The organism is Tsukamurella sputi, from assembly GCF_007858445.1.
GTDB lineage: Bacteria > Actinomycetota > Actinomycetes > Mycobacteriales > Mycobacteriaceae > Tsukamurella > Tsukamurella sputi.
In genome coordinates, this window is the sequence record NZ_VIGV01000015.1 from 1 (window position 1) to 56,819 (window position 56,819).

At 69.1% G+C, this 56,819-nt stretch carries 53 protein-coding genes and 2 pseudogenes (1 of these 55 running past the window's edge); 34 read left to right on the forward strand and 21 right to left on the reverse strand.

Features of this window, described 5'->3' with window-relative positions; genetic code table 11:
* From FK268_RS22455 to FK268_RS22465, 3 genes and pseudogenes are all read right to left on the reverse strand, one after another.
* Positions 1 to 342 (reverse strand): annotated as a pseudogene (locus FK268_RS22455) (hypothetical protein); the annotation flags it as partial.
* Complete coding sequence (locus FK268_RS22460; RefSeq protein WP_146437681.1) at positions 339 to 4,784, reverse strand: non-ribosomal peptide synthetase; 4,446 nt, start codon at positions 4,782 to 4,784, stop codon at positions 339 to 341. The gene FK268_RS22460 and the pseudogene FK268_RS22455, both read right to left, overlap by 4 nt.
* The gene (locus FK268_RS22465) at positions 4,777 to 10,263 is read right to left on the reverse strand and encodes a type I polyketide synthase (protein WP_158636195.1); all 5,487 of its coding nucleotides are present in this window, start codon (positions 10,261 to 10,263) and stop codon (positions 4,777 to 4,779) included. The genes FK268_RS22460 and FK268_RS22465 overlap by 8 nt, the downstream gene beginning before the upstream one ends.
* A 641-nt stretch (positions 10,264 to 10,904) precedes the next feature.
* Here FK268_RS22465 and FK268_RS22470 point away from each other — a divergent pair.
* The 3 genes from FK268_RS22470 to FK268_RS22480 all read left to right on the forward strand — a co-directional run bounded on the left by FK268_RS22470 (position 10,905) and on the right by FK268_RS22480 (position 13,201).
* Positions 10,905 to 11,981 carry a tyrosine-type recombinase/integrase gene (locus FK268_RS22470; protein ID WP_146437683.1) on the forward strand — a complete coding sequence of 359 codons (1,077 nt, stop codon included), beginning with the start codon at positions 10,905 to 10,907 and terminating at the stop codon, positions 11,979 to 11,981.
* A gap of 557 nt (positions 11,982 to 12,538) precedes the next feature.
* Positions 12,539 to 12,697: a helix-turn-helix domain-containing protein gene (locus FK268_RS25345; RefSeq protein ID WP_158636196.1), complete on the forward strand. Its 159-nt coding sequence runs from the start codon at positions 12,539 to 12,541 to the stop codon at positions 12,695 to 12,697.
* Positions 12,698 to 13,012: 315 nt separating this feature from the next.
* Positions 13,013 to 13,201: a helix-turn-helix domain-containing protein gene (locus FK268_RS22480; protein ID WP_158636197.1), complete on the forward strand. Its 189-nt coding sequence runs from the start codon at positions 13,013 to 13,015 to the stop codon at positions 13,199 to 13,201.
* 129 nt (positions 13,202 to 13,330) lie between these two features.
* On the opposite strand, the gene FK268_RS22485 is transcribed toward FK268_RS22480, so the two are convergent.
* A complete protein-coding gene (locus tag FK268_RS22485; protein WP_146437685.1) occupies positions 13,331 to 13,861 on the reverse strand; it encodes a hypothetical protein in 531 nt (176 codons plus the stop codon).
* A 94-nt stretch (positions 13,862 to 13,955) separates the two neighbouring features.
* Positions 13,956 to 14,237, reverse strand: a complete 282-nt coding sequence (locus tag FK268_RS22490; protein WP_146437686.1) for a hypothetical protein — start codon at positions 14,235 to 14,237, stop codon at positions 13,956 to 13,958.
* Between the two features lie 222 nt (positions 14,238 to 14,459).
* Here FK268_RS22490 and FK268_RS22495 point away from each other — a divergent pair, with 222 nt between their 5' ends.
* From FK268_RS22495 to FK268_RS22530, 9 genes are all read left to right on the forward strand, one after another.
* Positions 14,460 to 14,666: a hypothetical protein gene (locus FK268_RS22495; RefSeq protein WP_146437687.1), complete on the forward strand. Its 207-nt coding sequence runs from the start codon at positions 14,460 to 14,462 to the stop codon at positions 14,664 to 14,666.
* Positions 14,659 to 15,474, forward strand: a complete 816-nt coding sequence (locus FK268_RS22500; RefSeq protein WP_146437688.1) for a hypothetical protein — start codon at positions 14,659 to 14,661, stop codon at positions 15,472 to 15,474. The genes FK268_RS22495 and FK268_RS22500 overlap by 8 nt, the downstream gene beginning before the upstream one ends.
* A 272-nt stretch (positions 15,475 to 15,746) precedes the next feature.
* Positions 15,747 to 15,980, forward strand: coding sequence for a helix-turn-helix domain-containing protein (locus FK268_RS25350; RefSeq protein WP_146437689.1), 234 nt, complete (start codon positions 15,747 to 15,749; stop codon positions 15,978 to 15,980).
* The gene (locus FK268_RS24365) at positions 15,977 to 16,120 is read left to right on the forward strand and encodes a hypothetical protein (protein WP_158636198.1); all 144 of its coding nucleotides are present in this window, start codon (positions 15,977 to 15,979) and stop codon (positions 16,118 to 16,120) included. The genes FK268_RS25350 and FK268_RS24365 overlap by 4 nt, the downstream gene beginning before the upstream one ends.
* Positions 16,113 to 16,334, forward strand: coding sequence for a hypothetical protein (locus FK268_RS22510; RefSeq protein WP_146437690.1), 222 nt, complete (start codon positions 16,113 to 16,115; stop codon positions 16,332 to 16,334). The genes FK268_RS24365 and FK268_RS22510 overlap by 8 nt, the downstream gene beginning before the upstream one ends.
* Before the next feature lie 158 nt (positions 16,335 to 16,492).
* The gene (locus FK268_RS22515; RefSeq protein ID WP_146437691.1) at positions 16,493 to 16,807 is read left to right on the forward strand and encodes a hypothetical protein; all 315 of its coding nucleotides are present in this window, start codon (positions 16,493 to 16,495) and stop codon (positions 16,805 to 16,807) included.
* Between the two features lie 689 nt (positions 16,808 to 17,496).
* A complete protein-coding gene (locus tag FK268_RS22520; protein WP_146437692.1) occupies positions 17,497 to 17,799 on the forward strand; it encodes a glycosyltransferase family protein in 303 nt (100 codons plus the stop codon).
* 1,090 nt (positions 17,800 to 18,889) lie between these two features.
* Positions 18,890 to 19,318 (forward strand): hypothetical protein, encoded by a 429-nt coding sequence (locus FK268_RS22525; protein ID WP_146437693.1) that lies wholly within the window; start codon positions 18,890 to 18,892, stop codon positions 19,316 to 19,318.
* Between the two features lie 12 nt (positions 19,319 to 19,330).
* Positions 19,331 to 20,110 (forward strand): hypothetical protein, encoded by a 780-nt coding sequence (locus FK268_RS22530; protein WP_146437694.1) that lies wholly within the window; start codon positions 19,331 to 19,333, stop codon positions 20,108 to 20,110.
* Between the two features lie 133 nt (positions 20,111 to 20,243).
* Here FK268_RS22530 and FK268_RS22535 read toward each other — a convergent pair whose 3' ends face one another.
* From FK268_RS22535 to FK268_RS24370, 3 genes are all read right to left on the reverse strand, one after another.
* Entirely contained in the window at positions 20,244 to 20,579 is a 336-nt protein-coding gene (locus tag FK268_RS22535) for a histone-like nucleoid-structuring protein Lsr2 (protein WP_146437695.1), read from the reverse strand.
* A gap of 358 nt (positions 20,580 to 20,937) precedes the next feature.
* On the reverse strand, positions 20,938 to 21,261 hold the full coding sequence (locus tag FK268_RS22540) for a hypothetical protein (RefSeq protein WP_146437696.1): 324 nt from the start codon (positions 21,259 to 21,261) through the stop codon (positions 20,938 to 20,940).
* A gap of 50 nt (positions 21,262 to 21,311) precedes the next feature.
* Positions 21,312 to 21,455 (reverse strand): hypothetical protein, encoded by a 144-nt coding sequence (locus tag FK268_RS24370; protein WP_158636199.1) that lies wholly within the window; start codon positions 21,453 to 21,455, stop codon positions 21,312 to 21,314.
* Between the two features lie 150 nt (positions 21,456 to 21,605).
* Between FK268_RS24370 and ettA the strand changes: the two genes are divergently transcribed.
* The 4 genes from ettA to FK268_RS22560 all read left to right on the forward strand — a co-directional run bounded on the left by ettA (position 21,606) and on the right by FK268_RS22560 (position 28,870).
* Positions 21,606 to 23,279: an energy-dependent translational throttle protein EttA gene (gene ettA / locus FK268_RS22545; protein ID WP_146437697.1), complete on the forward strand. Its 1,674-nt coding sequence runs from the start codon at positions 21,606 to 21,608 to the stop codon at positions 23,277 to 23,279.
* 198 nt (positions 23,280 to 23,477) lie between these two features.
* Positions 23,478 to 27,698: an NAD-glutamate dehydrogenase gene (locus FK268_RS22550; protein ID WP_146437698.1), complete on the forward strand. Its 4,221-nt coding sequence runs from the start codon at positions 23,478 to 23,480 to the stop codon at positions 27,696 to 27,698.
* Positions 27,699 to 27,782: 84 nt separating this feature from the next.
* Positions 27,783 to 28,229 carry an acyl-CoA thioesterase gene (locus tag FK268_RS22555; protein ID WP_438696014.1) on the forward strand — a complete coding sequence of 149 codons (447 nt, stop codon included), beginning with the start codon at positions 27,783 to 27,785 and terminating at the stop codon, positions 28,227 to 28,229.
* Complete coding sequence (locus FK268_RS22560) at positions 28,226 to 28,870, forward strand: DUF8185 domain-containing protein (RefSeq protein WP_146437700.1); 645 nt, start codon at positions 28,226 to 28,228, stop codon at positions 28,868 to 28,870. The genes FK268_RS22555 and FK268_RS22560 overlap by 4 nt, the downstream gene beginning before the upstream one ends.
* Here the strand turns inward: FK268_RS22560 and FK268_RS22565 are convergent.
* The gene (locus FK268_RS22565; RefSeq protein ID WP_146437701.1) at positions 28,859 to 29,551 is read right to left on the reverse strand and encodes a MerR family transcriptional regulator; all 693 of its coding nucleotides are present in this window, start codon (positions 29,549 to 29,551) and stop codon (positions 28,859 to 28,861) included. The genes FK268_RS22560 and FK268_RS22565 overlap by 12 nt on opposite strands.
* Positions 29,552 to 29,632: 81 nt before the next feature.
* Here FK268_RS22565 and FK268_RS22570 point away from each other — a divergent pair, with 81 nt between their 5' ends.
* On the forward strand, positions 29,633 to 30,118 hold the full coding sequence (locus tag FK268_RS22570) for a DUF4188 domain-containing protein (RefSeq protein ID WP_158636200.1): 486 nt from the start codon (positions 29,633 to 29,635) through the stop codon (positions 30,116 to 30,118).
* A 31-nt stretch (positions 30,119 to 30,149) separates the two neighbouring features.
* On the opposite strand, the gene FK268_RS22575 is transcribed toward FK268_RS22570, so the two are convergent.
* Both FK268_RS22575 and FK268_RS22580 read right to left on the reverse strand, forming a co-directional pair.
* Positions 30,150 to 31,748 (reverse strand): glycoside hydrolase family 13 protein, encoded by a 1,599-nt coding sequence (locus FK268_RS22575; RefSeq protein WP_146437703.1) that lies wholly within the window; start codon positions 31,746 to 31,748, stop codon positions 30,150 to 30,152.
* An 11-nt stretch (positions 31,749 to 31,759) separates the two neighbouring features.
* A complete protein-coding gene (locus tag FK268_RS22580) occupies positions 31,760 to 32,164 on the reverse strand; it encodes a globin (protein ID WP_146437704.1) in 405 nt (134 codons plus the stop codon).
* Positions 32,165 to 32,340: 176 nt separating this feature from the next.
* Here FK268_RS22580 and FK268_RS22585 point away from each other — a divergent pair, with 176 nt between their 5' ends.
* The 4 genes from FK268_RS22585 (at position 32,341) to FK268_RS22600 (ending at position 35,572) form a co-directional block, all read left to right on the forward strand.
* Positions 32,341 to 33,978 carry a PAS domain-containing protein gene (locus FK268_RS22585; RefSeq protein ID WP_368732153.1) on the forward strand — a complete coding sequence of 546 codons (1,638 nt, stop codon included), beginning with the start codon at positions 32,341 to 32,343 and terminating at the stop codon, positions 33,976 to 33,978.
* Between the two features lie 208 nt (positions 33,979 to 34,186).
* Complete coding sequence (locus tag FK268_RS22590; RefSeq protein ID WP_146437706.1) at positions 34,187 to 34,780, forward strand: HNH endonuclease; 594 nt, start codon at positions 34,187 to 34,189, stop codon at positions 34,778 to 34,780.
* 65 nt (positions 34,781 to 34,845) lie between these two features.
* Positions 34,846 to 35,103 (forward strand): aa3-type cytochrome oxidase subunit CtaJ, encoded by a 258-nt coding sequence (ctaJ, locus tag FK268_RS22595; protein ID WP_068526454.1) that lies wholly within the window; start codon positions 34,846 to 34,848, stop codon positions 35,101 to 35,103.
* A complete protein-coding gene (locus tag FK268_RS22600) occupies positions 35,090 to 35,572 on the forward strand; it encodes a DUF5130 domain-containing protein (RefSeq protein WP_146437707.1) in 483 nt (160 codons plus the stop codon). Before ctaJ ends, FK268_RS22600 begins: the two co-directional genes overlap by 14 nt.
* An 82-nt stretch (positions 35,573 to 35,654) precedes the next feature.
* On the opposite strand, the gene FK268_RS22605 is transcribed toward FK268_RS22600, so the two are convergent.
* Positions 35,655 to 36,251 carry a helix-turn-helix domain-containing protein gene (locus FK268_RS22605; protein WP_146437708.1) on the reverse strand — a complete coding sequence of 199 codons (597 nt, stop codon included), beginning with the start codon at positions 36,249 to 36,251 and terminating at the stop codon, positions 35,655 to 35,657.
* A 185-nt stretch (positions 36,252 to 36,436) separates the two neighbouring features.
* On the opposite strand from FK268_RS22605, the gene FK268_RS22610 reads away from it, so the two are divergent.
* A complete protein-coding gene (locus tag FK268_RS22610) occupies positions 36,437 to 37,570 on the forward strand; it encodes an aryl-sulfate sulfotransferase (protein WP_146437709.1) in 1,134 nt (377 codons plus the stop codon).
* Entirely contained in the window at positions 37,567 to 38,886 is a 1,320-nt protein-coding gene (locus FK268_RS22615; RefSeq protein WP_146437710.1) for a uracil-xanthine permease family protein, read from the forward strand. The genes FK268_RS22610 and FK268_RS22615 overlap by 4 nt, the downstream gene beginning before the upstream one ends.
* On the opposite strand, the gene FK268_RS22620 is transcribed toward FK268_RS22615, so the two are convergent.
* Complete coding sequence (locus FK268_RS22620) at positions 38,883 to 40,391, reverse strand: MFS transporter (protein WP_146437711.1); 1,509 nt, start codon at positions 40,389 to 40,391, stop codon at positions 38,883 to 38,885. The genes FK268_RS22615 and FK268_RS22620 overlap by 4 nt on opposite strands.
* A gap of 91 nt (positions 40,392 to 40,482) precedes the next feature.
* The gene (locus tag FK268_RS22625) at positions 40,483 to 40,806 is read right to left on the reverse strand and encodes a YchJ family protein (RefSeq protein ID WP_231707230.1); all 324 of its coding nucleotides are present in this window, start codon (positions 40,804 to 40,806) and stop codon (positions 40,483 to 40,485) included.
* A gap of 96 nt (positions 40,807 to 40,902) precedes the next feature.
* Between FK268_RS22625 and FK268_RS22630 the strand changes: the two genes are divergently transcribed.
* A complete protein-coding gene (locus FK268_RS22630) occupies positions 40,903 to 41,364 on the forward strand; it encodes a nuclear transport factor 2 family protein (protein ID WP_158636202.1) in 462 nt (153 codons plus the stop codon).
* A 57-nt stretch (positions 41,365 to 41,421) separates the two neighbouring features.
* Here the strand turns inward: FK268_RS22630 and pepN are convergent, their stop codons facing one another.
* Complete coding sequence (pepN, locus tag FK268_RS22635; protein WP_146437713.1) at positions 41,422 to 43,989, reverse strand: aminopeptidase N; 2,568 nt, start codon at positions 43,987 to 43,989, stop codon at positions 41,422 to 41,424.
* 175 nt (positions 43,990 to 44,164) lie between these two features.
* On the opposite strand from pepN, the gene FK268_RS22640 reads away from it, so the two are divergent.
* A complete protein-coding gene (locus FK268_RS22640; RefSeq protein WP_269434246.1) occupies positions 44,165 to 44,794 on the forward strand; it encodes a mycothiol-dependent nitroreductase Rv2466c family protein in 630 nt (209 codons plus the stop codon).
* 262 nt (positions 44,795 to 45,056) lie between these two features.
* Here FK268_RS22640 and FK268_RS25150 read toward each other — a convergent pair.
* Positions 45,057 to 46,025 (reverse strand): annotated as a pseudogene (locus tag FK268_RS25150) (M48 family metallopeptidase); the annotation flags it as partial.
* Positions 46,026 to 46,491: 466 nt separating this feature from the next.
* On the opposite strand from FK268_RS25150, the gene FK268_RS22650 reads away from it, so the two are divergent.
* The 6 genes from FK268_RS22650 to FK268_RS22675 all read left to right on the forward strand — a co-directional run bounded on the left by FK268_RS22650 (position 46,492) and on the right by FK268_RS22675 (position 50,330).
* The gene (locus FK268_RS22650) at positions 46,492 to 46,974 is read left to right on the forward strand and encodes a ribose-5-phosphate isomerase (protein ID WP_146437715.1); all 483 of its coding nucleotides are present in this window, start codon (positions 46,492 to 46,494) and stop codon (positions 46,972 to 46,974) included.
* 4 nt (positions 46,975 to 46,978) lie between these two features.
* The gene (locus FK268_RS22655; protein WP_146437716.1) at positions 46,979 to 47,782 is read left to right on the forward strand and encodes an Fpg/Nei family DNA glycosylase; all 804 of its coding nucleotides are present in this window, start codon (positions 46,979 to 46,981) and stop codon (positions 47,780 to 47,782) included.
* An 83-nt stretch (positions 47,783 to 47,865) separates the two neighbouring features.
* Positions 47,866 to 48,867, forward strand: a complete 1,002-nt coding sequence (locus tag FK268_RS22660) for a PE-PPE domain-containing protein (RefSeq protein ID WP_146437717.1) — start codon at positions 47,866 to 47,868, stop codon at positions 48,865 to 48,867.
* Between the two features lie 17 nt (positions 48,868 to 48,884).
* Positions 48,885 to 49,160 carry a DUF3618 domain-containing protein gene (locus FK268_RS22665; protein ID WP_068536376.1) on the forward strand — a complete coding sequence of 92 codons (276 nt, stop codon included), beginning with the start codon at positions 48,885 to 48,887 and terminating at the stop codon, positions 49,158 to 49,160.
* Between the two features lie 14 nt (positions 49,161 to 49,174).
* Entirely contained in the window at positions 49,175 to 49,552 is a 378-nt protein-coding gene (locus FK268_RS22670) for a hypothetical protein (protein ID WP_146437718.1), read from the forward strand.
* Between the two features lie 52 nt (positions 49,553 to 49,604).
* Positions 49,605 to 50,330 carry a hypothetical protein gene (locus tag FK268_RS22675; RefSeq protein WP_146437719.1) on the forward strand — a complete coding sequence of 242 codons (726 nt, stop codon included), beginning with the start codon at positions 49,605 to 49,607 and terminating at the stop codon, positions 50,328 to 50,330.
* Between the two features lie 4 nt (positions 50,331 to 50,334).
* On the opposite strand, the gene FK268_RS22680 is transcribed toward FK268_RS22675, so the two are convergent.
* The 3 genes from FK268_RS22680 to FK268_RS22690 form a co-directional block, all read right to left on the reverse strand.
* The gene (locus tag FK268_RS22680) at positions 50,335 to 51,246 is read right to left on the reverse strand and encodes a homoserine O-succinyltransferase (RefSeq protein WP_146437720.1); all 912 of its coding nucleotides are present in this window, start codon (positions 51,244 to 51,246) and stop codon (positions 50,335 to 50,337) included.
* Between the two features lie 64 nt (positions 51,247 to 51,310).
* The gene (locus FK268_RS22685) at positions 51,311 to 51,976 is read right to left on the reverse strand and encodes a hypothetical protein (protein ID WP_146437721.1); all 666 of its coding nucleotides are present in this window, start codon (positions 51,974 to 51,976) and stop codon (positions 51,311 to 51,313) included.
* On the reverse strand, positions 51,973 to 52,548 hold the full coding sequence (locus FK268_RS22690; protein WP_146437722.1) for an HhH-GPD-type base excision DNA repair protein: 576 nt from the start codon (positions 52,546 to 52,548) through the stop codon (positions 51,973 to 51,975). Before FK268_RS22690 ends, FK268_RS22685 begins: the two co-directional genes overlap by 4 nt.
* A gap of 100 nt (positions 52,549 to 52,648) precedes the next feature.
* On the opposite strand from FK268_RS22690, the gene FK268_RS22695 reads away from it, so the two are divergent.
* Complete coding sequence (locus FK268_RS22695; RefSeq protein WP_146437746.1) at positions 52,649 to 53,440, forward strand: crotonase/enoyl-CoA hydratase family protein; 792 nt, start codon at positions 52,649 to 52,651, stop codon at positions 53,438 to 53,440.
* Between the two features lie 79 nt (positions 53,441 to 53,519).
* On the opposite strand, the gene FK268_RS22700 is transcribed toward FK268_RS22695, so the two are convergent.
* Both FK268_RS22700 and FK268_RS22705 read right to left on the reverse strand, forming a co-directional pair.
* Positions 53,520 to 54,182: a response regulator gene (locus tag FK268_RS22700; protein ID WP_146437723.1), complete on the reverse strand. Its 663-nt coding sequence runs from the start codon at positions 54,180 to 54,182 to the stop codon at positions 53,520 to 53,522.
* The gene (locus tag FK268_RS22705; protein WP_146437724.1) at positions 54,179 to 55,366 is read right to left on the reverse strand and encodes a sensor histidine kinase; all 1,188 of its coding nucleotides are present in this window, start codon (positions 55,364 to 55,366) and stop codon (positions 54,179 to 54,181) included. The genes FK268_RS22700 and FK268_RS22705 overlap by 4 nt, the downstream gene beginning before the upstream one ends.
* 175 nt (positions 55,367 to 55,541) lie before the next feature.
* On the opposite strand from FK268_RS22705, the gene FK268_RS24375 reads away from it, so the two are divergent.
* Both FK268_RS24375 and FK268_RS22710 read left to right on the forward strand, forming a co-directional pair.
* Positions 55,542 to 55,694, forward strand: a complete 153-nt coding sequence (locus FK268_RS24375) for a hypothetical protein (RefSeq protein WP_158636203.1) — start codon at positions 55,542 to 55,544, stop codon at positions 55,692 to 55,694.
* Between the two features lie 61 nt (positions 55,695 to 55,755).
* A protein-coding gene (locus tag FK268_RS22710) for a cytochrome P450 (RefSeq protein WP_146437725.1) crosses the window boundary here: on the forward strand, positions 55,756 to 56,819 show its 5' portion. It continues 433 nt past the right edge of the window; the window shows 1,064 of its 1,497 coding nt (coding positions 1–1,064); the start codon lies at positions 55,756 to 55,758; the stop codon falls past the right edge of the window.

Sequence of the window (56,819 nt, forward strand, 5' to 3'; positions counted from 1 at the left end):
CGGCGGCTGCACCGGCGCAGCGACGGCCGTCGGGGCCGCGGCCTGCGCCGCGGCCGGGGGCCGACTCGGCGTGGCCGCCGGGGCCGGGGGCCGACTCGGCGTGGCCGCCGGGGCCGGGGCCGGGGCCGTGCGGGCAGTCGGCAGGGCCCGGGGCGCGGGCAGGGCCGGGCGCGCGACGGGCAGCGGGCGGGACGCGGGCAGTGCGGGACGCGACGCCCGGATCCGCTGCGCCGTGTTCAGGTGCGGGGCGCCGCCCGGCGGAACGGGTGTGCGGCGGCGGCGTTGCCGCAACGACGCGGGCGTCGCCCGCTGGCCGGGACCGTGGGATGTCGGTTCGGTCATGACGCGGCGCCTCGCAGGGGTTCGGTGGGCGTGGGTCCGGGGAAGTAACCGCTCTCGATGAACCAGTCGAAGTACCGGCGCAGGAGGGCTCCGTCGATCGGCGGGCAGGCGATGTCGGTGCCCGCCAGGCCCTCCCGCACGTTCGCGGTGTCGAAGGTGGCATCGGGCATCTTGTCGAGCGGCGTGGCAGACAGGAACGGCGCGAGCGCCGCGGCGGTCTCGTCGCCCTCGCGCTCGGCCAGGTCGGCCGCGCGTTCGCACCACTGCGCGAAGGGCAGCTCCTCGCCCGCGTAGCCGAAGTCGGCCATCCACCGCACCAGGTCGGGGACCGCGACGGTCTCCGACGAGACGACGTGGAAGGTGCGGCCCGAGAGCGCCTGTTGCTGCGAGAGATGCGCGATCGCCCGCACCACGTAGTCGACCGGGGTGATGTCGGTCGACATGTCCATCGTCGGAGCTGCGCCCATGGCCACTCCGAGGCGGATGGTCTGCCACAGGAAGTCGGAGAACTGGCACGCGCCGGTGGCGCTGTGACCGGCGACGCGGCCGGTGCGGTAGACGAAGGTCGGCACGCCCCGCGAGCGGGCCTCGAAGATCAATTGCTCGCCGACCCACTTCGACTGGGTGTACCCGAAGGTGAACTCCGGGTTCTGGATCGGCTTGCGGTCCTCCTCGGAGAAGACCGTGTCCTGCGGATAGGAGAACCGCGAGAAGACGTACGTCGTCGAGACGAAGTGCACGGGTTTGACGGGGCCGTCGCAGGCCAGGGCGAGCACGTGGATGGTGCCGTCGACATTGGCGGACTTGAGGCTCTGATACGGACGGAGGAAGTTGACATCGGCGCCGCAGTGCATGATGCCGTCGACGGTACCCGCGAGAGACGACCACGTGGCTTCGCTCAGGCCGAGCCGGTCGCGCGTCAGGTCACCGGGAACGGGGACGATCCGCTCGGTGAAGGACTCGTCCCAGATGCCGTAGCCGGTGAGGGACGCACGGATGCGCTGCATGCCCTCGTCGACGGTGGCCGCCCGCACGAGGCAGTGCAGGGTGGCAGACGACGTGGCGAGCAGCTCCGCCACCAGGAAGGACCCGACGAAGCCGGTGGCGCCGGTGACGAACAGGTCGCGCGGATCCGCCGCGCTGCGCACCGGAGCGCCCGGCGCGGGCCGGATCTCCTCGGGGAGGACGACCTCGTCGGCGAGTACCAGGGGGCTCCCGAAGGTCCCGTCACCGTTCTCAAGGATGTGCGCCAGCCGCTCGATGGTGAGCTCGCCGGCGAACAGCACCGGCAGCGGAACCACCATGCCGAGCTTCTCCCGGACCCGGAAGACCAGCTTCGTCGCGAGCAGCGAGTGGCCGCCCAGCAGAAAGAAGTCGTCCCGCACGCCCGGGGTCGAGGTCAGCCCCAGGAGATCGGTCCAGATCGCCGTGAGGTCGCGCTCGAGGCCGGTGCGCGCGGCGACGAACTCGGCGCCGCCGGACGCCGTGAGCTGCAGCGGCGCACCGCCCGAGGCCGCGATCGCCTTCCGGTCGATCTTCCGGTTCGGGGTGAGCGGGAACGCGTCGACGAGGACGAACGCGCTCGGGACCATGTACGGCGCCAGCGTGTGCCGCAGGCCCTCCAGCAGCGTGTGCGTGTCGCCGAGGCGTTCGGCAGTGCTCTCCAGGTACGCGGTGATCGCCGCACCGTCGGCGTCGACGGCGGCGATCGCGCGCACGCCGGGCAGTGCCGACTCGAGGGCGCTCTCGATCTCGCCCAGCTCGACCCGGAAGCCGCGGACCTTGACCTGGGTGTCGATGCGACCGCCGAACTCGATCCGGCCGTCCCGGAAGCGCCGCACGAGGTCGCCGGTCCGGTAGGCGCGGATGCCGGCGCCGGGGAGCTCGACGAACCGGTCCGCCGTCAGCTCGGGGCGCTCGTGGTAGCCCAGCGTCACGCCGTCGCCGACGATGCAGAGCTCGCCGAAGACGCCGGCGGGCACCGGCGAGTGGGCCGGATCCGTGATTACGATGCCCGTCCCCGCGATCGGGTGGCCGATCGGGACGGCGCCGCGGTCGACGTCGTCCTGGGTGACCCGGTGCACCGTCGACCAGATGGTGGTCTCGGTGGGGCCGTACATGTTCCACAGCTCGGCGACGCGGGGGAGCAGCCGGCCCGCCAGCACCGCCGGCATGGCCTCGCCGCCGCACAACGCGCGCAGGCCAGGCGTGCCGGACCAGCCCGCGTCCAGCAGCAGATGCCAGGTGGTCGGGGTGGCCTGCATGATCGTCACTCCGTGCTCGTCGAGCATCCGCGCGAGGCGGTCGCCGTCACGGGCCTCCTCGGCGTCGGCGATCACCACGCGCGCCCCGGCGACCAGGGGTAGCAGGAGCTCCAGGACGGCGATGTCGAACGACGGGCTGGTGACGGCCAGGAGCGTGTCCGACGATGCCGCGCCGGGCTCGTCGCGCATCGCCGCGAGGAAGGTCACGACGTTGCGGTGCGAGACGCGCACGCCCTTGGGGCGGCCCGTCGAGCCCGACGTGTACAACATGTACCCGACCCGCTCGGCGGGATCTGCGACGGGGCCCCGGTCGGCGACGGGAGCGAGATCGTTCGCGTCCGCGGCGATGTCGATCCACGGCAGGTCGAGGCCCGGCACCTCGGCGAGGTGTTCCGCTGTGGTGATCAGGGCGGGGATCCCCGCGTCGGCGCAGATGAACTCGAGCCGCTCGGCGGGATACGCCGGATCGAGCGGGACGAAGGAGTACCCGGCGCGCAGCGTCGCGAGCATGGCGACGACGACCTCGGCGGAACGGGGCAGCAACAGGCCGATCGGCGTCTCCGGCGGGGCATCGAGGCGTTCGCCGATCCGCGCGGCGAGGCGGTCCACGCGGCGCGTCAGCTCGGCGTAGGTGATCTCCTCGCCGCCGGCGATGATCGCCGTCCGGTCCGCGGCGGCCCCGGCCGCGGCCAGCACGAAGTCGTCCAGGGCGACGGTGCCGACGTCCTGCGGCGTCGGAGGCGCGAGCGCCTGCGCGACCCTGGTCAGCGGCAGCGTCGCGATCTCCCGGTCCGGCGCGGTGCCGCCGGGGGAGACCAGCGCGTCGAGAACGGCGAGGAAGCCGTCGATCAGCGCATCGGCGCTCTCCTGGTCGAACAGGTCCGCGGCCACGTCGAGCGCGCCGGTCATGGTGGTGGGCGTGGTGGTGATGCCCAGCAGCACGTCGAACTTGGCGCAGCCGTTGTACAGGTCGTGCAGCTGCATCTGCGGGTCGCTGCGGTCCTCCTGCACGTTGAGGATCGCCTGGAACAGCGGGGGCCGCGAGGGATCCCGCGGCACGTCGAGCGCCGACAGCACGCGGTCGATCCGCGCGTCCTGGTGCCGGAAGCCCTCGCGCACCGTCGCATTGATCCGGCTCAGCAGGGCCCCGGTGGTCTCGCCCTCGCCCACCGCCACCGGAAGCGCGAGAGTGTTGAGGAAGGGACCGATGACCCGTTCGGTGCCCGGCTGCGAGCGCTGCGCCACCGGCACCCCGATCACCACGCCGTCCTGAGCGGCCCAGCGGCTCAGGACGATCGCGTAGGCACTGAGCACCGTCACGAACGGGGTGACGCCGCGCTCCGCGCTGAAGGTGCGCACCGCGGCGGCCTGATCTGCGGTGAGCTCGAAGGTGGTGCGGGTGCCGCGGTATCCTTGCCGGTCCGGCCGCGGGTGGTCCGCGGGGAGGTTCAGCGCGGTGGGTGCGCCCGCGAGAAGCTCGGTCCAGTAGGCGATCTCGTCCGCGTCGGCGCCCGCCTCCGCGCGCTCCTCCTGCCACAACGCCACGTCGGCGTACTGGAAGGGAACGTCCGGGAGGGTCTGCAGCTGGCCCACCAGCCGGCCGGTCGCGAGCCGGCCCAGCTCGGCGAACAGGATGCCGGTGGAGTAGCCGTCGGCGACCATGTGGTGCAGCGTGAGCTGCACCCAGCTCTCACCGGTGTCGGTGCGTGCGAGGGTGGCCCGCAGCAGCGGCTCGGAGGCGATGTCGAAGGGAGTCCGCGCGTCCTTCTCGAAGGTCCGGTGCATCCGGTCCACGGCGATGCCGTCGAGGAAGGTCACCGCCGGGCGGCGCGCCGGCAGTACCCGGGCCACGGGCTCGCCGTCCCGGTCCTCGAAGCGGGTGCGCAGCACGGGGTGCCGCGCGATCACCTCGGCCAGGCAGTCGGTGAAGACGTCGACCGGAACGTCGATCGGCAGCCGTGCCACGCCGGACATCACGTGCATCGTGGTCCCGGGGTGGAACTGCTCGAGGAACCACATGTCCTGCTGCGTGGCGGACAGCCGCGTCGCCTCGCCCTCGCGGACCCGGGCCGTGATGCCGTCCGCCGCAGGGACCGCCGGAGCCTTCCCGAGCTTGGCCAGGAGCGCGCGCCGCTGCGCCGGACTCAGCGCCGCCAGGCGGGTCTCGATGTCACTCAACGTGGGCCTCCGTGGTGGTGCCGGTGGTCTCGGCGTCGGTCAGCAGGGCGGCGACGGCGTCGTCGTCCAGATCGGCGAGAAGAGCCGCGAGGTCGTCGACCTCGGCGTCCTCCGTGGGGATGTCGAGCGCGGGTAGGAGCTCCTCGGCGATGGCGGCCACCGTCGTCGCGCCGTCCAGGAGGAAGGCGATCGACGGAGCCGCCCCGAACTGCTGTTCCAGGCGGATGCGCAGTTCGGTGGCGAGCATCGAGTCCACGCCGAGGCGGCCGAGCGGCTCGTCGCCGGGGATGTGCTCCTCGGCCATGCGCAGCACCTGGGAGACGGTGGCCCGGACCCCGCCCTCCGCGATGTCGGCGCGGTCCTCGGGGGCCGCGGCGGCGAGGCGCTCGAGCACCGACTCGCCCGCCTCGGCCCCGTCGTCGGCCCCACGGCCGAGGTGTGCGACCAGGACGGGGGTGAGCGCGTAGTTCGCGATCACGGTGGGCCAGTGCGCCGAGACGACCCCCTGCTGCACCTCGCTCGAGCCGAGGAACTCGCCCAGGAGCGTCATGCCGGTCTCCGGGTCGATGAGGTCGATGCCGCGCTGCCCGTACAACTCTCGCAGTCCCAGGCTGGCGATCATGCCGGCGTCCCACGGCCCCCAGTTGATCGAGAGGGCGGGCAGGTTCCGCGCCCGCCGGAAGTGGGCGAGCGAGTCCAGGAAGGCGTTACCCGCCGCGTAGTTCCCCTGGCCGGGAGACGGGATGACCGCCGAGATCGACGAGAACAGGACGAAGAAGTCCAACGGCGCGTCGGCAGTGGCCTCGTGGAGCGCCCACGCGCCCAGTACCTTCGGCCGGACCACACGATCGACCTGCTCCTCCGTCATCCGCACCAGGATCTGATCCTCGACGGCACCGGCGGAGTGGATCACGCCGTGCAGTGGCGGGAGCCCCGCGGCGCGCAGGTCGTCGAGGGCGGAGCGCAGAGCCCCCGGATCGGTCACGTCGACGGCGAGCACGTGCACCGTCGCGCCCGCGGCCTCGGCGGCGCGCACACCGGCGACCGCCTCCCGCTGGGCGGCATCGCCGAGGTCGTCCCACTGCTCGCGCGGGGGCAGGCCCGAACGCGAGGTGACCACGATGTGGCCCGCGCCGCGCTCGGCGAGGGAGACCAGGACGAGGCGCCCCAGGGCGCCGAGGCCGCCGGTGACCAGGTACGCACCGTCGGAACGCATCCGGGCGGGGATCCGCCCGCCGGACCGCGCCGACGGGTGCAGCCGGGCGACGAGGCGTTCGCCTCCCCGGAAGGCGACCTGGTCCTCCTCGGAGCCCTGGACGGTCAGCTCGTCGGCGAGTTGATCGATGCTGCGCGGATCGGCGGGATCCAGGTCGACCAGGCGTGACTGCAGGCCCATGAGCTCGTGATGCAGCACGCGACCGACGCCGAGGATCGACGACTGGACGAGCCCGCCCTCGGACATCGCGCCGGCGATGGGTTGGGCGCCGGAGGTCACGACGAAGGTCGGCGCGGCGACGCCGCGGCGGTCCAGTTCCGCAGCGAGGTGCACGATTCCGAGCACCGCGTCGTGCGCCGTCCACCGCAGAGCGTCGCCCGCCGCGCGCTCGGTGTGGTCGAGCGAGTACAGGTGGACGATGCCGCGCAGCCCCTCGTCGGGGACCACGCGGTCGAGAACCGTCGCGAGCGCCTCGCGGTCGGCGGGCGGCAGGGCCCCGTCGGACAGCGGGCCGGCCGGGATCAGGACGGGCGTACCACCGGCGGCGGTGAGGCGATCGGCCAGGCGATCGGCCACGCCGGTCCCGTCGGCCAGGAGGAGCCAGGTCCCGTCGGCGGGCGCACGATCGCCGGCGTCGGTGGGCTGAGGCTCCCACGCCTGCTCGTACACCCAGTCGGTGCCCACGCGCTGCGGCGCGGCCGAATCGTCCTGCACGACCACGGTGAATCCCTCGACCTCGACGAGGACCCGCCCGTCCGCATCGGTGATCGTCACATCGCCGCCGATCCGCGTGTCGTCCGCGGAGCCGGGGCCGGCCGTGGCGCGGACGAGCAGGTCGCCCTGCGGCCGGTCATGGATCACGACGCGATCGGCCCCGACGGGGATCATCCGGGCCGTGTCGTTGCGCTGGAAGGCGAGGGGGAGCAGCAGCTGGAACGCGGCGTCGAGGACGCTCGGTTCCACGATCGGCGCCCGGTCGGCCACGCTCTCGCCGGCGACGGGGCGGATCCGAGCGGTGGCGGCGCCGTCGCCGATCCGGACGTCGTGCAGGAGGCGGAAGGCGGGCCCGTACGTGAAGCCCGCCCGGGCGAAACGCTCGTACAGCTCGTCCTCGCCCACGGGCGCGAGCGCGGGATCGACGGTGACGTCGACGCGCCGGTCGACCGCCGGTGCGGGGCGCAGCGTCGCGGCCGCGTGCCGCACCCAGCGGCTCGCCTCGGGAAGTCGGCCGTGGATCGAGATGCGGCCCGAATCGGCGTCGAGGCTCGTGTCGACCAGGTACGTGCCGCCGCCGCGGTGCAGCAGGGCGGATTCGAAGGCGACGTCGAGCAGCGTGCACGCCGTCGCGCCGTACTCGTCGCGGGCGACCTCCGCCGCGATCTCGATGAATCCCGCGCCGGGGAACAGCGTCGCACCGTGCACGACGTGATCGCCCAGCGATGTCGGCGCGGTGCCGTCGAGGAGGCGCCGCCATGCGGGCAGAGCTCCGTCGGTGCGGTTGCCGAGGTACGGTTCGACGGTGTCCGCGAGTCGCTCGCGGCGCCCGGATGCGCCCTCCGACCAGTACTTCGAGGTCTGCCACGGGTAGGCGGGGAGCCGGCTCATCGGGCCGCGGGGTGCGAGCGGTGCGAAGTCGACGTCGATCCCGCGGACCCACAGCTCCGCCAGGGCGGTGGCGAAGGAATCGCAATCGTGACCGTCGCGGCGCAGCGAGGCGACCGAGGCGGTGGCGATCTCCCGCGCGGCGGCGCTCTCGCCGATCGCGCGGCCGAGAACGGCGGTGGGCCCGATCTCCAGGAAGGTCACGGCACCGTCATCGAGCATGGCGTCGGCCGCCGCGCCGAAGAGCACGGGGCGGCGGATGTTGCGCCACCAGTACTCGGCGTCGTGCGGCTGCGAGCCGTCCTCCGCGACGCAGGCACCGGTCACCGTCGAGTAGAGCGGGACGCGCGGCGCGGTGGGGGTCAGCCCGGCGAGAGTGCTGCGGACCTCCGCCTCGACGGGGTCCATGTCGGAGCTGTGATAGGGCACGTCGCCGGGCACGAGCCGGGCGAAGACACCGTCGGCCTCGAGCCGCGCCGCGATCGCCTCCAGGACGGGCACCGCGCCGACGAGCGCGACGGAACCGGGGCTGTTGATCGCCGCGAGTTCGACGGTGCCGTCGGCGAATTCGGGCAGGTCGCGCGCGTCCGCCTCGGCGAGCGCCACGGCCAGCAGGCGGCCTCGGCCGCTCGCTGTGTGCTGCAGCCGGGCGCGGTGGACGATCACGGTGATCGCATCGTCGAAGGACAGTGCGCCCGCGGCCAGCGCCGCGGCGACCTCGCCGGCGCTGTGCCCGACGATGAGGTCGGGCCGGACGCCGAACGACTCCCACAGCCGCGTGAGGCCGTACTGGACCCCGAAATTCGCGATCTGCGCGACCACCGACTCGCCCATCCTGGAGGTGTCCTCGTCGGCGAGCAGCTGTTCGGTGAGGGACCACCCGATGAGCGGCGTGATGGCCGTATCGCAGCGCTCGATCGCGGCGCGGAAGACGCTGTTGTGCTGCAGCAGGCCGCGGGCCATGCCCCACCACTGCGGGCCCATCCCGGTGTAGACGAAGGCGAGCGGCCGGGCGCTCGCGAGGGCATTGCCGGTGACGACGCGCGGGTGGGGGACCTCGGCGGCGGCCGCCGCGAGCGCATCCGCAGTGCGCTGTCCGGGACCGGCGATCACCGCGAGCCGGGCCTGCCGGTGCGCGCTGCGGCGGTGGGCCAGCGCGCCCGCGAGCGGGGTCACGCCACCGTCGAGCAGGGGACCGTACTCGGCGGCGAGGGCCGCCAGCGCGGGTTCGCTCCGCGCGGCGAGCGGCAGGACTCGGGCGATGCCGTCGTGGCGGGAATCGTCGGCGTCACCGGACTCGGTGGGCGCCGCGACGAGTGCGGGCGCCGACTCGAGGATCGCGTGGGCGTTGGTGCCGCCGAAGCCGAAGGAGTTCACTCCGGCGCGCAGCGGGCCGTCGGGCCGGAGGGCGGCCGGTTCGGTCGCGATGCGCACCCGCAGTTCATCCAGATCGATCGCGGGGTTGAGCTCGGTGAGGTTGAGGTGGCGCGGCAACCGCCGATGTGTCAGGGCGAGAGCAGATTTGATGAGGCCGACGACGCCGGCGGCCGCCTCGAGGTGGCCCAGGTTGGTCTTCGCCGAGCCGATGAGCAGTGGCTCGTCGGAGGTGCGTGCGCCGCGGTAGACCTCGCCGAGGGCGTTCGCCTCGATCGGGTCGCCGACGGGCGTACCGGTCCCGTGGGCCTCGACGAAGTCGACCTCGTCGGGCGCGACGCCCGCAGCGGCCAGCGCTGCCTCGATCGCGCGCTTCTGACTCGCGCCGTTGGGCACGGTGATGCCGTTGGTACGGCCGTCCTGGCTGACGCCCGTGCCGAGCACGGTCGCGTAGACGCGGTCACCGTCGGCGAGGGCCCGCGCGAGCGGCTTGAGCACGACGAGCGCGGCCCCCTCGCCCCGGACGTAGCCGTTCGCGGCGGCGTCGAAGGCGCGGGAGGTGCTGGTGGGGGAGAGGAAGCCGCCGGTCGAGGCGGCGATGGTGAAGTTGGGGCTGAGCATCAGGTTGACGCCGCCGGCGAGCGCGAGCGTGCTCTCGCCGTTCCAGATGGACTGGCACGCGAGGTGCACCGCGACGAGGGACGAGCTGCAGGCGGTGTCCACGGACATGCTCGGGCCGAGTAGGTCGAAGGCGTGGGAGATGCGGTTGGACAGCATCGTCATCACCACGCCGGTGGCCGTGTGCGCGGCGACCGTGGGCGCCTCGCTCACGCCCTGGGAGAACTGCATCTGGCTGTAGTCGAGCGTGAATCCGCCGGTGAACACGCTGGTGGCGGAACCCTCGAGGTCCTCGGCGCGCAGACCCGCATCCTCGATCGACTCCCACGCCACTTCCAGTAGCAGTCGCTGCTGCGGGTCCATCGAGGTGGCCTCGATGGGGGAGATGCCGAAGAACGCGGGGTCGAAGTCGTCGATCGGGTCGGTCAGGAATCCGCCGCGCTGTACCCGGCTCTTGCCGGGCGTGCGCTCGGCCTCGTAGTACCGCGCGCGGCTCCACCGGTCCGCCGGGATGTCGACGATCGCGTCGCGCCCCTCGTCCAGCAGGTCCCAGAAGTCGGCCGCCGATCTGACCCCGCCCGGCAGTCGGCAGCCGATGCCGACGATCGCGATCGGCTCGCGCTCAGGCCTTCCCCGATGTCCGTTGGTGTCGACTGCCCCGTAGTTCACCGCTGCACTCCCTTGAATTCCCCTCGTGGGCGTCGGCGGATTCCTCACCGGGCCTCGTCCTCATCGTGGATGTCGGTCCTTAAGGCGCGCATGTTTCACGCTTGGCGCGGCGTCGCGTCCGCACGACGGGTGATTGATCCGTTTCGTGGCCGTCTCGCGCACGCAAAGTCACGCATCTCAGAATACTCAGTTCGACAAAGTTGATTCGCACGCCCTCGGCTGTGCAGCATAACTGTGCGAGTACGGTAAGTCATCCCGGCGGCCGCGTAAGGCTGCGCGGCGAGGTGGTATTAGTTACATAGGTTGTTCAAGTCGTGGTACAGCGGACCGCCACGATCGACGCGCTTCGCCTCGGGTCGTGCGCTGGGCGCGCCGATGGGTAGGCTGGACTCGTTTGCCCCCGGCACACCGGTGGGTCGTTTTCGCGTGAGAGCAGGCAGGGACTGTGGCTGAATTCATTTACACGATGCAGCTCCTCGCTTAGTCCTATCAGCCCGCAGTCCGAACGTCAATAGGCGGGCATTAAACGCCAGTTCAGGACAGTTGTCGGCAAGGCTCGTCTCCTGATTCGACGACGGTTGGCCGCAACCGATCGCAACGGAGGGTAGTAACCAGACAGGAACCGTTACTACACTCCCTCCATGGGTTCAATCAGTCGCACGGAACGCAACGGGAACGTCCGATACGTCGCACGCGTCTCCCTCGCCGGCAAGCAGACAGCCAGGAGCTTCACCACCGAGCGGGCGGCCAAGGCATGGATTCGAGAGCGGGAAGCCGCGAAGAGCGACCTGACCGGAAGACCTGACCGCGACCCCGTACGAAAAGGTGTGGAATGTCACATGGCCGACGCCGCTACGAGCGGTGCGAAGGCCACCCGCAAGCACCTCCTGGAGAATCTTGGGGAGCTGGAGTGGAAGCCCCTCGACACAGTCCGCCCGGAGGACGTGTCTAGATGGCGAGACACGCTCGTCGCGGGCCGCCCCTGGGCAGACGGAAAGCCACTCGCGAGGACCACCGTCAACACACTGATGTCGATCCTCTCCACAATCTTCAACGAAGCTGTCTCGAAGGGGCACATTCCCCGGAACCCTGTGAAGGGAGTCCGACGGGTACCGGGTGCGTCGATAACCGTCGAGCCGCACGAGCTGATCACGGCGGCGGAAGTCCGTGCTGTGGCAGGGGCAGCAGAGGAACCGGTTCGGACGATGATCAGGATGATGGCGCTGACCGGCCTGAGGCCGGGGGAAGTATGCGGCCTTCGAGTGCGATCAGTTGACCTGGACAAGGGGGTTGTTCGGATCACTGAGCAGGCCGACGGACACTACGGCGAGTGGGGGTGGAAGGCTCCCAAAACACCGCAGGCTCGGCGGGTGGTGCCGCTGGGGCAGGCAACGATTGAGCTGCTGCGGTCGCGCGTAGAGGACGGGACGGCGGGGGAGCCGTTGTTCTTGACGGAGCTTGGTCGGATGTACTCGACGCCGCGGCTGGGGGCGTTGTGGCGGCGTGCTGCGAAGAACGCGGGCGTTGAGGGGCACAGTCTGAAGTCGTTGCGGCACTTCTATGCCAGCGCGTTGATTGAGGCTGGGCGATCGCCGGTGGCTGTGTCGGAGTTGTTGGGGCATTCGTCACCGACGATTACGTTGGAAGTGTATTCGCATCTGTGGCCGGGAGAGCATGAGGCTACGAGGGCCGCCGTTGATGCGCTTGACTTGTCGTGACCGCGTGAGACTATTCGCCTAGTGTGAAAGAGCTCTTACGTGAGAGTCTTTCCAAGCGAATCGCTGACACACATGTGTCACCTGAGCGAGCGCCGTGCCCCAGGCTGAGCGAGATGCAGGTGCGGATCTTTCCGCACCACCCTGGAGAGGATCGGACCTGGCTCAAACTGAGCCACCTGAAACAGGTGGACAAAATTGTCCACCTGTGCTCGGGCAGGACGGCAAGACATACACCAAGCCGAAACTCCCACCAGGGTTCACCACCGACGACCTGGAAGAGCTGAACAGTTCACGGAGGGGTGGAAAGATTGTCGCCTGACAATTTTGTCCGCACGCCGTTAGCCGGTCTCAGCCCGATACCCGCCGCCTGGAGCAGTCAGCGTCGGCGTGTCGCACCCACGGCGTGTCCTGCGGTTTCCTCGCTCCGTATAGGCGTGTTCGCGAACGTAACAGTCCGCAAAACGTTGTGCGGACGGCTGGAGGGCGTAGCTGGGTATAGCGTTCTCCTCATCGGCAGTTGAGCCGAGTTGAGCACAAGGGGAACAGCTTTGGAGTTCTTGACGACGGAGCAGGTGGCTGGTCGTTGGCAGGTCAATCCTGCGACCGTTCTCGGCATGGCGAAGGCGGGGCGCATCCCGTGTGTGAAGATCGGGCGGGCGTATCGGTATCCGTTTGAGGGGCTTCGGCGGTGGGAGACGGCCCATCTGCTGAGGTGATCGACCAGGTGACCGAGGTATCAGACGTTGGCGGATTCTGCCCCATGGCGACAGAAGAAGAGGTCGGAGACGCGTCTCCGACTTTCTCTTCCTGGAGGGAGAAAACTCAAACGAGTTTCTTTCCAATACGCATGTCCTGCAGCTTGGCGAACGACTTGACCAGCTCTCTCCAGGACGTAAAGGTCGTGCACGCGTGCACGACTCGTATGGAAGCTGTTGCCATACTGGTCAATTCGACAAATTGTGGGCTTGACGGGCCGCCGCCGGGCCTGCATGCTGACGGGGATCGTGGCCGTAGCAGAGCAGGGGGCGTGCATGGATCGGTACCTGACGACGCGGGAGGTCTGCGCACTCACCGGGTATCACGAGAAGACCATTCACAACGCCGCGAGGCAGTACAAGGCCACCCGCGGACGCAAGGGGCTCAAGTCCTGCCGGCAGGGGCGTCACGGCGACTACCGCTACCTGGAGTCAGACGTGCACGCCTGGATGCAGGGGCGATAGCCGTATCGCGTCCTCGGAGTTCGGAAAATGGTTCCGACTTCCGAACGCAAGAGCAGAGGCGCAACGCCACGCGGCTTCGCGAGATCGATGACGTGGTCTGGTACGGGCCGCGATTCGTGACGGGACGGTCTACTTGAGTCGGCGGTTCAGCTCAGCGGATCGTTGTGTCGTGAGGGCGATGGCGGCATCCACGGTGACGTCGCTAGTAGCCTCGGCCACGTCGGTGCCGGTCTTGCTCGGCGGGAACTCCGGGTTCTGGCCGAGTCGCCACAGGACACGCACGGTGGCAGTCGGTTCGAGATCGAGGGGGTTAGTCGTCGGGCTATCGATCGCAGGCCACAGACGTACGGTTCCGCCGCTCGATTCAGAGTGAACGATGCATCGCCACTCGCCTCCGTTGTCGATGTAGGCGTTCGGCGCATGACGTGAGCTAAGGCGGTTCAGTAGGTCTGCCACCGTGATCTCGGGGTCTGATTCCGCCGTCCATGCTATGCAGTCGTCAAGTTCTGCGATGTCCAGGCGGGTGAGGACTTGTTCCCTATCGCGCTCTATGAGGGCGTCGATGAGATCGCTTGTCGTGGTCGGTTTCGACGTCCGTCTTTTAGCTCGGTGTAGTACAAGTCGGGCGGCTTGGTCGAAGTCGTCGTCGGAGATGTGCATGGCTCAGTGTGCGCCGAATCAGCCGCACCTCGTGGGGATTCGCTACTTCTCGTCGGTGTCCTCGTCGCTGTGTTCGTCATTCTCGGGGCTGCTGTCAGCAGGTTCGGGAGCAGAGGTCAGTGCGGCGAGAAGGTTCTTGATGACGGTGCCGGCATCCCCCGGTGAGTACCAAATCGTGGTTGGCGTCCCCGAGGAGTCCTCGGAGCTTGTCGGCGTCGATACCGAGCTTCTCGGCGTGCTCGTCATCGTCGGCGATCGCTTGGTAGACGACCGCTTGGAGGTCGGAGCGTGCGACGTCAGGATTCTTCTTAGCTTTGGTAGCGATTTCGCTGAGCGTGGCCTTGAGGTCGACGGGCGCACTGTTGTCATCGGGCATGCACAACACCATATGCAGGCTGGTTGACGCCTGCAACCGCACGCGCTGTTGCTATTCAATAGCTCTTACAGTCGACCGTGTTATGCTAGTAGGGATACGGTTTAACAACCGTATTCTCTCGTGGCCTCGTGAACACACCGAGGCCATTTCCAATTTTGCGGGGTCGCAGGCGAACCAGGTTGCGGCCCTCTCGCGATTTCCCAGAGGCCAAGAAAGGTCGCCATGTCTACATTCATGCCCATATTCCGAAGCGCGCCCGAGCCGGCAAAATTGACCCGTCATCAGGTGGCCGTCACCGTCGAACAGTCGGACGACTTCATGCGCAAGCTTGCTCGCATCCTCGGAGCGCAGCAATACGTTCCCGCGGCTGACTTCGTGTTCACGACCGTGTTCGACCGAGTTGAGGCGGCGGAAGTGGATCGTGGCTGAGACAACCAAGTTCGACTTCATGCGCGAAGTGGTCGCCTGCGGCCTCGGGGGCGACAACAGGTGGCGAGTACTTGTTGCTGCGTGGAATCACGCCCGCGCAGACGGCGGCGGGATACGAGCATCGATACCGACGCTCGCAGCCGAGACCGGCATTGCCGAGCGTCACGTTCGGGCGCACCTGAAGTTCGCCTGCGACGCGGGTCTTCTCGTGATGCAACGCAAGGGTGCGGCGGGGCGCGCAAGCGAGTATCACCTCGGCTCCGTTGATGCGGGGCGGATTGCTTTGGCGGTCAAGCAGAATGCTCGCCGTGGGCCGAAAGGGGACACCACCGTGTCCGGACACCGCCGTGTCCAAGTAGAGGACACCACCGTGTCCACTACCCCGGACACCACCGTGTCCTCCAAAGCGCACACACCCGTGTCCGGTAATGCGCACACACCCGTGTCCCCCCAATATGTTCTTAATAGCCCGGAGGAAGCTATTAAGAAGAATCATGAAGAAGAACCGGCGTCGGCCCCCGTGGCTTCGCCGGGGCCACGCCCAACGCGCGGGGTGATGCCGATCGATGAATGGTCGCTTCCTGCCGAAGCCCCCGCCCGCGTTCGCGGCGTGCACATCGAGCGTTTCGTAGAGGCGGTGACCCGTCGCGGCAAGTTCGTACCCTCGCCCCTGGACTGGGACGGGGCTTTCTGGGACTTGATCGATGTCGTGGAGCGCCACGGCCTGGCCCATGACCTCCCTCTATCCAACGAGCCTCTGGAGCACTTGGTGCGCCTCGCTTACGTCTGCCTGAAAGGAAACCACTAGATGCCGACCGTCGATATTGCGACCCCTGGCCTGACCGCGATCCGAGTCCGTCTCACCGATACGAATGTGTATGTCCAGCAGGGAACGTCATCGGTACGTATGAGCCGAGACGAAGCGCAGCAGTTGACTAGAATCATCTTAGAAGGCCATTCCCGCCCCTTCGCGTAAACGCACAGGCGCAAACATACGCCGCCCACGCAATCACCTCAAACCGAACCCCGAGGCCGTCAGAATCCATCCTGGCGGCCTTACTGCTACCCGAAAGAAGAACAATGAGCATTGATCATCCACGCACGCTGAGCAGTTTCCATTTGCTCGACGTGCTCGCCGAAGCCGATCAGCCGGTGACCAAAACCGTATTGCAGTCCGCGACGGGACTCTCTGCCGCCACCGTCGACCAGGCAACGACAATGTTCGTGCGACTCGGGTTCGTCCGACGCCCATTCCGGGGGCGATACGTAATCACCGAGGCCGGACGGGCACACCTCACGGAGCTAGCCCAGTGACAGCCGCAATCACCATCACCCGCCTTGACCGCCATCGCTTAAACATCAGCCAGGGACACAACAGGATCATCGTGGACCACGCTGAGGCCATCGAGGTTGCCGACGCCCTCGTCGATCTCGCAGAGGCCGCTAATGACTGAACGCCGCGATCACTGCCGAGAACTCATCCCGCTCATCGCGATCCGACCAGAACACCTCGACGTGCTCGCCGCGCAACTCGGCATCTCGGAGATCACCACGGCAACGGCCCTTGGATGGCTCCGCATGCGCAACCTCGTGGTGCACACAGACTTTGGCTATATCGCCACTCCAGCCGGTATCGCTTGGCACCAAAACGAAGGCCTGACACGATGACTCACGCATGGCGACTCTGGAACGTCGACGAAACCGGACAACTGAGCTCCCCCGTCCGCCAACTCGAAGGACCAATCCAAGGCGTATCAGCCCCGACAACACACGTCGAATGCGCGCACGGCGGGATTAGCGAGAACTGCAAGTGCGGAATCCATTTCATGAATGATCCGTGGGTGCTACTCGGCGGATATGTGGCGATGCAAGACGACGTAGTTCTCACATCAGGAACACCAGGTGACACAATCCTTCCCGGCGCGGTACCTATCCAGCTCTACGGCGATCACGAATACCGCACCGACCGATACACCATCACCGGGATGATCGCCCCAGAACGTCTCCAAGCGGTCCTAATGTCCCGGTTCGCGGTGCCGGTGCTGCCTGGAATCACTGGCTGCCCGCGCGTTCTGGGCATCTTGCCCAACAGTGTCCCGCAGCTCGCAACGATCGTCGATCAACTCGCAGCAATCCAGTGATCGGATGGAGAATCTGGCTAGTCGACGGAGCGACCCTCGTGCCACCCGCTTATCGCACAGAGCCGACCGCGCAGGAACGTCTAGACCGCCAATCCGCGTTCAACAACCCGCAGCGCGCAACTAATGCCGAGTGTGCCCACGACGGAATCAGTATCGCGTGCGCTTGCGGAATCCACTTTGAACCCGAATACAGGCCACTACTCCCGCACATTTCACGACATGTTCACGCCCTCACAATAGGCACCGCAAGCGGCACCATTCTCAGCGATGTTGACGCCGAACATTGGCCGACTGCGAAACGGTGTGAAACGTACACGATCACCGGGATTGTCGTTCGTTCCGATAAGGCGAAGGTGATTCGCAATCGATACCGATGCGCAACCATTGGGTGGACACGCGGTGACCTCAAGAGTACTCACTCATGGCGAAAGTCAGACCTTGCAGACATTACGAAACTTCTAAGCAGGATCGAAAACACGCAATGACCTTCAGTTACCTCGTGCAGACGGACACTGAGCCCATCGCTGTCGCCCTCACAGCCAGCGGACGAATCGCCCTCACACAAGATGGCGTTACCGTCTATTTCCCGGGTAGCTCATGGCCGACATTAAAGGCAGCTATCGACCAGCTCCACGCACCCGAGACACCGGCAGTTAGCACACCAGCTCGCAGCGGAAGGACGTGGTGACATGACACAAAGTCAGCGACGACGCCTCCAACTCCGCACCGTCGGCAATCAGCACCGTATCAGAGGCCGGCACGGCTACCTCTGGATCAGCACCCCACGACTCCAGGAACTCATCCAAGCGTTAGCAGACGGCGAATACAACCGCACCTTCACCACGCACCTTCACGGCTACCGCATCGCATCCGGCGACTACACCCTCCGACTCGACCACGACGAGCTTCAAGACCTTCTTGAGGCGCTGATCAATCGCGCGGAAACACCAACTACCGCATACAGCACACAGAGTGAGACTCCATGCAACTGACCAACCCTTATGGAGGCCAGTCCAGACCGCCACTCACACACCTACCCTTGCTACGAGTCGGACTCGCAAAGGATAGTAAACGCGTTTGTCTCTACTCAAGTTACTCGAAGATGACTCTCGAACTCCGCGAACTCAGAGAACTCCTCGACACATTGCATGATCGTCTTGACGCCATCGAAGAGGGCTGGACACGCATTGCCTAGATTCGACCCCGACGAACTCGCCAACAACGCAATCGCGGCGGAAGAACAACACCTTCTCGCCGCAGAGGAACAGTGGTTCATCGGTCTACGAAAGCCACGAACTAGACCGTCTTATCAGGAAGAGTGGGACGCCGACTTCTGAGCGGCCATACCTTCCGCATACGCCACCAGCTCACCCTTGCAGCGACCCCTGGTGGCAGCAACAATGGCGGCTTCACGCCGATCGCCAGCACCGATGAGCGCGACTAACAACGCTCCAGCTCCGACTACGCAACCGAGTAGGAACGACGTCGAATCGGGAACCAATAGAAACCCGACCGCAACAATGGCGAGAGCAATGATGATGCGCATGAGATCGGCCTCCGAGCTTGAGTGGAAGAAGCAACTTCGAATGTACTCCAATCACACTTTCCGCGCAAGCTTGTTCGAGCGAAAGCTGTTGTGCCCCAAGGGGGTGGCGGGGTGACCCCTTCGAATCTCGCCGGACCACCCCTCGGCATAGCGGCCCATGCACCCGCGTGAAGAATCGGCCCTAAAGGCTTGAAACTCGTGACCAGCGTGAATTTGGCGTTCGAATCGGGTTTTCGAAATTGGGACCTGGGGCGGATCGCTTCATGGTTTTGACACTCTAGGAAGTAGTGATGATGAATGACAGATTGAAGAATGTGGTGCGGTCGACCTTGACTGCGAATGCTGTGCGCCTGTATTTGGGGCTTGCGACTATCGCTGTGGATCAAGTGACACCGGCGACTGACTTCGCGGATGTGGGTCGGATCAGCGGTATGTCGCGGTCGTCTGCTTTCCGCGCGGCGGCAGAGCTGGAACGCGACGGCTTTATTGTGCGCATTAGCGATACGTGGTGTGCGCCGATCTGGAGGCTCACGTAGATGGACCCAACCGATACCATGGGCGAGGCTGGAAAGTCGCTGTATGTGGCTCTCAGCGCCATGTACACCGTCGATGATGTGAATTTGGCGCTTGTGCTGGAGGCTTGCAGGATTGTCGACCAGACCGCCAGGATTAACGACGCTCTCGACGGCGCGCCCTTGACTGTGGTCAACGCCAGGGGTGACACGATTTGTAACCCGATGATCCCGGAATTGAGGCAGCTTTCTACGGCATTGCGTGGGATCTTCAACGCCCTCGGTGTCAGCAAGCTTGAGCAGTACCGTTCTGCGAAACCGCGTGGACCCGCTGGGCAGCTTATCGATAAGCACCGTGAGCTGATAGATATACAGAATCATATCGCTGAGTTGCAGCGTGAACTTGATGAGCGCCAGCGTATGGAAGATTTCCTCGCTGGGAAGATTGGCTAATAGGAGAACAATATGTCAGATCCGAACATGATGCAGCAGCGGGCTGTTATCGAAGTCAGCGCGCAGGACTTCCAAGAAGCCCGAAATGCCATCAACGCGCTCGACGGATTGGGCTTCGACATGAAGCGCGAGAAGGACGAATTTAACGCTTTGCGCGCGTTCTTGGGCGAGGTGGCGCAGGTCTCCAACTTCCGCGCCACCGAGTTGAAGATCAAGGACGTCATCCGCGAGGCATCGGAACCCGACCCGGCGCGTATCCGTGCGGTGGGTGATCGACTCGTCAGTGTTCGCCTGCGGGAGCTGCGAGACGGCCTGGCAGTGCACGGCGAGGAGGCGGCGAATCGGATCGACGCCGAACGCCTGGCGCTCCATCAGCGTCACGAGGCGCTGCGAGGGACGTGCGCTCACCTCACTGCGGACGACGCGATCTCGGTGGGTCTCGTGGACCAGTACCGCGAGTTCCGATCTCTTGCGGCGGAGTGGGAGCAACTGCGCCGCGATGAGCGTGCACTGCTGAATGCGAACGCGATCCCATCGGAAGGGGCGGCGCTCGACGGTCTTGCGTACAGGCGCTACCGCAAGGGCCATGTCGCGTTTGCGCAGCGGTCCGGCCAGCTCGATCTTCATATCGAGGACCGGCCAGCTTCGGAGCTGTACGCAGAGGCAGCCCGGGCGCTGGGGAAGGTCGATGCGAGTGTAGCCGGTGTGGACCTGTTCAGCCCTAAGAACGACGGCGGCGGTATCGGCCCCGATCCCGAAGGCCCTCGGGAGCGTCCGCGTCCATTCGGGTGACCGACGCAAACAACCAGGTTAGCGAATCTGAAGGCTGTAGAGGCCTCTGATTGGCCTGTAGAACGATTTAGCCCCCGCCTTGGTGTGATTGCCTCGGCGGGGGCTTTTTCGTCGTTATCGGGATCTCCCGACGCTACCGGGCGTTGTACGCGTCAATCACCGGCTGAGCGATACGCCCACGATCCGACACCGTATGCCCATTCTCCCGCGCCCACTGCCGAATCGCGTTCGACTGCTTGCGATCCAGAGGCGTGCTGCTGCTGGAGCTGGTGCGGGCGCGCGGCTTGCGGCTGCTGACCTTCCTGCCGGCCTCTACGAACGGGGCCACGGCCTTGCGGAGCTTGTCAGCATTCTTCTTGCTCAGGTCGATCTCGTACTCAACGCCGTCGATTGCGAAGGTCACCGTCTCGTCTGCCGAGAGGGTGTCGTCGATGTCATCAGTAAGGGTGACTACTACTTTTCGTGCCATGCGGTGAACTGTACAAGTAGCTCCTGAAACGACTTACGGTCGCGGCGTGCGTTTCGCCACTTTGACTGCCACATCGAAACCGCTGGGATGGTCCCAAGTGACGGACTCGCCGGTTCGGCTGTTGAACAGGTGAAGGCGGGCGATCGCTCCACTGAGTGAGGTTGTTCCGGTTACTAGCCAGTAACGTCCGTGCCGCCAAACCCTGTCTCCGACTGAAACTTCGGATGCCGGCTTGCTGTTCGACGCCACCGCGTTGACATTACCTGGTGCCTGGCTGGCGCTCGTTTTCGGCTCGCTCGCTTGTGCCCCTCGCCGGAGTCGAGCCGGCGCGTGGACCATCGGGGCGGTGAAGCTGGATTTAGCTCGGGGTGTCCAACATCGCCAGAAGTTCCCCGCCAACCTCGACAAGGGTGCGCAAAGTCTGCACCGGAACGCCGTATATCTCGTGGGTGTCGTCGATCAGGATTTGCACGATACCGTCGCCGAAGTGAGCGACTTTTACTCCGTCGCGCTCGATGCGGAGTTCGCGCGTCAGTCGTGCGCACGCATCGTCCAGCCATGTGGTCACCTGCTCGCGGATGGTGGCGATCTGTTCCTGTGTGAGGTTGTACGGCTGCGGGAGGAGGGCGTCGAGGGCGTCGTGAAGCTGGGAGTCGGCGGCGGAGGAGATTTCGATAGACATGCGGTGGTTCCTTCCGGTGATGGTGGTCGGCGTGGGGGAGAGGGGGAGGTTCATGCGAACCACGCCCAGGCGAGCCATACGAACGCGTAGAGGGCGGCGTAGGTACCTACAACGAAGGCGAGCGCGCCGAGGAATCTGCGCAATGCCAGGCGGGCCGCAGAACCGGCGGTGGGTAGACTGGGGTCAATGGGCATGACGGGGAGATCCGTTCTGCTTGTGGCCCTCGTGAGCGTGGCAGCGCTCCGAGGGTCAACTTATGGACAGGTCGCGGAGCAGCGCAGTAGCAGATCAGTAACCCGCAGCCCGCACGAGGCGGATTAACACCAGGTCACGGAGGTATTGCGGTGAGTGAGTTCATCTACACGATGAAGAAGGTGCGTAAGGCGCACGGCGACAAGGTCATTCTCGACGACGTGACGATGTCGTTCTACCCCGGCGCCAAGATCGGCGTCGTCGGTCCGAACGGCGCGGGCAAGTCGTCGATCCTCAAGATCATGGCCGGCCTGGACCAGCCGTCGAACGGCGAGGCCTTCCTGGACCCGGAGGCCACCGTCGGCATCCTGATGCAGGAGCCCCAGCTCGACGAGAGCAAGACGGTCAAGGAGAACGTCGAGGACGGCCTCGGCCAGACGATGGTCAACCTCCGTCGGTACAACGAGGTCGCCGAGCTCATGGCCACCGACTACAGCGACGAGCTGATGGAGGAGATGGGCAAGCTGCAGGAGCAGCTGGACGCCGTCGACGCCTGGGATGTGGACTCGCAGATCGAGCAGGCGATGGACGCGCTGCGCTGCCCGCCGGGCGACTCGACCGTCGAGCACCTCTCCGGCGGTGAGAAGCGCCGCGTGGCGCTGTGCAAGCTGCTGCTCAGCAAGCCCGACCTGCTGCTCCTCGACGAGCCCACCAACCACCTGGACGCCGAGTCCGTCCTGTGGCTCGAGCAGCACCTCGCGAGCTACCCGGGCGCCGTCCTGGCCGTGACCCACGACCGGTACTTCCTCGACCATGTCGCGCAGTGGATCTGCGAGGTCGACCGCGGCAAGCTGCACCCGTACGAGGGCAACTACTCCACGTACCTGGAGAAGAAGGCCGAGCGGCTCGAGGTGCAGGGGAAGAAGGATCAGAAGCTGCAGAAGCGCCTTAAGGAGGAGCTCGCCTGGGTCCGTTCCGGTGCCAAGGCCCGGCAGACCAAGAACAAGGCCCGTCTCGAGCGCTACGACGAGATGGCCGCGGAGGCCGAGAAGCACCGCAAGCTCGATTTCGAGGAGATCCAGATCCCCACGCCGCCGCGGCTGGGCAACGTGGTCGTCGAGGTGAAGAACCTGGACAAGGGCTTCGACGGGCGAGTCCTGATCAAGGACCTGAGCTTCACGCTGCCGCGCAACGGCATCGTCGGCGTGATCGGCCCCAACGGCGTCGGCAAGACCACGCTGTTCAAGACCATCGTCGGCCTGGAGTCCCCGGATTCGGGCGACGTCAAGGTGGGCGAGACGGTCAAGCTGAGCTACGTCGACCAGAACCGCGCCAACATCGACCCGAAGAAGACCGTCTTCCAGGTGGTCTCCGACGGCCTCGACTACATCACCGTCGGTCAGAACGAGATGCCGGCCCGCGCCTACGTGAGCGCCTTCGGCTTCAAGGGCCCGGACCAGCAGAAGCCCTCGGAGGTGCTCTCGGGCGGTGAGCGCAACCGCCTGAACCTGGCGCTCACCCTCAAGGAGGGCGGCAACCTGATCCTCCTCGACGAGCCGACCAACGACCTCGACGTCGAGACTCTCTCGAGCCTGGAGAACGCACTGGAGCAGTTCCCCGGCTGCGCCGTGGTGATCTCCCACGACCGCTGGTTCCTGGATCGCACCTGCACCCACATCCTGGCGTGGGAGGGCAACGTCGAAGAGGGCCAGTGGTTCTGGTTCGAGGGCAACTTCGAGGCCTACGAGGCGAACAAGGTCGAGCGTCTGGGCGCCGAGGCGGCGCGCCCGCACGCGGTGACGCACCGCAAGCTCACCCGCGACTGAGTCCCCGCTCCCGCGAACGACGACGCCCCCGGCCCAGCGCCGGGGGCGTCGTCGTTCATTACTCGCCCGTAGCCCCCACCCCGGACGTAGTGTGGTGCCCGGAGCTCACTGGCTCCGTCACACCTTGGCAACGGCGCCGCGTGCTGACCCCGCATTTTGGCGTGCCGCTGTCACGATCCCCGCAGGAGGAGCACGCCCGTGGCGCAGTCCGCGATCGATCCGTCCGTCTTCACCGGTGCCTCATCCGTTGTGGCCGCGCAGCCGCCCGGAAAGTCACCGTCGGACTTCTTGACCTGGCTCTCGGAGGACAACGCGCGCGTCCTCGGGACCCGGGTCGACGGTGTCGGCACCGGCGTCCTGGCCGAGCCCGACGCCAAGCTCCAGGCCGTGATCGACGCCATCCCGACGCCCGAACCGGGGAACATCTCCATCGTCGAACTCGCGCAGCCCGTGGGCGACGCGGCGGGTTCGCCGAGCCTCCTGGCGGTCTCGCCGTCGGACGGCGGCCCCGCTCAGCTGTACGCCATGGCGCTGACCGTGCTGGGCCTGCACCACAACGTCTTCGGCATCCCGATGGTGGGGGCGAAGATCGAGCGGGTCCTCGCCCGCATCGGCGTCGACCGCGCCGACCCCGCGAACCAGCGCCTGCTCGAGTACATCCAGACCTTCCCACGGCTGCGCCTGGTCGTGGCCGACGAGGACGAGTTGGCCCGGGTCTTCGGTGGCCTGCGCAACCTGGGCGACGAGGACCTCGCGCTGTTCCTCCGCACCGACCGGCTCGCCCGGTTCGCCACGGCGCTGGTGTACCTGCCACGCGACCGCTACACCTCGCGCGCCCGCGGCGTTCTCATCGACGTCCTCGAATCGGAGACGGGGATGCGGGTGGACCGCTTCACCGCCCGTGTCACCGAATCGGCCATCGCGCGCATCCAGTTCGTTCTGCTCCCGCGCGACGAGGCCGCAGTGCCGGTCTTCCACGCCGAGGACGAGGCGCGCATCCGGGCCCGGCTCGGCGACGTGAGCCGTACCTGGGACGAGGACGTCCTCTCCGCGGCCGCCGCAGCGGGCGCCGACACGGCGACCCTCGCGGCGTACCTGCCGGGCATCTCGCCGAACTACAAGGAGGACCAGACCCCCGAGGTCGCGCTCCTCGACATCCGGCGCATCGCCGCACTGCCCGCCGAGGGCACCGATCTCGTCTTCTACGACCCGCCGGAGGGACGCGGCGCCAACCTCGGCTTCACGATGTACATGACGGGCGGGCAGGTCACGCTCTCGGAGGTGCTGCCGGTGCTGCAGTCCCTCGGCGTGGACGTGCTCGACGAGCGGCCGTACACCGTGCGCCGGCCCGACGGCGTGGTGTGCTCGGTCTACGACTTCGGCCTGCGGGTCTCGCCGGTGCTGCGGGCGACCGCCGCCGAGGGCGTCTCCGAGGCGGACCTGCCTGCGCACCTGGCGACGCTGCGCGGCCTGGCCAGCGGCGGCGCCGCGGCGGTCTGGCGCGGAGATGCCGAGGTCGATCGGTTCAACGAGCTGATCTTCGCCTTCGGGCTGGACTGGCGCCGCGTCGCGCTGCTGCGTGCCATCGGCCAGTACCTGCGCCAGTGCGGTTTTCCGTACAGCCCCGGGCACATGGCGCAGGTGCTCCTGGAGCACCGCGACGCCGTGCTCGCGCTGGTGCGGCTGTGGACCGCGACTTTCGATCCGATCTCCGCCGATGCGGACGCCGCCGCCACCGCGGAGGCCGACCTGGAGTCCGCGTTCGCGGCGGTCACCAGCCTCGATGCGGACCGGATCCTCCGCGCGTACCTGCACGTCGTGCAGGCGGCCGTGCGCACGAACTTCTACGCCGACAAGCCGGTCATCTCGATCAAGCTCGAACCGGGCCGCATCCCGGAGGCGCCGAAGCCGCGTCCGCGCTTCGAGATCTTCGTCTACTCGCCCCGGGTCGAGGGCGTGCACCTGCGCTTCGGCATGGTCGCGCGCGGCGGTCTGCGCTGGTCGGATCGCCGGGAGGACTTCCGCACCGAGGTCCTCGGCCTGGTCAAGGCGCAGGCGGTGAAGAACGCCGTCATCGTGCCGGTGGGGGCCAAGGGCGGCTTCGTGGTCAAGCAACCGCCCGCGCTCACGGGCGACGCCGCTGCCGACCGCGACGCGCAGCGCGCCGAAGGCGTCGCCTGCTACCGCATGTTCATCTCGGGCCTGCTCGACGTGACCGACAACCTCGGTCCCGACGGCGCGGTGCTCCCGCCCGAGCGCGTGGTGCGCCGCGACGCCGACGACACCTACCTCGTGGTGGCCGCCGACAAGGGCACCGCCTCGTTCTCCGACATCGCCAACGACGTGGCAGCGGGCTACGGCTTCTGGCTCGGCGACGCCTTCGCCTCCGGCGGCTCGGAGGGCTACGACCACAAGGGCATGGGCATCACGGCCCGCGGCGCGTGGGAGTCCGTGAAGATGCACTTCCGCGAGATGGGCATCGACACCCAGGCCGAGGACTTCACGACGGTCGGCGTGGGCGACATGAGCGGCGACGTCTTCGGCAACGGCATGCTGCTCTCCGAGCACATCCGCCTGGTCGCGGCGTTCGACCACCGCGACATCTTCCTCGACCCGAACCCCGATGCGGCCGTCGGCTTCGCGGAGCGCCGGCGCCTGTTCGACCTGCCACGGTCGTCGTGGAAGGACTACGACAGCAGCAAGATCAGCGAGGGCGGAGGCGTCTACAGCCGCGACGCGAAGTCGGTGCCGATCAGCCCGCAGGTCCGCGCCGCGCTCGGCCTCGCCGACGGGATCACCGAGATGACCCCGCCCGAGCTCATGCGGGCGGTGCTGCTGGCCCCCGTCGACCTGCTGTGGAACGGCGGCATCGGGACGTACATCAAGGCCTCGTCGGAGGGCAACGGTGACGTGGGCGACCGCGCCAACGACGCGATCCGCGTGGACGGCAACCAGGTGCGCGCCAAGGTCGTCGGCGAGGGCGGCAACCTGGGTGTCACCGCCCTCGGGCGGATCGAGTTCGACCGCAGCGGCGGCCGGATCAACACCGACGCGATGGACAACTCGGCCGGCGTGGACTGCTCCGACCACGAGGTCAACATCAAGATCCTGTTGGACCGGCAGATCGCCGCGGGCGCGATCCCCGAGGCCGAGCGGCACGATCTGCTCGTCTCGATGACGGACGATGTCTCGCGACTCGTGCTCGCGGACAACGTCTCGCAGAACACCGCACTGTCCGTGGAACGCTCGCTGGCGCCGAAGATGGTGGACGTGCACGCGCGGATCCTCGCGGACCTGTCCCGCAACCGCGGCGTCGACCTCCGCCTGGAGGCGCTCCCGACGCGCAAGGAGACGGATCGCCTGCAGGCCGCCGGCCTGGGCCTGAGCTCGCCGGAGCTATGCAACCTCATGGCGCACGTCAAGCTGGCGGTCAAGGACGACGTGCTCGCCAGCGACCTACCCGACAACGACGTGCTCGCGGCGCGGCTGCCGGACTACTTCCCCGACCACCTGCGCGAGCGCGCCGCGGAGGCCGTCTTCCAGCATCCGCTGCGCCGGGAGATCGTCACCACCCAGGCGGTGAACGAGCTCGTCGACAACGCGGGCGTGAGCTTCGTCTACCGGCTGCAGGAGGAGACCGGGGCTGCGGCGCCCGACGCCGTGCGTGCTTTCGTGGCCGTGAGCCGGGTGTTCGGGCTTCCCGAGACGTGGGCGGCGATCAGGGCACTGCCGACCTCGGCCGCGGAGTCGGCCGCACTGCTCGCGGAGAGCCGTCGTGTGCTCGACCGGGGCGCGCGCTGGATGCTCACCAACCGGCCGCAGCCGATCGCGATCGGCGCCGAGGTCAACCGGTACGCGGACCGCATCGCGGCGATGACGGCCGCGATGCCGGACTGGGATATCCAGTACGACGCGCACGCCTGCCGCGCCGCGGATCACGCCCGCGAGGCGGGGGTTCCCGATGATCTGGCGTACGCCGTCAGCCGCGCCCTGTACCGGTTCAGCCTGCTGGACGTGGTGGACATCGCCGACATCACCGAGCGCGAGGACGACGAGGTGGGCCGCCTGTACTTCGCGCTCATGCAGCATCTGCGGGTCGACAGGATGCTCGGCGCGGTCGCGGAGCTGCCGCGCGGGGACCGGTGGAGCGAGATGGCGCGACTGGCCCTGCGCGACGACCTCTACGGGGCGCTGCGCGCGCTCACCGTCGAGGTGCTCAACTTCACCGAGCCCGATGAGCCCGCAACGCAGAAGATCGGGGACTGGGCATCGCACCACGCGCAGCGGCTCGAGCGGGTCGGCGCGCTGCTCGCCGAGATCCTCGATCCTGTGGACGGCGCGGCGGTCGGCGCGAACGACGAGTCGCGACTGTCGGTCGCGACCCGCGCGCTGCGGTCGCTGCTGCGGCACGTGGGCTAGCTCGCGGGGTGCGGGGACGGCGGCGCCCGGCGGTGGTCGGCTAGCGTTGAGGACGTGACCGATTACAGCTTCACCGCCGCGGGCGTGACGGGCGTGCGCTCCGTGAACGCCGACGGCGCTCCCGTCCTGACGGTGCCGGTGGACGTGCGCTGGTCCGATATGGACGTCTACCAGCACATCAACAACGCCCGGATGGTGACGCTGCTGGAGGAGGCGCGCATCCCGCTGCTCTTCGCGCCCGACGCCCCCACCCGCGACCTGCTCGACGGGCTGCTGCTGGCCAAGCTCGAGGTGGAGTACCGCGGGCAACTGCGGCACCAGGATTCGCCGCTGCAGATCACACTGTGGACCTCCGCGGTACGGGCGGCGGACTTCGTGGTGCACCACGAGGTGCGTCCCGCCGGCGCCGCGCTCGACACCGCCCCGGCGGTGATCGCGCAGGTCCGGCTGGCGGCCTTCGATGTGGGGGAGCAGCGCGTCCGGCGCCTGTCGGGGGAGCAGCGCGACTACGTGAAGTCCTTCTCCCGGTGAGCGATCGACGTTTGACGGTGGCGGGCGCGGGGCCGCGCTCGAATCTCGCGGCCTTCGTCACCCGGCTGCTCCGCACCGACGACTCGGCGGTGATCCGCGTGCGTCGCCGCGATGAGGCGCACGTCGAGGTCTGGGGCAGGACCGGATTCGGGGTCCTGGCGGTGCGAGTGCTCAGCGGGGCCGTCGCACCGGAGTCGCTCGTGTGCGGTGCGGCGTCCGTCCTGGACTCGCTGCGCCTGGCACCGTCGGACGAGGGCGGTTACGTGGACGTGGGCTTCGCCCTGGACTCGGCGTGGCGCGGGGCACTGCCGCCCGCGACCGGTTTCGAGCACCTCGACGACGTGCCCGCGCAGGCGCTGCGTGCCGTCGCGGCCCGGGGCGTCGAGGTCGGCCGGGAGGCCGGCGGCCCGGCGGGTCCGCCGGCCTCGCTGCTGGACTCCGAGGTGGTCAGCGTGGCCTCCGGGGACACCACGGTGCCGATCAGCCTGCGCACCGCGTTCGCCCTGGAGGCCATGGGCTTCGCCGCCGACGGTGCCGACGAGCCCGTCCGGATCTCCGCGTCCGCGACGTGGGTCCGGATCGACGCCCGGTTCGGCTCGCTGTACCAGCGGCGCGAATCCGGTCCGGGGCTACTGGTCTGAGTCGTCCGGGGCTGCGGCCCCGGCGCGCGTGGTCTCGGACAGCGCCCCCTCGCCCTGCGCCGCCCCGGCCCGGGCGGCGAAGAGCATTGCCGTGCGGTTCTGCTGTGCGAGGCGGCGCAGGGTCTGCAGGACCCGGTCGGACAGCACGGTCCCGACGATCGCGGTACGCAGTGCCTGCGCGTCGTCGCCGGTGAGGGTCTCGAGATCGGTGGCGGCGATCCGCTCCGCCGCGTCCGCCCACCCGTCGAGGGTCGCGGTGGTGCCCACGTCGCAGGTCTCCGTCAGCGCCTTGAGCTGGGCTCCGAGCTGGGGGAGCAGCACGTCGCCGTCCTGGATCCGCCAGCCGCGATGCTCGATGAACGCGGCCGCGGCGGCGGTCCAGTCCGGGTCCTCGTCGAAATCCGTGCCCTCCGTGAGCGCCTCCTGTGCGACCCCGAGCAGTTCCGTGCGCGGCACCGTCGGGCTGTCGAGGGCGTCAAGGACGCTGCGGACCCGGGCCAGCGACAGGCCGCCGGACTCGACGAGCGCGCGGATGAGGCGCACACGGTCGACGTGCGCGGGGCCGTACTCGGCCTGCGTGCGGGTGATCGTCTCGCCGGGGCGCAGGAGCGACTCGCGCAGGTAGTACTTCAGCGACGCCGTACTGACGCCCGTCTCAGCGGACAACTCGGACAAACGCATGTATCGATCTTGACATGGATAGTAAAACTCTCCAATATGGGTAGCGGCACTATCCAATTAAGATCCGGCGGAGAGGGACCCATGAACCACGATCTTCAGACCGACACCCACGACGGTGATCTGGTCGTCTTCCTGCTGGGCATGCGCCCCCGGCGGACCTGGAGGCTGGGGCAGTCCGCGTTCGTCGCGCGATCGCTGCGCCGGATGCTGTCCGAGATCGAGCGTGACCGCGAGCGCGGCGGCGCCCTGGGGTACCTGGGTGGATTCAAGGCGATCGCGCCGGGCGGGCCCCTGCTGGTGCAGTACTGGCGCAGCTTCGCCGAGCTCGAGAGCTATTCGCACTCGACCGACTTCACGCACCGGCCGGCCTGGTTGGAGTTCTACAAGATGGCCCACGGTCAGGGACGTTCGACCGTCGGCATCTGGCATGAGACCTACCGCGTGCCCGCCGGGGCGCACGAGTCGATCTACGCGGACCTGTCCGCGCCGGTCGGCCTCGCCGCGGCCGTCGGGTCGCAGCCCTTAGCCCGACGGGGCCGCACCTCCCGGGAGCGGATCGGGGCCTGAGCGGGCCCGTGCGACGGATTCGGGCCGGCGCTCAGGCCAGCCAGCATGCCGCATCCGGCGGCAGCTTGCCGTCGACCAGGGTGGCGCTCGACAGGATCACCTCGTCACCGGGCAGTTCGACGGGCCGGTCCGAGGCGTTGAGCACGCACGTCAGGTTCCCACCGACGCGCCGGAAGGCGAGAAGCCCCGGCCGCGGGGCGCCGTACCATTCGATCGCGTCGCCGCGGAACTCCGGGCGCATGCGGCGGAGCTCGATCGCCGTGCGGTACAGCGTGAGCGTCGAATCGAGGTCCTCGAGCTCGGCCTCGGCGGTGAGGTCCTTCCAGTCGTCCGGCATGGGCAGCCAGGTGTCCGGATTCGTCGAGAAGCCGTAGGGCGGCAGTGCGCCCTGCCACGGCAGGGGCACCCGGCACCCGTCGCGGCCGCGCTCGGTGTGCCCGGAGCGCTCCCACGTCGGGTCCTGCAGCACCTCGTCGGGAAGGTCGACGTTGGGCAGGCCCAGCTCGGACCCGTTGTAGAGGAAGACGGTGCCCGGCAGTGCCAGCTCCACCAGGATCATCGCCCGCGCGCGGGCGATGCCCGCCGCGCCGCCGCCGAATCGCGTGACCTCACGCGGCACGTCGTGGTTGGAGAGCGTCCACGTGGGGATGCCGTTCACCGACTCCACCGCGATCAGCGAGTTGTCGATCGCCTCGCGGATCTCCCGTGCGTCCCAGTGCGCCTCGGCGAGCCGGAAGTTGAACCCCAGATGCAGTTCGTCGGGCCGGATGTACTCGGCGAACCGGTCGTTGTCCTTGACCCAGATCTCACCGACGGTGACGCGACCGGGGAATTCGTCCATCACCTGGCGGATGCGCCGGTGGATGGCGTGCACCCCGGCGTTGTTGAAGCGCAGGTCGTTCTCGTCGTTGTCCATGATCTGGTTGTTTGCCAGGTCCATGTCCGGCAGGCCCGCGGGCTTCGCCATGCCGTGCGCCACGTCGATGCGGAAACCGTCGACGCCGCGATTGAGCCAGAAGCGCAGGGTCTGCGCCAGGTCCTGGAAGACGTCCTCGTTGTCCCAGTTCAGGTCTGGCTGCTCCGGTGCGAAGATGTGCAGGTACCACTGCCCGGGCGTGCCGTCGGCCTCGGTCACCCGATGCCAGGCCGGACCGCCGAAGATGCTGGGCCAGTTGTTCGGCGGCTCGTCGCCGTTGGGGCCGCGGCCGTCGCGGAAGACGTACCGGGCGCGCTCCGGGCTGCCCGGACCCGCGGCCAACGCGGCCTGGAACCAGGGGTGCTGATCGGACGTGTGGTTCGGCACCAGGTCCATGGTGACGCGGATGCGGTGGGCGTGCGCCGCCGCGATCAGCTCGTCCATATCGGCGAGGGTGCCGAACAGCGGGTCGATGTCGCGCGGATCCGAGACGTCGTAGCCGTGATCGGCCATCGGCGAGCGCATCACCGGAGACAGCCACAGGGCGTCCACACCGAGCAGCTCGAGGTAGCCGAGGCGGTCGATCACCCCGCGCAGATCTCCGACGCCGTCGCCGTTCGCATCGGAGAACGACCGCGGATACACCTGGTAGAAGATCGCGTCCTTCCACCACGGTGCGTCGGTGTAGCGGGGCGTGTGGACGGGTGGCGTCATCTCACTCCTGTTCAAGCGCCCATGGGGGTGTTCACGAGCATCTGTGCGGCCATCTCACAGTAGGCCCTGAGCTGTTGCTTGCGGTCGGGGCTCATCCGCGCGTCGTCGATCGAGGCGATCGCCACATCCATGCACCGCAGCCAGGCGTCGCGCTCGAGCTCGGTGATCCGGAAGGGCACGTGCCGCATCCGCAGCCGCGGATGCCCGCGTTGCTCCGAGTAGGTGCGCGGTCCGCCCCAGTACTGCTCGAAGAACATCCGCAGCCGCACCTCGGCGGGACCCAGATCCTCCTCGGGGTACAGGGGGCGCAGCACATCGTCGTGCGCGACCTCCTGGTAGAAGCGGTGGATCAACTCCGCGAAGGTGTCCGCGCCGCCGACGGCGTCGTAGAAGCTCTGCTGGTCCGGCGTGCTCACCGGTCCATTCTCCCACGACGCGGCGGGGACCCCGGCGGCGGCGCCGCCCCGTCCGAACTATGGTCGACCGGGTGAGCGACGGGACGGCGGGCGGTGTGGACGAGGCACTCCGTCGGGAGCGGGACCGCGTCGAGGACCTCACGCAGGAGCTCGAGCGGACGCGGAGCGCCCTGTCGATGTTCCAGGCGATCGCCGAGTCCGCCACCGACCTGATCTACGTCAAGGACCTCGCCGGCCGGTACGTCTACGTCAACGACGTGGTCGCGCGGCTCTACGACGTGCGAGCCGACGAGTTCGTCGGCAGGGACGACAGGCAGATGTTCGACGCGGCGGCCGCGGCCGAGTTGCGCGAGGCCGACCGCGCGATCATGCGCAGCGGCGTCCCCCGCGAGCTCGAGGAGTGGACGACCGTCGACGGACGGGCACGCCGGTTCCAGTCCACCAAGTCGCCGTACCGCGATGCCTCGGGCCGGGTCGTGGGGCTCATCGGCGTCTCGCGCGATGACACCGACACCCGCAGCACCGCCGAGGAGATCGCGCGCTTGCGGGCGCTGCAGGAGGGCGCGGCGGGATCGCTGCCGCGCGGCGTCGGCGACCACATCACCATCCGCACGCTCCAGGCCATTGCGGACGCGGCGCCGGACTCGGTGTACGTCAAGGACCGCGACGGGCGGTTCATCTTCCTCAACCGCGCCGCGCAGCGGGTCTTGCAGGCGGGGGACCGGCCACTCGGTGAGGTGCTCGGCGGTACCGACGCCGACTTCATGGATCCGGTCGCGGCGGCGCGCATCATGGAGACGGACCGCGCGGTGATGGATACGGGGGTCGCCCAGGAGATCGACGAGTCCGCCGAGGTCGACGGTCGCCGGGTCACCGTCCGCTCGCTCAAAGCGCCCTACCGCGACGAGGCGGGTCGGGTGATCGGCCTCGTCGGCATCTCGCGCGACGTCACGACGACACGGCTGATCGAGGCCCGGCTGCTGCGCGCGGAGGCGCGCTGGCAGTTCGCGCTCGACACCGTCGGGGAGGGCATCTGGGACTGGGACATCGCGGCCCACGAGGTCTACTACTCGCCGCGCTGGAAGCGCATGCTCGGCTACTCCGACGACGAGATCGGGGACACGACCCTCGAGTGGGAGCGTCGCGTGCACCCCGACGACCTCGAGACCGCGCTGCGCGCGATGAACCGCCACATGCGCGGCGAGACCGCCGAGTACCACTGCGAGCACCGGATCCGAACCCGCTCCGGTGAGTACATGTGGGTCCGCGCCCGGGGGCGGATCATCGAGCGCGCCGGCGACGGCACGATCGTGCGGATCATCGGCAGCCAGACCGACATCACGGATGAGCGCACCGAGCGCCGCGCGCTCGAGGACGCGGCGCAGGAGCTCGGCAGGCTCGCCGAGGTCGACGAGCTCACCGGTATCGCGAACCGGCGCGGGCTCGGGCGCGCGCTCGACGCGGCGTGGAGCGCGGCGGCCCAGGACGGCGGCATGGTCCACCTCGCGCTCATCGACGTGGACGGCTTCAAGACCTACAACGACAGCCACGGCCGGCGACGTGGCCCTGCGCGACTTCGCGGGCGTCCTCGCCCGGATCCCGGCCCGGCGCGGCGAGATCGCCGCACGGTACGGCGGCGACGAGCTCGCGCTGCTCCTGCTCGGCGACGTCGACCTCGCGGAGGTGCTCGAATCGGTGCGCCGCGAGGTACTCGCGCTCGGCCTCACCCACGACGGTGCCCGACCCGTCTCCGTCAGCATCGGCGGCGTCTCCCTCGACGCCGCGACCACCGATCCCGAGATCCTGCTCCGTGAGGCGGACCGTCGGCTGTACCGCGCGAAGGCGGCGGGCCGCAACACCGTCGTCACGGAGTAGGTCACCTCGCGTTCACCGGCTATCCGCCGATTCGCCTCGGGAAATGCGCGGAAATCACCGTGCGGACCGCTCGAGTCCGTGGTGCACTACTAGAGGCGAAAGGGCCCCGGCCGTCCCGGTGGGGCCGCGCGAGGGTGAGGAGTGTCGATGAAGCGATCGCACGGCGCGGGTCGATCCGCGACCACGACGTTCGCCGACGACTCCTCTTCCGCCGCCGGCGCTGTCTGGGGCAAGCGCCGAGTGCTGCTGCTCAACGCCACGTACGAGCCGCTCACCGCGATATCGATGCGCAGGGCGATAGTCCTGATGCTGAGGGACAGGGCCGACGTGGTCCACGACGATCCGAACGGTCCGCTGGTGCATTCAGCGGACCGTTCGCTGTCTGTGCCGTCGGTGATCCGGTTGCGGACGTACGTCCGGGTGCCTTACCGGGCCCAGGTGCCGATGACGCGGGCGGCGCTGATGCACCGCGATCGCTTCCGCTGCGGCTACTGCGGCGGCAAGGCCGACACCATCGACCACGTGCAGCCCCGGTCCCGCGGCGGCGGCCACGGATGGGAGAACTGTGTCGCGTGCTGCGCCTCCTGCAACCATCGCAAGGCCGATCGGCTGCTGTCCGAAATCGGCTGGACGCTGCGCACCGAGCCGCGGGCGCCCCAGGGGCGTCACTGGCGGCTGCTGTCCACGCTCAAGGAGGTCGACCCGATGTGGAGTCGGTATCTCGACCTGGATGCGGCATAGGCTAAGTTGTTCACTGATCGACCAGCGCGTCTCGGGCGTTGGCGCAGACAGGAAAGGGGCCCACAGTGAGCTTGCTCAACATCGTCGGTGGGATCACCGTCGTGGCGACGATCGTGATCGTCGTCCTGTGTGTCATCTCGATGGCCACCGGCCGCAACGAGAAGTACCAGCAGCCGGGCGAGTACAAGCTCGGCGAGCCGTGGACCCGCGAGCCCATGCTGTTCAGCGCGGTCGACGAGGCTCCGGTGGGCCCGCACGGCGCCCATCACGGCGACCATGACAACGAGAACCTGATCGGGGGTGCCGCTCGTGGCAAGTGGTGATCACGCGCAGACCATCGCCGTTCCGCAGGGCGAGCTGCCCATCGGTACGGCCATCACGTCGAGCGGCCGGATCTCCGCCGCACGCCAGGCGAGCGACAGCCCCGCCAATCCGCCGTTCTCGCGTGAGGAGCTCATCGGCCTCGACGAGGCCCTGATCCGCGCCACGCGCGACGCCGGCGCCCGGTTCTCCGTGTACATCGGCGACCTGGGTGACGATGCGCACGCCGGTGCCGAGGCGGTGCTCCGTCAGGCTCCCGAGCCCGAGTACGCGGCGCTCATCGCCGTCTCGCCGAACACGCGCGACATCGTGGTCCTCACCGGCAGCGGTGTGGCCGACCGTCTGGGCGACAAGGTCGCGCAGCTCGGCGTCACCGCCGCGATCCCGCCCTTCCAGGCCGGCGACCTCATCGACGGCCTCATCGCGGCGCTGCGCGTCATGGCCTCGGCCGTGAAGCCGCCGACGGCGTAGCCCGCACGACCCGGAGCCCCGGATCGCCCTCGTGGCGGTCCGGGGCTCCGTCGTTCTCATCCGTCGTTCGGCGGGCGGCGTCTCATCGGCCGCGGTTGATCCTCCGGTCTTCGGCGACGGTCATCAGGACCACCTTCGTATCGTCGGTGAGCCCGCGCCAGCGGTGCAGGAGGCCCGCGGTGATGTAGAGGCTGTCGCCCGGGTGCAGCTCCTCCACCTCGGGCGGTTCCCCGACGGTCACCACCGCGGTTCCCGCGACCACGTACATGATCTCGTCGTGCGGGTGGCGGAAGTCGCGGTCGTCGTCGGCGCGGCCCGTGAATTCGAGTGCCCGCAGGGCGCGGCGACCGTGGACCAGTGACCGCACCCGTACGGTGTCGTCCGACGGTGCGCCCTCGCCGACGATCAGCGCGGGGTCACCGGCGCGGCAGACCGCAGCGTCGTCTGCGTCGGCCCGGGCCAACAGGTCGGTCGCGGTCGTGGACAGGGCGTCGGCGATCGACTGCAGCGACCGGAGACTGGTGTTGGTCCGGCCGTTCTCCAGCTGACTCAGGAACGACGGGGAGAGTCCGGTGCGCGCCGAGACCGCGGCGAGGGTCAATCCCTGCTCGGCACGGGCCGCGCGGATCACCCCGCCCAGCTGCTCCGAATCGACCGTTCGGCCCCGCTGCTCCGTCATGTCCCTCCCTGCTTCCCGCTCACGTGCCTGCCCTCGGTGACCAGGATTGGCATCACGTCGAGCGAAACCCCGGCGAGAGCTGGCGTACTGAAACTTCGCCGTTATTGAATATTCAGTGACTCCGCCGCAACACCGCTGCGGCTGAATATTCAGCACTCCTGCCCCTTGATCCTATGAGGTGACCCGTGGAACAGAACACTCTCAAGCGACGTGGTGCCGGCCTCATCGGCCGGGACGCCGAGCGATCGGCCGGCGGCTACACGCTGTACGCGCCGCTGAGCGGCGACGGAACGGTCCATCTGGTGGACGAGGAAGGCACCGAGGTGCACCGGTGGAACCTGCCGCACCGCCCCGGCCGGCACGCGCGACTCCTCGCCGACGGCAGCCTCGCCTACAACGGGAACCTCGTCGGTAGCGGGGAAGCGCCGGCATTGTTCGACATGTGGCGCAAGTACAGCGGCGGCTCGATGGCTCGCTACGACCGCGACGGGAACCTGCTCTCCGAGGTCGTCGACCCGTTGCAGCACCACGACGCGCACCATCTCGACGACGGCCGCATCCTCTACGCCGCGCTCGAACCGCTCACCGGTAACCGCGCACGCGCGGTCCGCGGCGGCCACCCCGGTACCGAGGCCGCCGGATCGGACGGGACGCCGACCGTCTACGCCGACACCATCAAGGAGGTCGGGCCCGACGGTGAGCTGCTGTGGTCCTGGAACGCCTTCGACCACCTCGACGTCCGCGACTTCCCGCTGCAGCCGCACTACTGGCGCGAGCACTGGCCGCTGATCAACAGCGTGCAGCCGCTCGGGGACGACGCCGTGGTCGCCAGCTTGCGCAGCGTGTCCGCGGTCGTCGTGATCGACCGTGCGACGGGCGGCGTCCGCACCGTCGCAGGCCCGGAGACCGTGGCGCAGCAGCACCACGTCACGCCGCTCGAGAACGGCGGGCTCCTGGTCTTCGACAACGGAACCTTCCGGCACGGGGAGTCCGTGACCTACAGCCGCGTGATCGAGGTCGATCCCGCGGACGGCTCGATCGTCTGGCAGTACGCCGACAGCCCGCGCGAGGCCTTCTTCACGCCCTTCATGGGAGGCGCGCAGCGACTGTGGAACGGCAACACCCTGATCACCGAAGCGGCGTTCGGCCGGCTGTTCGAGGTCACGGCCGAGGGCCGGGTGGTGTGGGAGTTCGTGGTCCCGCAGTTCTCCGCCTACCCCGATCCGGCCACGCGCGAGGTGTTCCCCGCCGTTGGCAACGCGGTCTTCCGCGCCTACCGGTACCCGGCGGAGCAGGTCCGGGCCTGGGGACTCGCGTGACGCCCGCGGAGAGCACCGTCGACGATGCCGTGGTGTCCGGACCGTCCCCGGTCGATGAGCGCCTCGGCTGGCGGCTGACACTGCCGATGGCGGCGCAGCACGTCGTGGTGATGATCGCCGGCCCGATCGCGACCGTCTTCCTGATCGGCGGCACGCTGCACCTACCGGAGGCGACGGTTCGCGCGCTGCTGTGCGCAACGCTCCTCGCCTGCGGTGTCGGCACGATCCTGCAGTCCGTGGGCCTACCGGGCTGGGCCGGCCTGGGCGCGCGGCTGCCGTTCGTGATGCTGCCCGGCGGGGCCGCGGTGGTGCTGTTCCTGCAGATCGCCACAGCGTCGGGTCCGGCGACGGCGACCGGCGCGGTGCTGCTGACCGCCGCGCTCGGTCTCGTCCTGGCGCCGTTCGCGGGGCGGATCGTGCGGTTCGTCCCGCCGGTCGTGATCGCGACGATGATCGTGGTGATCGGGGTCAACCTGGTGAAGGTGGCGGCCGGACTGATCGCGGGTGACGCGGGAAAGCCGGGCACGGCCGCGATCGGCCTGGCCGCGGCGACGATCGGGGCCACCGTATTGCTGCAGCGGGTCCTGCCCGCGGGCTGGCGGCGCGGCTCGGTGCTGCTCGGGATGGCCGTGGGCACCGCACTGGCCGCCGCGACCGGGCACCTGACCCTGCGCCACGCCGCGGGCCTGCTGCAACTGCCCGAGCCGTTCCCGTTCGGCACGCCCCGGTTCGACCTGCTCGCGGCCGTCCCGCTGCTGATCTTCGGGATCGTGTCGATGGCGGAGGCCACCGGCCAGACAGTGCTCAACGCCCAGGTCGTGGGCGCGCAGATCGACACGGGCCGAACGGTGGGCCGCGTGATCCGGACCGACGCGATCACCTCGCTGCTCGCGGGCCTGTTCGGTGGGCAGACGATGATCACGAGTGGTGAGAACATCGGCATCGTTCGCGCCACCGGGGTGCGCAGCAGATACGTCACCGCCGCCGCCGGACTGCTGCTCGTGGCGATGGCCTTCTTCGCCCCAATGGGCACCCTCATCGCCTCACTGCCCGGTCCCGTGATCGGCGGCACCGCGGCCTACGTCTTCGCGATGATCGTGGTGACCGGCCTGCGGATGCTCGGCTCGCTGGACCTCGCGGACGACCGGATCTTCGTCGCCGCCGTCGCCGGCCTGACCGCGGGACTGCTGCCGATCCTCGGGCCCGGTCTCTACCAGGGGTTCCCGCAGGCCCTCCGACTCGTCCTCTCGAGCGGCGTCACCATGTGCGCGGTGGTCGGGATCATCGCGGCGGCGACGCGGCCGCGTCGCCGCTAGAGCTCCGTGCTCGCGAACTCGCGCGCCTCGGCGTACAGCTCGGTGGCCTCCTCCGGGGTGTCCACCTGCGGTGCGGATCCGAGCAGGGGTTGTGTCGCCGTCTCCCGCATGGCGACGACGGCGATCAGGCCGACGATGCCGCTGATGATGAGGTAGAAACCGGGGACCAGGTCGTTCTTCGTGGCATCCACGAGCGCCGAGGTGATCAGCGGAGTCGTGCCGCCGAACGCCGAGACCGCCACGTTGAAGCCCAGGCCGAGCGCGCCGTACCGGACTGCGGTGGGGAACAGCGCCGGCAGGGTCGAGGCGGTGGGGGCGGCGAAGCAGGCCAGCACGGCGCCGAAGACGATGCAGGCGACGATCGGGCCCCAGAGGGAGCCGTGGCGCAGCAGCCAGAAGGCGGGCACCGCGATCACGATCTGCACGATCGCGGCGGTGGCGAAGATCGCCCTGCGGCCCACGATATCGCTGAGGTGACCCATGAGCAGGATCAGCACCACCACGACCAGCATCGCGAGCAGCACCAGCATGTCCGACGTGAGCTGGCTGCGGTGCGCCACCTCGGTCAGATAGGTGGGCAGGTACGCGGTGATCATGTAGTTCGTGACGTTGTAGAGGATCACCAGGCCCATGCACACCAGCAGCGGTCGCCAGAGCTTGGTGACGATCGTGAGGAGCTCGTGCTGCGGCGTCTCCACGGCCTTGAGCGCGCTCTCGTGCGCGTCCAACTGCGCCTGGAAGGCGGGCGTGTCCTCGAGCTTGAGTCGCAGGTACAGGCCGATCAGCCCCATCGGGCCGGCGATGAAGAACGGGATGCGCCAGCCCCAGGAGAGCATGTCGGCCTCCGAGAGCGTCGCGTTGAGGATCGTGACCAGCAGGGAGGCGCAGGAGTAGCCGATGAAGGTGCCGAAATCGAGCCAGCTGCCCAGGAAGCCGCGGCGCTTGTCGGGCGAGTACTCGGCGATGAAGGTGGTTGCGCCGCCGTACTCGCCGCCGGTGGAGAAGCCCTGCACGAGGCGTGCGCACAGGAGCAGGATCGGCGCCCATACCCCGATCGCGGCGTACGACGGGATGATGCCGACGGCGAAGGTGCCGATCGACATCATGATCATGGTGGCGGCGAGGACCTTCTGCCGGCCGACGCGATCGCCCATCAACCCGAAGACGATGCCGCCCAGCGGCCGCACGAAGAACGCCGCGGCGAAGGTGGCGAAGGTCGCGAGCAGCTGACCGGTGTGGGAGAGACCCTCGAAGAAGACCTTGCCGAGCGTGGTGGCGAGGTAGGCGTACACGCCGAAGTCGAACCACTCCATCATGTTGCCCAGCGCCGCCGCGGTGATCGCCCGCTTGAGCATCGGCTGATCGACGACGGTGATGGACTCCTCGGTGAGCGGGGGCTTCCGCCGGAAGAGTCTCGCCAGGGTGCGGCGGCGCGACGAGCGAACGCTCTCCGCGCCCCAGCCGGCTATGTGCAGTTCGCCCGATTCTGTTCGCGTCCTGTCCATTTCTTCACGCTAACAAGATCCCCTAACTATGAGGCGTGGGGTGCGGAACGGCGGACGGTTTGCGCCGGTATGGGGTGGTATCGAGGCGCGCTCAGTCGAGAATGTCCCCGTCGACGTAGAACCACCGTCCGCCCTCGCGCACGAATCGGGACCGCTCGTGCAGCACCCCGAGCTCCCCGTCGACGAGATAGGTCGCCCGGAACTCCACGACGCTGTTCTCGTCGGTCTCGGCCCCGTCGACGGTGTCGACGATCTGCAGGCCGCGCCAGCGCACGTCCTCGTCGAGCTCGAGATCCGCCGGGCGGGTGCTCGGGTGCCACGACGCGAGGAGCCAGGCCGCGTCGCCGTCCCGGAAGGCGGCGAATCGGGAGCGCATGAGCGCTTCGGCGGTCTCCGGGATGTGGTGCGCGTCCATTCGTGCAGCGTACGGCGATGGTCATCACGTTGTGCACGGCGCCCGATCGTGTTCTGATCGAATCAAAGTATTGAAGTTTCAATGAATGGACACGGTATGAACCTCAACCGGACGATCCGCAACGCCGTCGCCGCAGTGCTCACCGTCGGCGCGCTCGTGCTCGGCGTCGCCGCGCAGGCGAGCGCAGCCCCGTCGACGCCGAAGGAGGTGGTCACCGCGTTCTACACCGAGGGCTTCGTGCAGCGCGACATCGCCGGCGCAGCGCAGCGCTACATCGGCGACCACTACATCCAGCACAATCCGGGCGTCGCCGACGGCCGGGACGCCTTCGTCGCCGCACTCGGACCCGTCGTGAAGGACCCGAAGTACAGCACCTCCATCGTGCGCGTCGTGGCGGACGGCGATGTCGTGGTCGTGTACGCGAAGTCGGTCTACGACGGCAAGGCGCAGGCGGTCGCGGACATCTTCCGCGTCGCGAACGGCAAGATCGTCGAGCACTGGGACGTGATCCAGGACGACCCGGGCCGCACGGCGAGCGGTCACCCGTTCATCAGCTGACCGACGAGACGACGCGGCCCCGGGATCGAATCGATCCCGGGGCCGCGTCGTGCCGGGTCAGCCCCGGTCGAAGGCGCGTGCCGCGAGCGAACGGACGATGCCCGCGCGGCCCTCGAGGACCAGGCGGCGCAGTGCCGACGGGTGCTCGCCCGCGAGCCACGCGTCCGCGGCGGCCACGGCCTCGTCGGAGATGTCCCACGACGGGTACAGGCCCACGACGACGGTCTGCGCGACCTCGGAGGAGCGACGGCCCCACACCTCGTCGATCGACGCGAAGTACCGCGCCGTGAACGGTGCCAGCAGCTCGCCCTGGCCCGGCTGGGCGATGCCGGCGGAGATCGCGCGGGTCAGCGTGTTGGACAGCGAGTCGTCGCCGAAGACCTTCTCCCACGCCTCCTCCTTGATCCGGCCGTCCGGCCGCGCGGCCAGCGCGGCGGCCGCGGAACGCTCACCGGCGGCGGTCGGGTCGCGCAGCACCTCGGCGTCGATCTCCTCGGCGCCGGCGGCACCGGCGCGGGCCAGGGCCGTCAGCAGGCGCCACCGCAGATCGGTGTCGACGGTGAGCCCGTCCAGGCCGACGGTGGCGGGCTCGGCACCGTCGTACAGCGCGCGCAGGGCCTCGACCTCGGTGCGACCCAGTGCCGACGCCGCCAGGGCGTTGACGAAGGCGAGCTGGAAGTCGGAGCCGGCCTCGGCCTCGCGGGCCAGGCGCAGCAGGCCCGACGCGAGCCGCTCGCGGCCCTCGGCGGCGGCCCACGCCGGATCGGCGTAGGACTCGACGGCCGTCTGCGCCTGCAGCACGACGCGCTGCACCACACCCACCTCGGTCTCGGCGCCGATGCCGCCGAGCACCAGCTCGACGAAGTCCCTGGCCTTCATCTCCGCCTGGCGCGTCATCTCCCACGCGGCGGACCAGCCCAGGGTGCGGGGGAGCGACTCGGCGATGTCGGCGATCCGGTTCGTGACCGTCGCGAGCGAGACCGGGTCCAGCCGCACCGAGCAGTAGGTGAGGTCGTCGTCGTTGATGAGCACCAGCTCACCGCGGTGCGCGCCGACGAGTTCGGGCACGTCGGTGCGCTCACCCGCGACGTCCAGCTCGACGCGCTGCGTGCGCACCAGCTTGCCGTCCTGATCGGCGTAGACGCCCACGGCCAGGCGATGCGTGCGGAGCTCGCCCGCGCCGGGCTGCGCGCCCTCCTGGATGATGGTGAAGCGGGTGAAGTTCCCGGCCTCGTCGACCTCGAAGTCCGGCCGCAGGATGTTGATGCCGGTGGTCTTGAGCCACTGGGCACCCCAGTCGGACAGGTCGCGGCCCGACGAGGCCTCCAGTGCGCGCAGGAGGTCGTCGAAGGTGGCGTTGCCGAACTTGTGCTCGACGAAGTACGTGCGCAGGCCGGCCAGGAAGGGCTCGAGCCCCACGTAGGCCACGAGCTGCTTGAGCACGGATGCGCCCTTGGCGTAGGTGATCCCGTCGAAGTTGACCTCCACGGCCTGCAGGTCGGGGATGTCGGCGGCCACGGGGTGCGTCGACGGGAGCTGGTCCTGCCGGTAGGCCCACGACTTCTCGACGTTCGCGAAGGTGGTCCACGCGGAGGTGTACTCGGTGGCCTCGGCCTGGCTGAGGACGGAGGCGAAGGTCGCGAAGGACTCGTTCAGCCACAGGTCGTCCCACCAGCGCATGGTGACCAGGTCACCGAACCACATGTGCGCCATCTCGTGCAGTACCGTCTCGCAGCGCCGCTCGTAGAGGTAGCGCGTGACCTTCGAACGGAAGACGTAGTCCTCGAGGAAGGTGACGGCGCCGGCGTTCTCCATGGCACCCGCGTTGAACTCCGGCACGAACAGCTGGTCGTACTTACCGAAGGCGTAGGGAATGCCGAAGTTCTTGTGGTAGAAGCCGAAACCCTGTTTGGTCTCGGTGAAGAGGCGCTCGGCGTCCATGTGCTCCGCGAGGCTCGCGCGGCAGAACAGGCGCAGGTCGATCGTGCCGTGCTCGTCGGCGTAGGCGTCCTTCCACACCGCGTACGGCCCGGCGATGAGTGCCACCAGGTAGGTCGACATCGGCTCCGTCGTGACGAAGGTCCAGCGGTGCGCACCGGTCGGCAGCGGCTCGCGGGTCGCCTCCGCGCCGCCCGTCACCACGGTCCAGGACGACGGTGCCGTGACGCTTACGTCGAAGACGGCCTTGAGATCCGGCTGATCGAAGCACGCGAACATGCGCTTGGCGTCCGCCGTCTCGAACTGGGAGTACAGGTACACCGCGGAGTCGGTCGGGTCGACGAACCGGTGCAGGCCCTCGCCGGTGTTGGAGTAGAAGAACCGGCCGGAGATCACGAGCTCGTTCTCGGCGGCGAGGCCGTGCAGGGCGAGCCCGCCCTCCTCGGTGTAGCCCGAGGTGTCGACGGGGCGGCCGTTGAGCGTCGCGGTGATGCCGCTCGCGATGAGGTCGATGAAGGTCTCCGCGCCCGGCGTCGCCGTGAAGGTGATCGTCGTGGTCGACCCGAAGGTCTTCTCGCCGGGGGCGTCCGCCCCGTCGGTGAGGTCGAGGTCGATGGCGTAGCGCGAGACGGCGACGATCGCGGCGCGCTCAGCGGCCTGGACCCGGGTGAGATTGGGCGCGGACAAAGGTGACGCTCCTTCATTGGCTCGAGGACACGGTGCCGGGCGGACCGGCTCGACCCGTCCCACAATGCCACCCGCCGGTGCGTCGCGCCCGCGCGGGAAGCAGATCGCCGTGCGCGGCGTTGCAGTCAGGAGCAGGATCTACATCGAACGCCCCGTCCCACGAGCAGGAGCCGCAGTGACCGAGACCGCCCCGTCCATCGCCAAGGATCGCGTCGAATTCTGGTTCGACCCGCTGTGCCCGTGGTGTTGGATCACCTCGCGCTGGATCCTCGAGGTCGAGCAGGTGCGCGACATCGACGTGCAGTTCCACGTGATGAGCCTCGCCGTCCTCAACGAGGGCCGGGAGAACCTGCCCGAGATCTATCAGGAGCTGATGAAGACGGCGTGGGGTCCCGTGCGCGTGCTCATCGCCGCCGCGCAGCGCCACGGTGACGAGGTGCTGCCGAAGCTGTACACCGCCATGGGCACTCGGATCCACAACCAGCAGAACAAGGATCTCGCCGTCGTGATCGCCGAATCGCTCGCCGAGACCGGCCTGGAGTCGGACCTCGCGGCCGCCGCGAACAGCACCGACTTCGACGCGGCGCTGCGCGAGAGCCACCACGCAGGCATGGACAAGGTGGGTGACGACGTGGGAACCCCGACCATCCACGTCAACGGCACCGCCTTCTTCGGTCCCGTGCTCTCCCGCATCCCGCGCGGCGACGACGCCGGGCGCGTCTGGGACGGCGCGGTGCTGCTCGCGAGCTATCCGCACTTCTACGAGCTCAAGCGTTCCCGCAACGAGGAGCCCTCGTTCGACTGAGCCCACACGGAGAGAACCCCGCCGACGGATCGGCGGGGTTCTTCTGTACGGAGGCTCAGGAGCCGGTGGGGCCGTTCGGCGGCGTACCCGGGGTTCCGGGCCGGTCGTCGGAGTTCGGGCCGGGCTGTGCGCCGCTCTCGTCCTGCGAGAGCTGGTGGCGCTGCGCGTAGTAGCCGCCCTCCGGATAGCTCTGGGCCTGGCCGCCCTGCTGATGCTGCTGGCCCGGGTGCGCCTGCTGCGCGGGCTGACCCGAGTGGCCGGGCTGTGCGGGCGGATACGTGGCTGACGGGCCGTGGGCGAGGAACCCGTGCGCGACGGGAGCCTGCGGCGCCGCGCCGGGCGCGGGGGCCAGCACCTCCTGCTGGGTGTACGTGGGCATCGGGCCCGCCGGCACCACGGCGCCGCCGCCCACGCCGCGCATCGGTCCGCTGGGCGCGAACCACAGCGAGCCGGCCTTCGTGCGGTTGCGCAGCGCGGCCGCACGCCAGGTGAGGACGGGGTGCGATGCGGTGAGGTTCACCAGCCAGGTGAAGAAGCCCTTGTCCGTGGACGCGCGGTCGGCCAGCTGGTCGAAGTCGACCTCCTTGCCGAGGTACTTGCCCGCGCCGAGGACGCCCATGCCGCCGGGAGTGCCCGAGGGCTGGTTGAAGTAGCCGTAGTTGTCGGCGGTGTACTCCTGCGAACGCGACAGCGCGGCGCCGATCACCGGGAGGTAGCCCATTGCGAACGAGGCGATCTGGCGCCAGTACGAGACGTGGCCGGCGGCGATGTGCCCCACCTCGTGGCCGATGATGTAGGCGAGGGCGTCCGGATCGCGCGCCTCGCCGCCGATCTCGAACAGATCGCTGTAGACCACCACGAAGCGACGGAAACCGTGCCCGGACGCGAAGGCGTTGATCTGGCCGTTCCCGATCACGACGAAGGCGTCGGGGACTTCGCGCATGCCGTACCGCGCGGCCGCCTCGCGCACCATCCGGTACCCCTCGGGGAACTGCGTGGGCGTCATCTGCACGCCCTGGACGCGCGGCGATGCCCAGGTCAGGCCTCGGACCACCCAGATGAGGATCGGCGCGACCAGGGCGATCAGCATGTACTGGTTGACGACGCCCAGCGCGGCCAGCACGAGTGAACCGCCGTAGATGAGCACGGTCACCAGGATCACGACGACCAGCAGCGGGATCTCCCACGGATGGCGCCGGGGAGCACCGGCGTAGGCCGGAGGCTGCAGCACCGGGGCACCCGGCCCCGCGGGGCCGCCGGGGAAGTGTCCGGAGGGGAAGTGCGCCCCCTGGAAGTGGCCGGTGGGGAACTGCGGACCGCCGGGCTGCCCGGAACCACCGAGGCCCGCCGTGACCGACGCGTCGTGAGCGCCGAGCTCGGGGAGTGCGTGGTGCGCCCCCGACAGATGCTGCTCGGTCGGGAAGTCCGTGGCCGGGATGGCGGAGGTCGCGGCGTCGGAGGGCGACGGGGCCTGCGCGGCGACGGTGTCCTCCGGCTGCACGACCGGGAAGAAGCCGGTGCTCGGCATCGTGGTCTCGTCTGGCCCGGTGCTGAAGGCTCCGCTGCGGGCGGACTCGGTGGGGGAGGAGTCGCCCTGCGGCTCCTGGCCCGGTGTCTGCTCGGTGCTGTCATCCATGCCATCGAATGTAGGCTGTGCCGCCTTCAGATGCTCGCGCGGCGCGTGTCAGACTTGTCCCATGCGCGTTTACCTCGGCGGCGACCACGCCGGATTCGAACTGAAGTCCCAGATCATCGAGCACCTGACGGCGGGCGGCCACGAGGTCGTCGACTGCGGCGCCCACACCTACGACGCCCTCGACGACTACCCCGCGTTCTGCATCGATGCGGCCAAGCGGGTCGTCGCCGACCCGGGCAGCCTCGGCATCGTGCTCGGCGGCAGCGGCAACGGCGAGCAGATCGCGGCGAACAAGGTGCCCGGCGCCCGCTGTGCCCTCGCCTGGAGCGTCGAGACGGCACAGCTCGCACGCCAGCACAACAACGCGCAGCTCATCGGCATCGGTGGTCGCATGCACAGCAAGGAGGAGGCGCTCGCGATCGTCGACGCCTTCCTGTCGACCCCGTGGTCGGACGAGGAGCGCCACCAGCGCCGCATCGACATCCTCTCGGAGTACGAGCGCACGGGCGTCGCCCCCGCCGTGCCCGGTACGCCGGAGGCTTAGACCCGTGCCGGAGGGACACACCCTCCGCCGACTCGCCCTCGCCCACGACGCACTGTTCGCGGGCGAGGGCGTGTCCGTCTCGAGCCCGCAGGGCAGGTTCGCGCCGGAGGCGAAGCGGCTCGACGGCCGCGTCTTCGAGCGCGCCGACTCCTGGGGCAAGCACCTGTGGCACCGGTACTCGGGCGGTGCGATCGTGCACATCCACCTGGGCCTGTACGGCGCCTTCACCGACTTCGGCCTGCTCGACGGTGTCCCGCCCGCGCCGGTGGGCCAGGTCCGGATGCGCATCGTCGGGCCGCGCGGCGGGACCGACCTGCGCGGCCCCACGGCGTGCGAGCTCGTCACGGAGGAGCAGGTCGACGGGGTGCTGGCGCGCCTCGGGCCCGACCCGCTGCGGGCCGACTCCGATCCCGAGGACGCGTGGCGGCGCATCGCGCGGTCGCGCCGCCCGATCGGCGCGCTGCTGATGGACCAGAAGGTCATGGCCGGGGTCGGGAACGTCTACCGTGCCGAGGTCCTCTTCCGCGCGGGCATCGACCCGCACCGCGAGGGCCGTGACGTCTCCCGCACCGAGTTCGACGGGATCTGGGCCGACCTGGTGGCCCTCATGCCGATCGGCGTCGAGCGCGGACGCATGCACGTGGTGCGGTCGGAACACGACCACGGCGCACCGTCGTACGCCGAGGACCGGCCCCGGACCTACGTCTACCGGCGTGCCGGCGATCCGTGCCGGGTCTGCGGAACGCCCGTGCGGACCGAGGTCATGGAGGCGCGGAACCTCTACTGGTGCCCCACCTGTCAGAGCTGACGAGCCTGTTAGCTCCGACACAGCACCGGTTTCTTAACATGGATTTCAGCTCGTTCACACGTGCGCCCGGTTAAGTCGCGGACATGAACACGCTGACCGTCCACAGCAGGGCGGCCCGACGACCGGCGGACGCCGGCCGGGCCCGGATCACCGTGCTCGCCGTCGGGGGCACGGGCGAATCCTGGATCGACGATCCCCGCACCGAGGTCACCGGCATGCTCAGCCACGTCGTGGCGGACCTCGACGAACGCTTCGTCGGCCGGTGGGTGGGCTATCCCGCCTCGTACGGGCCGGTTCCGGTGCGCGACGGCATCTCCTTCGCGGAGTCCGTCTCCATCGGCGTCGAGCGCCTGCTCACCGCGATGACCGAGGTCGACGGGCCCGTCGTCCTCATCGGCTACTCCCAGGGCTGCACGGTGGTGCGCCGCGTGCTCGGCGTGATGGACTCCGTCGTCGGCGGTCCCGAGCTGGCGCCTGTGCTCGCCGTCGGATTGATCTCGGACCCCGAACGGCCGCACGGCAGCGATCCGGCGCTGTGCGGCTCCGGTGTGGCGGGCGACGGGCCGTCGGTGCCCGAGGGGCTGCCGGTGCAGTGGATCTCGCACCCGCAGGACGTGATCTGCAACGCGAGCGTCGACTCCTTCGTGCGCGACATCGCGGACGCGACCGCCTACCTCACGCTGCGCGATCTCGCGACGTGGGCGCCGCGCGCCGCGGGCGAGTACCTCGGTCACCGCTTCCAGAACGCGACCCGTACCGCCTTCGGTTCCCGGCAGTGGCGCCGGGACATCGACCGGCTGCGCACCGCCGGCCGGGAGATCCTGGGCTACCTGCCCCGCGTCAATTACCGCGGCCGCGACTACAACCTGCGCGGCGATCGGCACACCGCCTACGCGACGGAGCCGCTGGCCCGGCTGCGGCACGAGGACTACGAGCTGACCGGCTGCCAGATCCTGGCGCAGTGGTTGCAGGTCCAGGCGACCTTCGCGGCTCCGGCGGCGCCGGATCGCCCCGCCCGGGCCCCGCGGAGCGGTGCAACCGCCGCGGCTGGTCTAGAGTCGGGGAAGTATCTGCAGGCGGGCTGACCCGGAGGAAGAGCGAAGTGGCACGTGACACCGAGAGCATCGAGCGCGACATCGAGCGCGCCCGGGAGCAGCTGGCGGCGACGCTGGATCAGCTGGGGGAGCGCGCGGATCCCCGCAAGCTCGCCGAGCAGGCGCAGCAGTCGGTGGTCGCCACCGTGACCAAGCCCCCGGTGCTGGCGGCGGCTGCGGGCGTCGCCGTGGTGGTGGCTCTCGTCGTGGTCTCCCGCTTCAAGCGCGGACGCCGCGAGAAGGAGATCATCCGCGCGCTCGCAGAGGGCAGGATCTCGCTCTGACCTCGATCAGGACGATGACGAAGGGCGGCGCCGGAACCGGTGCCGCCCTTCTCGTCTCCGCACTGCTCCTCGCCGGGTGCAGCGGCCCGCCGCCCGGCCGGGTCGCGCTGCCGGCCACCTTCCCCGCCGCCGAGGTGCCGATCGTCGGCGAGGTGCGCAAGGCCGAGACGATCGAGGTGGGACACCCGATGTGGCGGGTCACCGTCGAGGCCCGGGACACCGTCGCCGCTGCTCGTGCCCTCCTCGCCGCGGGGCTGGTTCCCGTCGCGCCCGGCGTCCCGCTGGACGCCGGGCGGATCGGGGCCGTCTACCGCGGCCACGGCTACACGGTCGGGATCTCGTCCGACGACGGTGACGTCACCTACGTCGTGAGTCCCACACCCGGCGTGTGACCTCAGGGAATCTCCTGATTCCGTGATCGCGGATCGGCGCTACGCTGGATCCATGGAGTTTCCGAAAGCACTGCTCGCCCCCGCCCGCGTGGGGCTGGCCGCAGCGGGCCTGGGGCTCGCCGCCGCCGAGACCTCGGTCGGCCTCGCGCGCGATGTCGTCGCCATGGCCGCGGACCGGATCGATCCGGGGTCGGGTGACGGGACCCGGCACGAGAATCTGATCACCGCCGCCCAGCGTGTGCCCTCGATCGTGCACCGCGTCTCGGATCTGCTCGGTGACGACGGCGCCATCCACCGCGTGGTGGGCCCGGGCGGCGCGGCCGATCGCGTGGCGGACCTGTTCAACGAGGGGGGATCCGTCGACCGGATCATCCGGCCCGACGGTCCGCTGGACCGCGCGACCCGTGACGGGGGCATCGTCGACGTGCTCACCGCGGAGGACGGTGTCGTCGCGCAGTTGGCCGCGATGACGGACGCCCTCAACCGGCTCACCCCCACGGTGTCCGCGATGAATCAGCGGATCAGTGACATCGAGACCGTGGTCGGCGCGGCGAACACCGTCGCCGAACCGGTGACGGACCTCCTGTCGAGCCTGCCGAAGTTCGCGCTGCGCACGGCGAACGAGGTCGCGAAGGCGGCCCAGCCGAGGCAGCCGCGCCCCGCACGCATCGTCACCGCTCCGGCGGTCGCGGTGCCGCCCGCGGTCGTCGTCACCCCGGTCGAGGTGGGCGAGTCGTCCGCGACGCCCGCGGAGGACGGCGGGAAGACGGGGAACTGAGCCGTTACCCGCAGCTCGGGTCGAACGGCGTCTCCTGGTAGACGCAGTAGTTCAGCCAGTTGCTGTAGAGCAGGTTGCCGTGGCCGCGCCACCGGTTGGCAGGAGGCGCGGCGGGGTCGCTCGGGAAGTAGTGCGCGGGCGGCGCAACGGGGAGGCCCTGCTCGCTGTCCCGCGCGTACTCGAGGGCGAGGGTGTCCGCGTCGTACTCCGGGTGGCCCGTCACGTAGACCTGCCGCCCGTCCCGGCTGGCGGCGAGGTAGACGCCGGCCTCGTCGCTGACGGCCAGCACGTCGACCAGGCCGGTGGCCTCGATGTCCGCCGCGGCGACGTCCGTGTGCCGCGAGTGCGGAGCCAGGAACTCGTCGTCGAATCCGGTGACGACGGGCGATCGCGCGGCGGTGAGCCGGTGGGGGAAGATGCCCGAGAGCTTCTGCGGCAGTTCGTGTTTGCCGATGCCGTAGTGGTGGTAGAGCGCTGCCTGCGCGCCCCAGCACACGTGCAGGGTGGACTGCACGTTGGACCGCGTCCAGTCGAGGATCCGGGTCATCTCCGGCCAGTAGTCCACGTCCTCGAAATCCAGACGCTCGATCGGTGCGCCGGTGATGATCAGGCCGTCGAAATGCCGATCGGCCACCTCGTCGAAGGTGGAGTAGAACGAGTCGAGGTGCTCCGACGCGGTCGTCCGGGAGACGTGGCTCGCCACGCGTAGCAGGGTCGGTTCGATCTGCAGCGGACTGTTGCTGAGCAGGCGCAGCAGCTGGGTCTCGGTGGTGACCTTCATCGGCATCAGGTTGAGGATGGCGATCCTTATGGGGCGGATGTCCTGATGTCCCGCTCGGTCGTCGGACATGACGAAGACCTGCTCCGCGGCCAGGACGGCCCTGGCGGGGAGGTCGTGGGGCACGGTGACGGGCACTCGACCAGCTTAGTTCAACGACCGTGCCGGCCCTGCGGCCCGGCGGGGTCGTCGGGGCGCGCGGCTACGTGTAGGACTTCGCGCAGACGGTGTACACGGGGTCGTCGAAGAAGTAGCTGCGGTCCCATTCACCCGAGCAGCGGCCGGAGTCCTTGAGGCCGCCCACCACGGAGACCACGGTGATGGTCCCGGGCGCGCCGCACTGTGCTGCGGCCTTGATCCACGTGCCGGGGACCGGGGCGCTGTAGCAGTAGTTCACGTTCAGGTTCGGCGTGAGGCAGTACCAGCGGCCCTTCGCGATGGAGGTCTGCTTCTCGGGGCACTTCTCGCCGGCGGGCATCACCTGGGTCACCTTGTAGGGCGAGCCGCCGTCGTCGCAGTTGCCGACCTTCGGCGCCTCGGGGACGTCGTAGAGGCAGTCGTTGATGCGGAAGAGGGCGCCCGCCCCGGCGGAGACGGACGCGGTGTCCTTGCCGGGCTCGGCGCCGTTCGAATCGCTGAGCAGGGCGGCCACGACGATCGCGGCGACGAGCGCGACGACCGACGCGACCGCCACCACCGCCACGATCACGTTGCGCGTCGAGTTGGGCTTCTTCGGGGGAGGCGGCGGCCCGGGCACGGGGCCGGGGGCGGCGGGGCCGCGGGGCGGCGTGGGCAGCGGGATCGCCTGCGAGTAGGCCTGGCCCGGCTGAGGCGGGTGCTGGCCGTCGTACGGGCCCGGTCCGGTCATGCCCCAGCCTTCTTCCCGGCCGCCTTCATCTCCTTCTTGTAGGCGCGCACCTTCTGCAGCGACTCCCCGTCGACCACATCCGCGACAGAGCGGTAGCCGGCCTTGCCGTAGTCGCCGACGGCGGTGGCCCAGCCGCGCGGTTTGACGCCGAGCTGTTTGCCGACGAGCGCCGCGAAGATCTTCGCCTTCTGCGCGCCGAAACCGGGGAGCGCCTCGATCCGCTTCACCAGGTCGGCGCCCGACGAGGCCTCGGTCCAGATCCGCTCGGCGTGCCCGTCGTACTCGTCGACGACGATCTGCGCGAGGGCCTGCAGGCGCGCCGCCATGGCACGGCCGTACCGGTGGATCGCCGGAGGAGTGGTGCACAGCTCCTCGAACCGGACCGGATCGGCGACCGCGATGTCACGCGGGTCGATGCTGCCGAATCGGTCGAGGACCTTCCAGGGACCCGCGAACGCGCGTTCCATGGGGAACTGCTGATCGAGGAGCATGCCCGCGAGCAGCGCGAACGGGTGCTCCGAGAGCACCGCGTCCGACTCGGGTTCCCCCGTGATGTGCAACGTCACCGCCATGGGCGCCACTTTACTTCAGCCGCGGCTTCGCATACGGGGACCGACGCGGCGGCTAGGGTTGCAGGTGACGGCCAAGGCGACGCGAAACGAGGAGAAGCGGATGTCGAACATCGACTACGAGGTGCGCGACGAGGTCGCCCACGTGCGGATCAACCGACCTGAGAAGCACAACGGCCTCACTCTGGACATGATCGACGACCTGGCGAGGGCCGCCGACCGCGCCAAGAACGACCGCTCTCTGCGTGCCGTGATCCTCTCCGGTGAGGGCAGCTCGTTCAGCTCGGGTCTCGATTTCGCCTCCGCGGGCAAGGAGCAGCGTCGCCTGCTGATGAACTTCGTGCCGAAGCGCATCTCCGCGGCCAACAACTTCCAGGCCGCCGGGTGGGCGTGGCGCAGCGTGCCCGCGCCCGTCATCGCCGTGGTGCACGGCCACTGCTACGGCGGTGGCCTGCAGATCGCGCTCGGCGCGGACTTCCGTTACGCCTCCACCGAGGCCGACTTCTCGATCCTCGAGGCGAAGTGGGGCCTGATCCCCGACATGTCGATCTCCGCGTCCATCGCGCAGCTCACCACCATCGACGTGGCGAAGCGCCTCACCATGACGGGCGAGATGTTCACGGCGAAGCAGGCGCTCGACTGGGGCATCGTCACCGGCGTTTCGGCCGATCCGATGAAGGACGCGCTGGAGCTCGTGGAGAAGCTCAAGGAGCGTTCGCCCGACGCGGTCGCCGCGTCGAAGGCCCTGTTCGAGAACACCTGGTACAGCGGCTCGCGGCTCTCCTTCCCCGTCGAGCAGGCGCTGCAGCTGGGCCTGATCCGCGGCAAGAACCACGTCATCGCGCGCACCGCGGCCGCCAACAAGGAGAAGCCGGTGTTCATCGAGCGGCAGTGACGCTCGCGCGGTCCGTCAGCCGCCCGGCCGGACGATGCCGTGATCGGGGGCGAAGACCTGGCCCCGCCCCTCCGGTCCGTCAGCCGCCCGGCCGGACGATGCCGTGATCGAACGCGAAGACGATCGCCTCCGCACGGTTGCGCACGCCCAGCTTGGTGAAGATCGAGCCGATGTGGCTCTTCACCGTGACGATCGAGATCACCAGTTCCGCGGCGATGTCGTCGTTGGAGAGCCCGCGGCCGACGAGGGCGAGCACGTCCACCTCCCGGGAGGTGAGTCGCGCCGAATCGCCCGACGGTGCCGGCGGTGCTGCGGCGCGGTAGGTCTCGAGTACCCGACCGGTGACCGCCGGATCGAGTACGGCCTCGCCGGCCGCCACGAGGCGGACGGCGCGGATCAGCTCCTCCGCGGGCGAGTCCTTGAGGACGAATCCCGAGGCGCCGGCCCGCAGCGCCTCCGACAGGAGATCGTCGTCGCGGAAGGTGGTGAGCACCAGGACGGGCGGGGCCGAGGCGGACGCCGTGAGTGCCCGCGTGGCCTCCATCCCGCTCATCCGCTTCATCCGCAGGTCCATGAGCACCACGTCGGGGGAGGTCTCGGCGACGGCGGCGGCCACCTCGTCGCCGTCGGCGCACTCGCTCACCACGTCGAATCCGTCGCGGCGGCGCAGGATCCGGCGCAGGCCCAGGCGGACCAGGTCCTGGTCGTCCACGAGCAGCAGGCGGATGGGCGGTTCGGTCACGACGGCTCTCCCTCGGTGATCGCCTCGGTGGGGGTGGAGACGGGGAATTCCGCTTCCACCAGCCAGATCCCGTCGATGGGGCCGGTCGTCAGGCGGCCGCCCACGCTCTCGACCCGCGCGCGCATCCCGTCCAGTCCCGTCCCGCCGGGGGCGCGCCGCGCACCGTCGGGCACGGGGCAGGAGACCCGGACGCCCAGCACGCGGCCCGGCGCCGACGTGATGCTCACGCAGACCTGTGCGCCTGGAGCGTGTTTGACCGCGTTCGCGAGTGATTCCTGCACCACTCGGTAGGCTGCGAGCCCCGCGGAATCGCTCATGCCGGCCGCCGTCGCGCGCTGGTCCAGGGTCACTGCGAGCCCTGCCCGCTCGAACGACGCGACCAGTTCGGGGATGTCGGAGAGACCGGGTTGGGCCGACCCGGCGACGTCGGAGCGCAGCAACTCGATGGTCGAGCGGATGTCCTTCATGGCGGTGCGCCCCTGGGTCTCCGCGTCGCGCAGGGCGTCCACGGCCTCCTGCCGGTCGTCGTCCGACTCGAGTGCCCGGCGGGCCGCCGTCACGTTCAGCAGCACGACGGCGAGCGAGTGCGCCACGACGTCGTGCACATCGCCGGCGATGGCCGCCCGCTCGAGCGCGGCTCTGCTGGCCTGCGCCCGCCGTTCGGCGCGCAGCAGCAGGAGCTGGTTCTGCATCAGCCGGCCGACGGCGGCGCCGAAGGCGACGGTGAGGGCGATCATCCACGCCTGGTGGACGGCGCCGAGCACACCCGCGCTGACCACCACGGCTTCGTACACCACGAGGTGCACGGCCGTGACCTTGATCGGCGTCACGGCGGCGACCTGCGTGATGGCGAGTACCAGGATCAGGGGAACCACGTCGAGCGACGTGGGCACCGTCCAGAACAGCCCGGCGGCGATGAGGACCGTGACGGAGTGCGCGGTGAGCGAGAGGTGATCGGTGCGGACGAGCGTGGCGAAGGAGTGGACCAGCGACAGGACGGCCGCCACCGCGAGGAAGACCCACTGGAGGCCGTCCGGACGCGCCAGGATGCGCGGCACGATCGCCTCGACCACGAGCGCCAGCATCGCCGCCTCGGTGATCACCATGTAGTACGGCGGGTATTCGTAGCCGATCGCGGTGAATGCGCGCGCGTAGCGCGCCTCCAACCACCGCAGCCAGCGCATGAGCCCGATGGTAGTCCCGCCCACGGCTCCGGTCGTCCACCCTGGGGCGGAGGCGGACACCCGACCCCGGGCGGACGCCGATTCCCGTCCTGGGCACGCTGACCTGCGCGGTCCTGCTTCGTAGCGTGGGAACCGACTCGGAACACACACCGAGCGCCGGGAGAAGGAGAAGGCCATGATCACCGTTCTCGTCATCGCAGCGTTCGTCGTCGCCCTCGCGTGGCTCACCCACGACCGTGACGGCCTCGACTACGCCGCGCGCGACATCCACCGTGCGATGGCCGAACGCGACCACCGGACCGGGCCGTTCGGCACCGTCGTTCCCTGACGATCCGGTTCGACCGCCCGCGCGTCGTGCGCGACGTGCACAATCGACGTAGGAGGACGATATGACCACGATCACACGCGCCGTCCGATCCGGCATCGGCAGTGGGCTGGGCGGCACCGTCGCGCGTACCCTCTCGATTCCGGAAGCGGCCTGGCACCTCCGCGAGCCCGGTCGGGCCGGCATCAGCGGCGGGACCTCCGACGATGCCGGCCCCGTCGACGAGGAGGGCGCCGCCGACCTGTGCTCCGCACCCGCGCTGCCGATGGGGCCGCTGCGCGCATCGCTGACCTACACGTTGCGCGAGGGCGACGTGATCTTCCGTGCGGTCGACCGCTACGGCGACGTCTTCCGGTCCGAGTTCATGGGCGGTCCGGGCCGGATCGTCATGGTCTCCAATCCCGCGCACATCGCCTCGCTGATGTCGCGGCCCGAGGGTGCGCCGTCGGCTACCCGGTTCTCGCCGCTGCGGCCCATCGTGGGGCCGGACTCGGTGCTCACGGCCGTCGGCCCGCGGCACAAGCAGCAGCGCGGCCTGCTGCTGCCGCAGTTCCACGGCCGCGCCGTGGCGGAATATCAACAGCGCATCGACGCGGCCACCGAGCGCCGGATCGACGAGTGGCAGCCGGGGGAGCCGGTGGCGCTGGCGGACATCGGCCAGCAGATCACGCTGGACGTGATCATGTCGGCGGTCTTCGGCATCGACGACGAGTCCGGCGCCACCAGAGCCGAGCGCGCGGTGCGGTCGTCGATGATCCGGCTGCTGCACCTGTCCACGCACCCACTCGCGACCGCGGTCCAACTCGTGAACGCACGCAGCCGGGAACCGCGCGGCGTGCTGAAGATGGTGCTCCGTCCCCTCGACGCGGCGATCTACGCCGTGATCGCCGAGCGGCGTCGCGAGGGCGCCGACGGGCCGGACGGCGGGGGCCGCTCCGACATCCTGACGGTGCTCATGGCGGCGCGCGGCGACGACGGTGCGCCCCTGGGCGACAGCGAGATCCGGGACGAGCTGCTCACCCTGGTGCTCGCGGGGCACGAGACCACGTCGAACTCGGTGGCGTGGACCTTCGAGCGTCTCACCCGCAATCCCGAGGTCTACCGTCGCGCCGTGCTCGCCGCCCGCGA

Excerpts from the sequence above, each read along its gene's own strand:
- FK268_RS22705 (WP_146437724.1), bottom strand. The coding sequence starts at position 55,366 with ATGCGCTGGCTGCGGTGGTTGGAGGCGCGCTACGCGCGCGCATTCACC.
- FK268_RS22690 (WP_146437722.1), bottom strand. The coding sequence starts at position 52,548 with ATGGCGGTGACGTTGCACATCACGGGGGAACCCGAGTCGGACGCGGTG.
- FK268_RS22625 (WP_231707230.1), bottom strand. The coding sequence starts at position 40,806 with ATGGACGCGCACCACATCCCGGAGACCGCCGAAGCGCTCATGCGCTCC.
- FK268_RS22510 (WP_146437690.1), top strand. The coding sequence starts at position 16,113 with ATGACTGAACGCCGCGATCACTGCCGAGAACTCATCCCGCTCATCGCG.
- FK268_RS22485 (WP_146437685.1), bottom strand. The coding sequence starts at position 13,861 with ATGCACATCTCCGACGACGACTTCGACCAAGCCGCCCGACTTGTACTA.
- FK268_RS22565 (WP_146437701.1), bottom strand. The coding sequence starts at position 29,551 with ATGCGTTTGTCCGAGTTGTCCGCTGAGACGGGCGTCAGTACGGCGTCG.
- FK268_RS22605 (WP_146437708.1), bottom strand. The coding sequence starts at position 36,251 with ATGACGGAGCAGCGGGGCCGAACGGTCGATTCGGAGCAGCTGGGCGGG.
- FK268_RS22585 (WP_368732153.1), top strand. The coding sequence starts at position 32,341 with ATGTTCCAGGCGATCGCCGAGTCCGCCACCGACCTGATCTACGTCAAG.
- FK268_RS22630 (WP_158636202.1), top strand. The coding sequence starts at position 40,903 with ATGAACCTCAACCGGACGATCCGCAACGCCGTCGCCGCAGTGCTCACC.
- FK268_RS22570 (WP_158636200.1), top strand. The coding sequence starts at position 29,633 with ATGAACCACGATCTTCAGACCGACACCCACGACGGTGATCTGGTCGTC.
- FK268_RS22575 (WP_146437703.1), bottom strand. The coding sequence starts at position 31,748 with ATGACGCCACCCGTCCACACGCCCCGCTACACCGACGCACCGTGGTGG.
- FK268_RS22675 (WP_146437719.1), top strand. The coding sequence starts at position 49,605 with ATGGAGTTTCCGAAAGCACTGCTCGCCCCCGCCCGCGTGGGGCTGGCC.
- FK268_RS22695 (WP_146437746.1), top strand. The coding sequence starts at position 52,649 with ATGTCGAACATCGACTACGAGGTGCGCGACGAGGTCGCCCACGTGCGG.
- FK268_RS22540 (WP_146437696.1), bottom strand. The coding sequence starts at position 21,261 with ATGTCTATCGAAATCTCCTCCGCCGCCGACTCCCAGCTTCACGACGCC.
- FK268_RS25350 (WP_146437689.1), top strand. The coding sequence starts at position 15,747 with ATGAGCATTGATCATCCACGCACGCTGAGCAGTTTCCATTTGCTCGAC.
- FK268_RS22620 (WP_146437711.1), bottom strand. The coding sequence starts at position 40,391 with ATGGACAGGACGCGAACAGAATCGGGCGAACTGCACATAGCCGGCTGG.
- FK268_RS22650 (WP_146437715.1), top strand. The coding sequence starts at position 46,492 with ATGCGCGTTTACCTCGGCGGCGACCACGCCGGATTCGAACTGAAGTCC.
- FK268_RS22670 (WP_146437718.1), top strand. The coding sequence starts at position 49,175 with ATGACGAAGGGCGGCGCCGGAACCGGTGCCGCCCTTCTCGTCTCCGCA.
- FK268_RS22495 (WP_146437687.1), top strand. The coding sequence starts at position 14,460 with ATGTCTACATTCATGCCCATATTCCGAAGCGCGCCCGAGCCGGCAAAA.
- FK268_RS22685 (WP_146437721.1), bottom strand. The coding sequence starts at position 51,976 with ATGACCGGACCGGGCCCGTACGACGGCCAGCACCCGCCTCAGCCGGGC.
- FK268_RS22480 (WP_158636197.1), top strand. The coding sequence starts at position 13,013 with ATGGATCGGTACCTGACGACGCGGGAGGTCTGCGCACTCACCGGGTAT.
- FK268_RS22660 (WP_146437717.1), top strand. The coding sequence starts at position 47,866 with ATGAACACGCTGACCGTCCACAGCAGGGCGGCCCGACGACCGGCGGAC.
- FK268_RS22590 (WP_146437706.1), top strand. The coding sequence starts at position 34,187 with ATGAAGCGATCGCACGGCGCGGGTCGATCCGCGACCACGACGTTCGCC.
- FK268_RS22490 (WP_146437686.1), bottom strand. The coding sequence starts at position 14,237 with ATGCCCGATGACAACAGTGCGCCCGTCGACCTCAAGGCCACGCTCAGC.
- FK268_RS22515 (WP_146437691.1), top strand. The coding sequence starts at position 16,493 with ATGAATGATCCGTGGGTGCTACTCGGCGGATATGTGGCGATGCAAGAC.
- FK268_RS22535 (WP_146437695.1), bottom strand. The coding sequence starts at position 20,579 with ATGGCACGAAAAGTAGTAGTCACCCTTACTGATGACATCGACGACACC.
- FK268_RS22530 (WP_146437694.1), top strand. The coding sequence starts at position 19,331 with ATGTCAGATCCGAACATGATGCAGCAGCGGGCTGTTATCGAAGTCAGC.
- FK268_RS24370 (WP_158636199.1), bottom strand. The coding sequence starts at position 21,455 with ATGCCCATTGACCCCAGTCTACCCACCGCCGGTTCTGCGGCCCGCCTG.
- FK268_RS22470 (WP_146437683.1), top strand. The coding sequence starts at position 10,905 with ATGGGTTCAATCAGTCGCACGGAACGCAACGGGAACGTCCGATACGTC.
- FK268_RS24375 (WP_158636203.1), top strand. The coding sequence starts at position 55,542 with ATGATCACCGTTCTCGTCATCGCAGCGTTCGTCGTCGCCCTCGCGTGG.
- FK268_RS22520 (WP_146437692.1), top strand. The coding sequence starts at position 17,497 with ATGACACAAAGTCAGCGACGACGCCTCCAACTCCGCACCGTCGGCAAT.
- FK268_RS22525 (WP_146437693.1), top strand. The coding sequence starts at position 18,890 with ATGGACCCAACCGATACCATGGGCGAGGCTGGAAAGTCGCTGTATGTG.